This window comes from uncultured Nitrospira sp. (assembly GCA_902500695.1).
GTDB lineage: Bacteria > Nitrospirota > Nitrospiria > Nitrospirales > UBA8639 > Nitrospira_E.
Map to the genome: position 1 here is coordinate 7,434 of CABVRQ010000006.1, position 57,671 is coordinate 65,104.

General features: G+C 49.1%; 52 protein-coding genes (1 of these 52 only partly in view). 4 read left to right on the forward strand and 48 right to left on the reverse strand.

Annotation, left to right across the window (positions count from 1 at the left end; translation table 11 throughout):
• The 15 genes from AAH187_RS02430 to bamA all read right to left on the reverse strand — a co-directional run.
• Positions 1-437 (reverse strand): glycosyltransferase family 9 protein (locus tag AAH187_RS02430; protein ID WP_342346836.1); only part of this gene is annotated, 437 nt, incomplete at its 3' end.
• Between the two features lie 87 nt (positions 438-524).
• Positions 525-1,127: an HAD family hydrolase gene (locus AAH187_RS02435; protein ID WP_342346837.1), complete on the reverse strand. Its 603-nt coding sequence runs from the start codon at positions 1,125-1,127 to the stop codon at positions 525-527.
• Entirely contained in the window at positions 1,124-2,209 is a 1,086-nt protein-coding gene (waaF, locus tag AAH187_RS02440) for a lipopolysaccharide heptosyltransferase II (RefSeq protein ID WP_342346838.1), read from the reverse strand. The genes AAH187_RS02435 and waaF overlap by 4 nt, the downstream gene beginning before the upstream one ends.
• A 68-nt stretch (positions 2,210-2,277) precedes the next feature.
• Positions 2,278-3,378, reverse strand: a complete 1,101-nt coding sequence (gene lpxK, locus AAH187_RS02445) for a tetraacyldisaccharide 4'-kinase (RefSeq protein ID WP_342346839.1) — start codon at positions 3,376-3,378, stop codon at positions 2,278-2,280.
• Between the two features lie 59 nt (positions 3,379-3,437).
• The gene (locus AAH187_RS02450; protein ID WP_342346840.1) at positions 3,438-4,805 is read right to left on the reverse strand and encodes a 3-deoxy-D-manno-octulosonic acid transferase; all 1,368 of its coding nucleotides are present in this window, start codon (positions 4,803-4,805) and stop codon (positions 3,438-3,440) included.
• A 7-nt stretch (positions 4,806-4,812) separates the two neighbouring features.
• Positions 4,813-5,019 (reverse strand): hypothetical protein, encoded by a 207-nt coding sequence (locus AAH187_RS02455; RefSeq protein WP_342346841.1) that lies wholly within the window; start codon positions 5,017-5,019, stop codon positions 4,813-4,815.
• A gap of 2 nt (positions 5,020-5,021) precedes the next feature.
• Positions 5,022-5,525 (reverse strand): lysophospholipid acyltransferase family protein, encoded by a 504-nt coding sequence (locus tag AAH187_RS02460; RefSeq protein ID WP_342346842.1) that lies wholly within the window; start codon positions 5,523-5,525, stop codon positions 5,022-5,024.
• Positions 5,526-5,556: 31 nt separating this feature from the next.
• Positions 5,557-7,311, reverse strand: a complete 1,755-nt coding sequence (gene msbA, locus AAH187_RS02465; RefSeq protein ID WP_342346843.1) for a lipid A export permease/ATP-binding protein MsbA — start codon at positions 7,309-7,311, stop codon at positions 5,557-5,559.
• Positions 7,308-8,438 carry a lipid-A-disaccharide synthase gene (lpxB, locus tag AAH187_RS02470; protein WP_342346844.1) on the reverse strand — a complete coding sequence of 377 codons (1,131 nt, stop codon included), beginning with the start codon at positions 8,436-8,438 and terminating at the stop codon, positions 7,308-7,310. Before lpxB ends, msbA begins: the two co-directional genes overlap by 4 nt.
• Before the next feature lie 48 nt (positions 8,439-8,486).
• Positions 8,487-9,476 (reverse strand): Gfo/Idh/MocA family oxidoreductase, encoded by a 990-nt coding sequence (locus tag AAH187_RS02475; protein WP_342346845.1) that lies wholly within the window; start codon positions 9,474-9,476, stop codon positions 8,487-8,489.
• A gap of 54 nt (positions 9,477-9,530) precedes the next feature.
• Positions 9,531-10,403 (reverse strand): UDP-2,3-diacylglucosamine diphosphatase LpxI, encoded by an 873-nt coding sequence (lpxI, locus tag AAH187_RS02480; RefSeq protein ID WP_342346846.1) that lies wholly within the window; start codon positions 10,401-10,403, stop codon positions 9,531-9,533.
• Between the two features lie 27 nt (positions 10,404-10,430).
• Positions 10,431-11,240, reverse strand: coding sequence for an acyl-ACP--UDP-N-acetylglucosamine O-acyltransferase (gene lpxA / locus AAH187_RS02485; protein WP_342346847.1), 810 nt, complete (start codon positions 11,238-11,240; stop codon positions 10,431-10,433).
• A gap of 69 nt (positions 11,241-11,309) precedes the next feature.
• The gene (fabZ, locus tag AAH187_RS02490; protein WP_342346848.1) at positions 11,310-11,765 is read right to left on the reverse strand and encodes a 3-hydroxyacyl-ACP dehydratase FabZ; all 456 of its coding nucleotides are present in this window, start codon (positions 11,763-11,765) and stop codon (positions 11,310-11,312) included.
• 68 nt (positions 11,766-11,833) lie between these two features.
• Positions 11,834-12,406 carry an OmpH family outer membrane protein gene (locus AAH187_RS02495; protein ID WP_342346849.1) on the reverse strand — a complete coding sequence of 191 codons (573 nt, stop codon included), beginning with the start codon at positions 12,404-12,406 and terminating at the stop codon, positions 11,834-11,836.
• Positions 12,407-12,460: 54 nt separating this feature from the next.
• Complete coding sequence (gene bamA, locus AAH187_RS02500; RefSeq protein ID WP_342346850.1) at positions 12,461-14,659, reverse strand: outer membrane protein assembly factor BamA; 2,199 nt, start codon at positions 14,657-14,659, stop codon at positions 12,461-12,463.
• A gap of 700 nt (positions 14,660-15,359) precedes the next feature.
• On the opposite strand from bamA, the gene lon reads away from it, so the two are divergent.
• The 4 genes from lon (at position 15,360) to AAH187_RS02520 (ending at position 20,907) form a co-directional block, all read left to right on the forward strand.
• On the forward strand, positions 15,360-17,834 hold the full coding sequence (gene lon / locus AAH187_RS02505; RefSeq protein ID WP_342346851.1) for an endopeptidase La: 2,475 nt from the start codon (positions 15,360-15,362) through the stop codon (positions 17,832-17,834).
• Positions 17,835-17,843: 9 nt separating this feature from the next.
• Positions 17,844-18,887: a thiamine-phosphate kinase gene (gene thiL / locus AAH187_RS02510; RefSeq protein WP_342346852.1), complete on the forward strand. Its 1,044-nt coding sequence runs from the start codon at positions 17,844-17,846 to the stop codon at positions 18,885-18,887.
• Positions 18,888-18,908: 21 nt separating this feature from the next.
• Positions 18,909-19,367, forward strand: a complete 459-nt coding sequence (locus AAH187_RS02515) for a DUF2062 domain-containing protein (RefSeq protein WP_342346853.1) — start codon at positions 18,909-18,911, stop codon at positions 19,365-19,367.
• Positions 19,368-19,491: 124 nt separating this feature from the next.
• Positions 19,492-20,907 (forward strand): HD domain-containing protein, encoded by a 1,416-nt coding sequence (locus tag AAH187_RS02520; protein ID WP_342346854.1) that lies wholly within the window; start codon positions 19,492-19,494, stop codon positions 20,905-20,907.
• Between the two features lie 63 nt (positions 20,908-20,970).
• Here AAH187_RS02520 and AAH187_RS02525 read toward each other — a convergent pair whose 3' ends face one another.
• The 33 genes from AAH187_RS02525 to AAH187_RS02685 all read right to left on the reverse strand — a co-directional run.
• Positions 20,971-22,590 carry a CsgG/HfaB family protein gene (locus AAH187_RS02525; protein ID WP_342346855.1) on the reverse strand — a complete coding sequence of 540 codons (1,620 nt, stop codon included), beginning with the start codon at positions 22,588-22,590 and terminating at the stop codon, positions 20,971-20,973.
• A 58-nt stretch (positions 22,591-22,648) separates the two neighbouring features.
• Complete coding sequence (locus AAH187_RS02530) at positions 22,649-23,254, reverse strand: PilZ domain-containing protein (RefSeq protein ID WP_342346856.1); 606 nt, start codon at positions 23,252-23,254, stop codon at positions 22,649-22,651.
• 85 nt (positions 23,255-23,339) lie between these two features.
• Positions 23,340-23,594: a hypothetical protein gene (locus AAH187_RS02535; RefSeq protein WP_342346857.1), complete on the reverse strand. Its 255-nt coding sequence runs from the start codon at positions 23,592-23,594 to the stop codon at positions 23,340-23,342.
• Positions 23,595-23,911: 317 nt separating this feature from the next.
• Positions 23,912-24,226, reverse strand: a complete 315-nt coding sequence (locus tag AAH187_RS02540) for a hypothetical protein (RefSeq protein WP_342346858.1) — start codon at positions 24,224-24,226, stop codon at positions 23,912-23,914.
• 13 nt (positions 24,227-24,239) lie between these two features.
• Complete coding sequence (fliS, locus tag AAH187_RS02545) at positions 24,240-24,632, reverse strand: flagellar export chaperone FliS (protein WP_342346859.1); 393 nt, start codon at positions 24,630-24,632, stop codon at positions 24,240-24,242.
• Positions 24,633-24,647: 15 nt separating this feature from the next.
• The gene (gene fliD / locus AAH187_RS02550; RefSeq protein ID WP_342346860.1) at positions 24,648-26,063 is read right to left on the reverse strand and encodes a flagellar filament capping protein FliD; all 1,416 of its coding nucleotides are present in this window, start codon (positions 26,061-26,063) and stop codon (positions 24,648-24,650) included.
• A 121-nt stretch (positions 26,064-26,184) separates the two neighbouring features.
• Positions 26,185-26,583, reverse strand: a complete 399-nt coding sequence (locus AAH187_RS02555; protein WP_342346861.1) for a flagellar protein FlaG — start codon at positions 26,581-26,583, stop codon at positions 26,185-26,187.
• A 67-nt stretch (positions 26,584-26,650) separates the two neighbouring features.
• Positions 26,651-27,478: a flagellin gene (locus AAH187_RS02560; RefSeq protein WP_342346862.1), complete on the reverse strand. Its 828-nt coding sequence runs from the start codon at positions 27,476-27,478 to the stop codon at positions 26,651-26,653.
• Between the two features lie 238 nt (positions 27,479-27,716).
• Positions 27,717-28,265, reverse strand: coding sequence for a hypothetical protein (locus AAH187_RS02565; RefSeq protein WP_342346863.1), 549 nt, complete (start codon positions 28,263-28,265; stop codon positions 27,717-27,719).
• Complete coding sequence (locus AAH187_RS02570; RefSeq protein WP_342346864.1) at positions 28,246-29,901, reverse strand: glycosyltransferase family 9 protein; 1,656 nt, start codon at positions 29,899-29,901, stop codon at positions 28,246-28,248. Before AAH187_RS02570 ends, AAH187_RS02565 begins: the two co-directional genes overlap by 20 nt.
• A 39-nt stretch (positions 29,902-29,940) precedes the next feature.
• Complete coding sequence (locus tag AAH187_RS02575) at positions 29,941-31,758, reverse strand: glycosyltransferase (protein ID WP_342346865.1); 1,818 nt, start codon at positions 31,756-31,758, stop codon at positions 29,941-29,943.
• Positions 31,759-31,825: 67 nt separating this feature from the next.
• Positions 31,826-33,061 carry a glycosyltransferase family 9 protein gene (locus AAH187_RS02580; RefSeq protein ID WP_342346866.1) on the reverse strand — a complete coding sequence of 412 codons (1,236 nt, stop codon included), beginning with the start codon at positions 33,059-33,061 and terminating at the stop codon, positions 31,826-31,828.
• Between the two features lie 33 nt (positions 33,062-33,094).
• The gene (locus AAH187_RS02585) at positions 33,095-38,293 is read right to left on the reverse strand and encodes a glycosyltransferase (protein ID WP_342346867.1); all 5,199 of its coding nucleotides are present in this window, start codon (positions 38,291-38,293) and stop codon (positions 33,095-33,097) included.
• 151 nt (positions 38,294-38,444) lie between these two features.
• Complete coding sequence (locus tag AAH187_RS02590; protein ID WP_342346868.1) at positions 38,445-39,587, reverse strand: aldo/keto reductase; 1,143 nt, start codon at positions 39,585-39,587, stop codon at positions 38,445-38,447.
• An 80-nt stretch (positions 39,588-39,667) separates the two neighbouring features.
• Positions 39,668-40,660 carry an NAD-dependent epimerase/dehydratase family protein gene (locus tag AAH187_RS02595; protein ID WP_342346869.1) on the reverse strand — a complete coding sequence of 331 codons (993 nt, stop codon included), beginning with the start codon at positions 40,658-40,660 and terminating at the stop codon, positions 39,668-39,670.
• Positions 40,653-41,213, reverse strand: coding sequence for a dTDP-4-dehydrorhamnose 3,5-epimerase (gene rfbC / locus AAH187_RS02600; protein WP_342346870.1), 561 nt, complete (start codon positions 41,211-41,213; stop codon positions 40,653-40,655). Before rfbC ends, AAH187_RS02595 begins: the two co-directional genes overlap by 8 nt.
• The gene (locus AAH187_RS02605) at positions 41,170-42,198 is read right to left on the reverse strand and encodes an NAD(P)-dependent oxidoreductase (protein WP_342346871.1); all 1,029 of its coding nucleotides are present in this window, start codon (positions 42,196-42,198) and stop codon (positions 41,170-41,172) included. Before AAH187_RS02605 ends, rfbC begins: the two co-directional genes overlap by 44 nt.
• 29 nt (positions 42,199-42,227) lie before the next feature.
• Positions 42,228-42,989, reverse strand: coding sequence for a hypothetical protein (locus tag AAH187_RS02610; protein WP_342346872.1), 762 nt, complete (start codon positions 42,987-42,989; stop codon positions 42,228-42,230).
• Positions 42,989-43,960, reverse strand: a complete 972-nt coding sequence (locus AAH187_RS02615; RefSeq protein ID WP_342346873.1) for a class I SAM-dependent methyltransferase — start codon at positions 43,958-43,960, stop codon at positions 42,989-42,991. The genes AAH187_RS02610 and AAH187_RS02615 overlap by 1 nt, the downstream gene beginning before the upstream one ends.
• Before the next feature lie 17 nt (positions 43,961-43,977).
• A complete protein-coding gene (locus tag AAH187_RS02620; protein WP_342346874.1) occupies positions 43,978-45,093 on the reverse strand; it encodes an aldo/keto reductase in 1,116 nt (371 codons plus the stop codon).
• A 15-nt stretch (positions 45,094-45,108) separates the two neighbouring features.
• Positions 45,109-45,576: a hypothetical protein gene (locus AAH187_RS02625; protein WP_342346875.1), complete on the reverse strand. Its 468-nt coding sequence runs from the start codon at positions 45,574-45,576 to the stop codon at positions 45,109-45,111.
• A complete protein-coding gene (locus AAH187_RS02630; RefSeq protein ID WP_342346876.1) occupies positions 45,548-46,558 on the reverse strand; it encodes an NAD-dependent epimerase/dehydratase family protein in 1,011 nt (336 codons plus the stop codon). Before AAH187_RS02630 ends, AAH187_RS02625 begins: the two co-directional genes overlap by 29 nt.
• A 32-nt stretch (positions 46,559-46,590) precedes the next feature.
• Positions 46,591-47,535 carry a transketolase C-terminal domain-containing protein gene (locus AAH187_RS02635; protein ID WP_342346877.1) on the reverse strand — a complete coding sequence of 315 codons (945 nt, stop codon included), beginning with the start codon at positions 47,533-47,535 and terminating at the stop codon, positions 46,591-46,593.
• Positions 47,525-48,391, reverse strand: a complete 867-nt coding sequence (locus AAH187_RS02640; protein WP_342346878.1) for a transketolase — start codon at positions 48,389-48,391, stop codon at positions 47,525-47,527. Before AAH187_RS02640 ends, AAH187_RS02635 begins: the two co-directional genes overlap by 11 nt.
• Position 48,392: 1 nt before the next feature.
• Positions 48,393-48,953 carry an NUDIX hydrolase gene (locus tag AAH187_RS02645; RefSeq protein WP_342346879.1) on the reverse strand — a complete coding sequence of 187 codons (561 nt, stop codon included), beginning with the start codon at positions 48,951-48,953 and terminating at the stop codon, positions 48,393-48,395.
• Positions 48,954-48,965: 12 nt separating this feature from the next.
• Positions 48,966-50,108, reverse strand: a complete 1,143-nt coding sequence (locus AAH187_RS02650) for a kinase (protein ID WP_342346880.1) — start codon at positions 50,106-50,108, stop codon at positions 48,966-48,968.
• Positions 50,105-51,082, reverse strand: coding sequence for a GDP-mannose 4,6-dehydratase (locus tag AAH187_RS02655; protein WP_342346881.1), 978 nt, complete (start codon positions 51,080-51,082; stop codon positions 50,105-50,107). The genes AAH187_RS02650 and AAH187_RS02655 overlap by 4 nt, the downstream gene beginning before the upstream one ends.
• A gap of 37 nt (positions 51,083-51,119) precedes the next feature.
• Complete coding sequence (locus tag AAH187_RS02660; protein ID WP_342346882.1) at positions 51,120-52,256, reverse strand: transketolase C-terminal domain-containing protein; 1,137 nt, start codon at positions 52,254-52,256, stop codon at positions 51,120-51,122.
• Positions 52,246-53,175, reverse strand: coding sequence for a thiamine pyrophosphate-dependent dehydrogenase E1 component subunit alpha (locus tag AAH187_RS02665; RefSeq protein ID WP_342346883.1), 930 nt, complete (start codon positions 53,173-53,175; stop codon positions 52,246-52,248). Before AAH187_RS02665 ends, AAH187_RS02660 begins: the two co-directional genes overlap by 11 nt.
• Positions 53,176-53,672: 497 nt before the next feature.
• Positions 53,673-53,924, reverse strand: coding sequence for a carbon storage regulator CsrA (csrA, locus tag AAH187_RS02670; RefSeq protein WP_342346884.1), 252 nt, complete (start codon positions 53,922-53,924; stop codon positions 53,673-53,675).
• Positions 53,925-54,034: 110 nt separating this feature from the next.
• Positions 54,035-54,508 carry a flagellar assembly protein FliW gene (gene fliW, locus AAH187_RS02675; protein ID WP_342346885.1) on the reverse strand — a complete coding sequence of 158 codons (474 nt, stop codon included), beginning with the start codon at positions 54,506-54,508 and terminating at the stop codon, positions 54,035-54,037.
• An 87-nt stretch (positions 54,509-54,595) separates the two neighbouring features.
• On the reverse strand, positions 54,596-56,950 hold the full coding sequence (locus tag AAH187_RS02680; RefSeq protein WP_342346886.1) for a response regulator: 2,355 nt from the start codon (positions 56,948-56,950) through the stop codon (positions 54,596-54,598).
• A 2-nt stretch (positions 56,951-56,952) separates the two neighbouring features.
• On the reverse strand, positions 56,953-57,671 hold the 3' portion of the coding sequence (locus tag AAH187_RS02685; RefSeq protein WP_342346887.1) for a diguanylate cyclase. The gene runs 253 nt beyond the window's last position; the window shows 719 of its 972 coding nt (coding positions 254-972); the start codon falls outside the window, past its right edge; its stop codon occupies positions 56,953-56,955.

Below are 57,671 nucleotides of genomic sequence, written 5' to 3' on the forward strand. Positions count from 1 at the left end.
GCTACATTCCGATCCACGGCATGGATTTCCAGCAGACGCCAGGTGGAAGGTTTCGTCTCCGGCAAAGGCACCTGATGCGTATAAAACCAGGTTGCCCCTTCCCTGGCCCGGGCAAAACCCACACGGGTTGGAGCTCCGGTCATCACGCCGAAGATCCCGGAACGGAACAGCCCTTGAAAATCAACAACCAGATCAAACTCTCCCCTTCGGAGTATACGAAAGATAGTAGGCCAATTTTGCCAGGACACATTCACGGACAGGATGTCATCAATATCAGGGTTCCCTTCCAGAATCGGCGCCCAGATCTTTTTGACCATCCAGGTCAGCCTGGCATACGGGAACCGCTGACGCAAAGCAGCCACCGCTGGAAGAGCATGCACGATATCACCCAGCGAACTTAATTTGATGATCAGAATGCGCTGAGGATTGATGTCCATAGGTACCCGCGAGAAACCACTAGCCCATCAGTCACACAAGATATCCCATTAACGCGGATGAATGGATGAACGCTGATCCCGGTGCATTCATCGTTGTTGCCCGGTTCGATTGCCCCGGCTCATTATTTGCTGTTCAATCCAGTCCACGGCATGAACAAAGCTATCCGCCACATAGTCAAGCGACACCTTTCCCTCCTCCCTCGCCTTCACAACATCCGCGCTATACGAACTCGTCATGACCAAAATACCTGGAACCGAGGCGCGTTGAGCGGCCTCTAAATCACTGCGCTTATCCCCGACCAAAAAACACTGCGAGACATCAAGCGCAAAGCGGGATACGGCTTGATCGATCAACCCCGCTTTGGGCTTTCGACATCCACACCCGTCTTGAGGATGATGAGGGCAGAAGAAGATACCATCAATCCTGGCTCCGTAGGGGCTAATCAATTCCGCCAATCTTTCATGGATCGACTCCAACCCTTCAATGGTCATCATCCCCCGGCCTATGGCCGATTGATTGGTCACCAGAAGCACCATGGCCTCTAACTGGTTTAATCGGGCGATGGCTTCAGGGACTCCCGGGAACAACACCAATTGTTCGGGAGAAGTGACATACCCCGTATCGTGGTTCAAGGTGCCATCCCGATCCAAAAACACGGCCGTACCCTGTGCGGCGGAAACATCTCTCATCCAACATGCCCTCTGATCCGACCTTCGTTCCCGTAGCCTGGTGACATCCTGATTTGAGATAGCGCGGCCTCCACAACCTGCTCCACGGACACTTGGGTCATGCAACGATGATCAATCGGGCAGGCGCGCAATAAACAGGGTGCACAACGGACCGATGCCGTCACCACTCCCCTGGATTGTCCATGAGGGCTTGTCGTGGAGGAATCCGTTGAACCAAACACCGCAGCGACCGGTACCCCAAGAGCCTGAGCCACATGCATCGGTCCCGTGTCGTTGGTAACCAAGACGGAGCAGCGTGTCAGCACGCCCATTAACTCTGGTATCGTGGTCCTTCCTGATAAGACGATCGGCTCATACCGCATCCGTTTGGCAATGTCCTCTCCAAGCGCTTCTTCTCCCTTGCCTCCAATCAGGACACAGCGGACAGACGGAGTCCCGGGAAAGTCTTTTGTCAGACGCTCAACCAGCAAATCCCCCACCTCCGCAAAGCGTTCCGGCAGCCATCGTTTGGCCGATCCATACACGGAGCCAGGATTCATCCCAATGACCAGACTGTCTGATGGAAGAAATACCTCAGGAAACTCTTTGGCACAGGCATTCTTCACCTCAGGAGAAAGAAAAAGTTGAGGGGTACGGTCTTTCCCGGAAGAGTGGGTGACGGCCTTGACGATCTCCTGATAATACTCCGTATGGTGCAGATGAGCCCGATCTGGCCAGGGAACAGCTTCGGACAGCAGCCAACGCCGTCCATCCGTCGCATACCCGATCCGGAATGGAATGCCAGCCACCCAGGTAATGAGGGCCGCTTCAAAGGCATTTTGGAATAACACCGCGCGATCAAATTGCTTTCCCTTCACTAGTTGAATGAGATGCCAGAGCCCGAGGAGGCCCTTGTGCTCCCCTTGATGGAAATACATGATGACCTCATCCACTCCCGGATGTCCTCTCAACAGGTCTCCGATGATCGGCCTGGCCAACACCGTTACCCTGGCATGAGGATCATGATTCCGCAAATCCATGAGAGCCGGTAGGCACATCACGGCATCTCCGATCCAGTTGGGAACGCGGACGAGAATGTTCATCGAAAAACCATATGTCCCCTCACATGAACTGATCTGCTAGAACCTATCTGTCCAACCATGTCTGAGTCCTATGGACAAATGGCATGGAGCTGTTCACGTAACTCGTCTTCGCCTTGAGTCATCCGCACTTGCACATCCAACGACCACAGAGGATCATCGCGCTTCAAATGCTCTTTGATTTTCAGGGCATCTTTTTCTGTTGTGATCGCGAGAGCAAGCCCTGAACGCCCCATCTTCACGCGAATGGCTTCAACATCTTTTTCCGAATAGGCAAAATGATCTGGGTACCGAACCTCCTCACCCACTGTCAACCCACAGGAGACCACCGTCGATCGAAAGGAGGCGGGATTGCCAATTCCGCTAAAGATCAAACAAGATGAGTCTTTGAAGGCCCAGGCCTGTTGGGTCTCCCCTGTCGCAATATGCGTGAATATTTCAGGCTCGGTTTCCAGATGCAAGGGCACAATGGATTTCCCAACGCTCTGTTCAATTCGATTCTGAAGTGATGCTACCGATACATTGCGTTCCGTTCGACTGAAGACAATCGTCGTGGCCAATTTTGCTGCACAAAGCGGTTCACGCATTCGCCCAGCCGGCACGACTCCATTTAAGCCCTCAACATCAGTCGCATCGAATAAGAGCAAGTCCAGGTCTCGATATAAAGAAAGATGCTGGAAGCCATCATCAAGAAGAAAACAATCGCATGAGGCCTGGTCCAATACCCACTGTCCCAACCGATAACGATCGGTTCCCACTGCCACAATCGCCCATGGGCACTTGTGAGCCATCAACATGGCTTCATCCCCTACCGAGCGCCAATCACCCTTCAAGGATAGGCCATTGGAGACCAGCCTATTCACTCCTGAGCGTTGTCTTCCATATCCACGACTTAAAATCGCTACCCGCTTGCCCCGCTCATGAAGTCTGGCTGCCACCCACATCACCAATGGGGTTTTCCCCGTTCCTCCCACGGTCATATTCCCCACACTGATGACCGGTTTGGGTAAGCGAAGTTGAGGTAACCAGCCACGTTGATAGGCTGTCCTCCGCCATCCGGCAATTGCACCATAGGGAACCGCGCACCCCCTGAGAATCCATGGGCAACGCCGGTGCAACCAACGCCAAAGCCGTTCCGGACTCACAGCAAGGGAAGGAGGCGTCGTGTTCACGAAGGACACATGGCGTAGATCATATTCTCCCTCATTCCAATCTCACACGGAACGGAAGCTTATCGCACCACTTCTTGAGACTTGCGTAAAGAGGACTCTTTCGCCGACAACGGGAAAAAGGGCAAATTGTCATTTTCCAACAATTGATCAATCCATTGAAGATTCCTGGTGATGACCCCCCGATGGGTCCGGACCACCTCCAACGCCCTTTGGCCCATATCATCGGCTTCTGTAGGATGCGCGATCAGACGAATCAACTGAGATGCCAAATCGTCCTGATTCTGTATTTGAATCCCTCCCCCTGCTTCCAGAAGGAGTCCGGCACTATCCCGGCAATGATCAACATGGGGTCCAAACACCACGGGGCGACCCCATTGCGCAGGTTCCAACAAATTATGTCCCCCAACCTGAACCAATGTGCCTCCCACAAACGTGACAGAGGCCTCACGATAGACAAAGGCCAATTCTCCCCTGGTGTCCAACAGGATGACGCGAGGTCCCTGGTAAAGAGGCTGATCTCCGACATCCTGTCCGAACCGGCTGCGACGAACACAGGGAAATCCATATTGTTGAATAACCTGTTCAAGCTTGGCGGCACGCTCGATATGTCGTGGAGCCATCACCAGCACGGTCAGAGGATGCTGTGCAACCACCTTCCGATACGCGTCCAACAGACATTCCTCCTCCTGAGGATGCGTACTCCCGGCCACAATCAGCGCCTCAGCAGGATGACACCTGAAGAGTGACCTGAAAGACACATGAGTATGGGTATCGGCAGACTGACCTTGCTCCAGGCCTTGATCAAACTTCATATTCCCGGTGACATGAATGGCATTCGGCTTGACCCCCAAATGGCCGATTCGCTCAGCATCGTGTATCGATTGCATCAAAGCAAGATCGAGACAGTTCAATACTCGGTTCATCATGCCTCTAACCCAGCCATACCTGGCAAAAGATCGTGAAGAGATTCTCCCGTTGACGAGGCAAACTGGCACACGATGCCGCTGAAGATTTTTGAGCAGATTGGGCCAGAATTCTGATTCGACCAGAATAAAGAGCTGAGGCTGAAGTATGCGGATATACCGGCCAACCGCCCACCAGAAATCGACGGGAGCATAACAATGGACAGCCACACCTTCCAAACGCTTGATCACGACTTCCCGACCGGTCTCCGTCACGGTCGACACCACCAACGGCCATTGAGGATATCGCTGCTTCATCGCCTGGAGCAGTGGAACAATGGTCTCCACTTCCCCCAAGGAGACCGCATGAATCCAAATAACGGGTTTCTGAAGATCCCGCAATTCCACAGGAACCGCCCCCAGCCGACACCAAAGACCGCGTTGACTGCGTTTTTTTGTCAGCAGGAGTCCGATGATAATGGGAAAGGCCAGGACAAGCAGCACATTATACATCACATAATACATGGGTGGGTCACGCGTCGAATGTCTGTTTCTTTTCGATCAGATCGGGGGAGGACATCCGGCGAAAAAATGATTCAACCGGATCGGAATCCTGAACAGCCAATTCGGCCTGAGCCGTGAGCCGGTTCAACGAACCTTCCAGCTCCAACCCTGGACCGGACAGCTGCTCGTTGGAAAGATCTTCGCTTACCCAGATGGGTGGTCCCCACACAAACAACCCTACCCCACCGGGATAGGGAATCTGGAAGCGATCCCAACTCGTAAAGACTTTTTTTTTGAGCAGGCAAAGGTTAAAGGGATAATGGGCAATCCCGTCGCCTTCGCCAGATAAATCACTCCCGATTGGACCGTGCAGGCTGGTCCCTTCGGGCCATCGGGCGTCACAACCAGATCCCCGCCATTCCGCGCGGCCTTTAACAATTGCCTGGTGGCTCGAAGTCCCCCGCGTGTGCTCGATCCGCGAATGGACTGAAATCCAAAATAACCCATGATTCGCGCGATGATTTCTCCATCCCGATGTTGGCTAATCAAGATAGAGGCCTGCTGCCCGCGGTAGGCCAACGGCATCATCAACTGACGACCATGCCAAAAGGCAATGATGATCTGTCGACCCTGGCGATACAACTCGTCCACGGTTTCCCCACCTACGGTGGATATTCGCATCGTCTGTCCCAAGAGGCGAATGATTCGCGCTGCTAATGGGGGCGCAACAGACAGTTTCATCCAATTCAACATAGGAACGGCGCTATTCGATTTAGGAGGTCGTCGGTGACGGTTCGGGTTGTGTAAGTAAAAATTGCGTTTGATACAATCGAGTATAGAGGCCTCCTTGCTGAAGCAAGGTACTATGAGTGCCGATCTCTTCAATTCTTCCATGATTCATGACCACAATACGATCGGCATGCTGAACCGTGGACAATCGGTGGGCAATGATCAAGGTCGTTCTGGCTTTCACCAGATTGACCAGAGCTTTCTGAACCAGCTTTTCCGATTCCGAATCCAGAGCGGACGTCGCCTCGTCCAGAATCAGAATCGGGGGATCCCGCAAAATCGCCCTGGCAATAGCAAGTCGTTGACGTTGCCCACCCGATAATCGTAGCCCATTTTCACCAATCAGCGTGTCTAGTCCCTGCGGGAGGCGCTCAATAAACTCCCAGGCAAAGGCGGCGCGAGCCGCCTCAATGACCGCCTCCTCACTCGCATCCAAACAGCCATAGGCGATATTATTTCTGATCGTATCATCGAACAACACGGTTTCTTGAGACACTATGCCAATCTGCCGTCTGAGAGAGGATCGATCAACCAGGCGAATATCTTCCCCATCAATTTTCACGGCTCCGTCCGTCGGACGATAAAACCGTGGTACCAAACTCACGAGCGTGGTTTTTCCACTACCACTGGCCCCGACGAAGGCCACCACCTCCCCCACGTTGATCGTGAAATTGATCTCGTGCAAGGCTGGTTCTTCAGAGCCCTCATACCTGAAGTTGACACCGGAAAATTCCAAATTTTTCGCCATGGGTGGAAGAGTTTTCTTGCCTTCGTCTTTCGCGACCTCGCTTTCCAAGTCGAGAACGTGAAACACTCGCTGGGCCCCCGCAAGAGCACGCTGAACCGATTCATTGGCTCCGGACATTTTCCTGAGGGGGGCATACGCCATGAACATGGCAGCCAGGAATGAAAAGAACTCTCCCGGCTTCATCTCACCGGCAATGACCAATCCTCCTCCATACCAGATAATAAAGGCCACACCACAGACTCCAATGACCTCAAGAAGAGGAGAGGCCATTGCCGAGGTTTGAGACGACTTCACTTTCGCTGTCCGAAATGCTTGATTCGTCAGAGAAAATCGTTGAGCCTCCTTCTCTTCCTGACCATAGGCCTTCACGATCTTGATACCTGAAAACGCTTCTTTTAAGACGGAAGCCATTTTCCCAATCGATTCTTGACCACGCTTTGAAAGTTTACGAATCCGCCGGCCGACCCGGACCAACACCAATGAGGAGAAGGGTAATACGACCAACACAATTGTGGCGAGTTTCCAATTTTGATAAAAGACCACGGACAGCATCGCGACAAAGGTCAACCCCTGCTGAAAGATATCCTTCAACACACTGGGAATGGCATTCGCCATTTCGTTGACATCGCTAATCACCCTGGCCATCAACCGTCCTGAGGCATTCGCATCGTGAAAACGAATCGGCAAGCGGACGATATGAATAAACAATTGTTGACGAATATCGGACACCAGCCAGTGCCCCACATAACTCATGAGATAACCCTGCCCATAGGCAAAGGACGCTTTCAAAATCGCGACACCCAGGACTGCCAACGGAAGAATGAGCAACATCTCTTGATTGCGCTCAATAAAAATTCCATCCAGAACCGGTTGGACCAGCCAGGCATAGACCGCCGATAATCCAGCCACCCCGGCAGAACAGACAAATGCGCCAAGCAACCGGAGGCGGTACTCCTTCAGATACGACACGATTCGCCAGAGGGTCTTCATGTCATCGCCTCAGCAAGGATATAGGCTGCAGCCCGTTTCGACGCTCCCGCCTCCCCGAGGGAAGTCCGAATAGCCTGGAAAGCGCGGATCATGTCGTTTTGACGGCGAACGTCTTGTAAAATGCCTAAGGCTTCGTGAGCAATACTGTTTGGGGTCATACGATTCTGAATCAACTCTGGAACAATTTTTTGACCGGCTAAAATATTCACTAAACTAATATAGGGAATTTTAACCAGACATTTGGCAATATGATAGGTCAAAGGCGATGCTCGGTAGACCACAACCATTGGTGTTCCAATCAGTGCCGATTGCAACGTCGCCGTCCCGGAGGTCACCAACAGAAGGTTTGAGGCTGCCATCACCTCATTGGACCGACCTTTGACCACCTTCACCTGTTGCCCGAATTGTCCAAGGAGATCATTCACCACAGAATCGGGCAGTGAATGCGCTTGAGCAAGAATGACCTGAATGCGAGGGTATTGAATCCGAATCTGTTCGACCGAACGCAGGAAGGCCGGCAAAACCTCCCGGACTTCCCGGACACGACTCCCGGGCAGCAGACCGATCACCAGATCTTCTCTCTCTAACCCTAATTGTTGACGCTCATAAACAATATCGTAAGTAGGCTTGAGCTCATCTAATAACGGATGCCCCACATACGTGCAGGGGATGCCGGCTTTTTGGAAATAGGCCTCTTCGAATGGAAGAATGGCTAACACATGGCTGATCACTCTTCGAATAACGTTCAATCGACGGCTTCCCCATGCCCACACCTGAGGGGCAATATAATAGATGATTTTGTGTGACCCCTTTGCAATGGCCTTGGCCAAACGAAGATTCAACCCTGGACTGTCGATGAGGATAATGACATCAAACCGTTCATGTTTGAGGTAACGGGCAAGGGTTCGTAACGTCTTCCACCCCTGTATGAGCTGCCGGATCCCCGGCACACCCATGGCATCCACCCGTTTTACATCAGGAAGAAGCGAGACCCCTGCCGCCAACATCCGGCTGCCACCCACACCGATTAATTCAACAGCAGGATTCAGTTCCCGAAGGGCCAGGGCTAAGTGCGCTCCGTGAATATCGCCGGAGGCTTCACCGGTCACTAAGAAAATTTTTGGCATCAAGACTCTAACAGATCACTCATGCCGGAAAGTTCGCACAGATACCGATTACTGCGGCGAGTGCCCGTCATGTTGTTGAATGAGCGAGACAACTTGGGTCGCGACTCTCAAAGCTTCCACCCCTTCTTCTCCTGAGACACCTCGGGCGGAAGGATTCCCCAGAATCGATTGAATGAAGCAGTCCAATTCACGAGTCAGGGCATCGCCTTCATCACCCTTGATATGTTGCGATTCAACTTCAAAGGTTCCACCCTCCAAACTTCTCCTGGTGTTCATCACAGCCTCTTTTCCACCAAAATCAACAGAGAGATAGCGATCGCGTTGATACACTCTGATCTTTCGAAGTCGTCCAGTCGAAATTCGGCTTGCAGTCAAATTAGCCAAGCACCCGCTTTCAAAGAGAATTCGCACATTGGCAATATCCGGCAGATCGGTAAACACCGGCATGCCTCTCGCTTCCACCTGCAGGATGGGTCCCAAGCCTAACGATAACAACAGATCCAAATCATGAATCATGAGATCCCGTACCACATCGACATCTGTCCCTCGAGGCTGAAAAGGACTTAGGCGGTGGCATTCAATAAAGCCGGGCTGACTCACCAGAGGACGCATGACTTCGACTATCGGGTTAAACCGCTCAATATGCCCAACCTGCAGTATAGACCCCCGGACTTTGGCGAGTTCGACTAACTGCTCACCTTCCCACACATGGCTGGCAATTGGCTTTTCGACCAGAACATGACACCCGCGTTGCAAACAGGTCGTGACCACAACACCATGCGCCGAGGTCGGAACCGCCACACTTACCGCATCGACCAAAGACAGCAGATCGTCTAAATCCTGGAAATACGATACTCCACATTCATCCGCAACCACATGCCCGCGTGAAGGATCCGTATCGGAGACCCCAACTAATGTCACAGAAGGCAGGGTTCCATAAATGCGGGCATGATGTCGGCCCAAATGACCAACACCAATCACCCCTACTCGTATGGATTGTGTCATGTAGGGATAGATGGTCGCTGAATAGGAGAACAAAACCAGCGTTTCCGGTTACACCACCCGAAACACGACCATTGGGAATGCATCCCCTTAATGCGGTGCAGCATCGGAAGATCCGGTAAGAGAGTGTAAAACACCGGTAGGAGCGATTCCAACGATCGCGATACCAGCTGCTTTGGCGTTCACAAACATCTCATCTCGATCAAGGACGACGGTGCGCCCGGCCTCAATGGCAAGAACTGAAGCCTTCACAGCGACCATAGACTGAATGGTTTGAGGACCAACCGCCGGCAAATCAAACCGGAGATCTTGCTGCGGTTTCGTTCGTTTGACCACCACGGTTCCCTTGCCCCCGAGTGTCCCTCCACGAGTAATTGTCCCATCCGTTCCCTCAACGGCTTCCACGGCGACAATGACCCGATTTTTCACCACGACACATTGCCCAATATCTAACTTCCCCAAGGTTTCCAGGGTATCCCAACCAAATTGGATATCCTCCCACTCTTTGCTCGTTGGTTTCCTGTAGGCAAGATTGCCCTCTTTCGCCAGAATACCTTCAAGGCCAAACGTGGACTCCCGAATCTGAATCCCTTCCAGCTCTAATTCTCCAGCAACCGCTCTGAGGATCGCATCATCCTTCCAGTGTTTCAATCGGCTAAAAATCGCCAAGGTTCTGAGGTCCGGCCGAAGTGAGGTAAAGACGTGCGTTTTGTGGATGCCACCTAACATGACGGCCTGACGGATGCCATCACCCTTTAATGCCGCCAATGCCTTGCTAAATTGCCCGACCTTGAGCCAATGAATCCGATCAACATGGGATTCAAGTTCCGGTAGGGTCTCGCCCACATGCGCGATCGCGGAAACTGAAAATCCTAATCGTCGAACATTGTCGGCAAAAATAATCGGAAAGCGTCCATTTCCCGCAATCAGGCCAATCCGCTCATCTTGTTCAGGAGAAATCATACCCTGCGCCCCAAGACGATCACCAACTTACTCCTCTTCATCATCCAACTCCCGGGAAGACACTTGACAGATCCCGCGACTGGTACTTTCTAAAAAAGTGAGAAACGTCATGACATCTGTACTTTCACCGTACTCGTTACGAGCAAGTTTAATGGCTTCTTGAAGACGATGTCCTTGACGGAATAAGAGTTCAAATGCGGCTTTTAAGGTATTCATGCGTGCTCCGGAAAATCCATGGCGCCTCAAGGCAATAGTATTCAGCCCAAACATTTGAGCACGATAGCCTCCGGCCGCACGAACAAACGGCGGGACATCCCGTCCTAAGGCCGAACACCCTCCCACCATCGCATATTCACCAATCCGTACATATTGGTGCACCCCGACCAAGCCTCCAATCACGACAGAACTTCCCACAGAGACGTGGCCAGCCAAGTTTGCGGCATTGGCCATCACAATATGATTACCCAGCTCACAATCATGAGCCACATGGGTATAGGCCATGAAAAAATTATGGTGTCCGATTCTGGTCACTCCGCTTCCAAAGGCCGTACCCCGATTAATCGTCACATTCTCACGAACGATATTATGATCTCCGATACAGACTCTGGTGGGCTCATCTTTATATTGCAAATGCTGCGGTGGAGTTCCAATGGACACAAATGGATAAAACCGGCAACACCGGCCAATTTCCGTATGCCCCTCCACACACACATGGGCCACTAATTCTGTTTGATCTCCTATCGTGACATGTTCACCCACAACGCAATAGGGCCCGATGACGACATCTTCCCCTACTGTGGCTTTGGGATGGACAATTGCTGTGGGATGAATATTCATCAAATTCTCACTTTTTGGGTTGAACATGATTTCAAAGCCAACCTCGCGCTACGACCCCATTGATCGCGGCTAGGCCTCACTTTCTTCGACTCTGACCATGGCGGTCATTTCAGCTTCACAGACTAAGGACGAATCGACCAGGATCTTCCCGGCCATCTTCCAAAATGGATCTTTTCGTCGAACGATCTCAACCTCAACCCGCAGTTGATCACCAGGAACGACCGGTCGACGAAACTTGGCTTTTTCAATTCCTGTGAGAAAAACGGTAGGGCGCCCAATCCCCTTGGCCGTTTTTCTGGCCAACACCCCGCCAACTTGTGCCATCACTTCTAAAAGTAATACGCCAGGCATAATAGGGCGCCCGGGGAAGTGCCCTTGAAAAAACGGTTCATTGGCCGTGACGTTTTTAATACCCACAATCCTGGTCGCATCTTGGATCTCGAGGATCCGATCCACCAGCAAGAAGGGATATCTGTGCGGAAGTAAGTCCTGAATCTGGAGAATATCCAACTCGCCCTCAACCATAATTTCCCCCTTTCTCTCTGTGCTTCTCTGCCACCATTGGTCGTCATGACCATGAATTATCCCATGGCCTATGGCACACTCATCGCACCAATCTCCCGATCCATGGCCTGAATAACATCAGTAGAAATATCCAGTCCAGCTTGATAAAACAAGGTGCCTGAATTGACTCCATATTCTAAAACCAGACCCAAGCCACGTTGACCGGCAACTTCCGTCACAACTTTTTGCACCTGGAGGCGAAATTCGTTTTGCAATTCCCGCTGTTTCTCTTGAACTTCTCTGTTTAAATCGGCAACTTTTTGTTGATACCCGGCCATTTTTTCCCTGAACTGTTCTTCCTTCCGATCTCTGGCCTCCTGACTCAATACGGTACTTTGGGCCATTAAGTCACTTTCCAGCTTTCGTAATTCCTTTTGCTCTAATTCCACAAGGGTTTGCCGATCCTTCATGAAGGCATTCAGCGCATCCGACAGCCGTTTGCCTTTGGCTGTTTCTGCCAAAATTCGCTGAGGATCAACGACGCCGACCGGGAGATCCGATGGAGTATTTGGCCCCTGAGCCGCACATCCCCAGACAAGACTCAGAACCAGACTTCCCAAAGTGATCCAACCGCTGACAGCCCCAACACCTGACTTCCTCATTGTGTGTTCTCTCCTACGCTTCGCCATCACGAATGTTCTTATTGCGGACCCCATCTAAAAAACCGATCCAACAGAAAATTCAAATACCCACTTTCTGTCATCCTTTGGCCCATCTATAGGACGGCCATACGCCGCCCGAAGAGGTCCAAATGGTGAAATCCATCGTACTTCTAGGCCCGCAGCCATTCGAAGATCAAGATCAAATTTATCTCCCTGAGAAAATCCCCTTCCATAGTCGAAAAAGAGAACCCCGTTCAACTTGGCATCGGGCAACACCGGAAAAATTAAATCATTATTAATAATGATTTGTTTATTGCCTCCTTCAGGATCGTTCCCATCGGTTACCGGCCCGGCCCGACCATATTTAAAGCCCCGCACAGTGTTAATGCCTCCCACGTAAAAAAACTCAGGAATAGGGTAGTCCGAGCCATTAAATCCATCGCCATACCCAACACGACCTCGAATGGAATGACGAAAATCCCAAAACGGGAGAGGCGTAAATTTCATCGCATCAAACGCCACACTATAAAAGTTATTTGATCCTCCAAGTGCATCTGTTCCAAAACTCGCGCGGACACCCATTCGAGTGCCTCGCCGGGGATCTAAATAATAATCACGCGAATCCCTGAATAAAGAGGCACGGAACCCAGTCGTGGATTGCTTGCCTTCCTGATCTTTGATCAGATCGTTTGCATCAGAGTCCACATCATCAATTTTGATCTGTTCTGCTACGAGGGTAAAGGTCCCTGTCAAGTATTCGGAAAATCCCCGACCAAAGGTCAGATTCGCACCTTGCTTTTTTTCAAGGTAAGTCAGGTAATTCGTTCGTGAGCTGAACAAATCTGCTTGGCCCGAGGTTAAGGTATCAAAAATGGCCGGATTTCGAAAGGTAATCGTCCCAATGGTTCGTCGCCCTCCAACCTGCCCTCGAATCCTGGCTAAATACCCCCGCCCGAATAAATTTCCCTCGGTGATATCCGCAATCAACGTAAATTGGTCTAAGGTACTAAACCCCCCGCCAATGCTGAAAGAGCCGGTGGGTTTTTCCTTGACCTTGACGTCTAAATCCACTTCCCCCGGAGCTATTTGTTTCGGAAGAATTTCGACCGTTTCAAAAAAATTCAAATTATTGAGGCGTTCGAAACTTCGTTTTATGGCCGGGGAATCGATCATATCCCTTTCATCCACACGCAATTCACGCCGGATCACATTATCCCGAGTCTTATTATTCCCGGTAATCCGGATATCACGAATCCGGACCATTTCGCCTTCCTCAATAGAAAAACCAATACGAGTGCTCCGAGTGGGCGGATCAGGCTCAACCGAAGGATTGGCCTCGGCAAACGCATAACCACGACTACCATATAAATCCGTCAGCCGGGTTACCTCATCACGGATTTTGGCACGCTGAAACACTTCACCAACCTCAATGATCAGACCTTCCCGCAATTCTGCTTCCGAGAAGAGCGTATTTCCCGTATACTCGATTTGACTCACAACATAGGGCTCTCCTTCGACAATCGGAAATACCAGAGTAAACCATTCCTTCGTCTCATCCAAATCCATTCGAGGTATCCCGACCTGAACATCCAAATAGCCTTTATTGAGATATACTTCTTTAATCCGTTCGACATCATTGGGAAGCTCATCCCGATGGAGAATACCGGCATCCGAAAATATTGACCAGGGCCAGGAATATTCTCGATTGGCCATAAAGGACGTCAATTCCTTCTTCTGAATGACATTTCGGCCCTCATACTCGATCGTACGAATATGGGCTTGGCTCCCTTCTTCGATGTAATAGGTCAATCGCACTTGATTGTTCTCGACGATATCAGTGATAGGAATAATTTGAGCGTGGTAAAAACCCTTTTCGTGATACAACTGCCGAAAATTTTCTACAGAAATCTTTACCTGTTCCTTGTCTAAAAATACCTGATTTTTTATGATATTTTTTTCGTTAAGCTTGTCGTCTGACAACTCTTCATTTCCATCAAACACCACTTCGATGGTAAACGGCTTCTCCTTTACACGAAAAACCACGAGGACTCCATTGGCCCCGCCTTCGGTTGAGACTTCGACTTCTTCAAAAAAACCCATCCCATAAATGAGCTGGATTTGTTCCCGAACAGACTCTTGGGTAAAGGAATCCCCTGGTTTAAAGGATAATTTTCCTAAGATGGCTTGCTCTTCAATATGCTGGTTGCCTTCAACCTTAATGGCCTTAATTTGGGATTGGGAAGATTGAGCCAATACTGGCCTCTCAAACGAAAGTGCTCCCAAAACGAAAAGGACGATAAGGAGAAAAAGGCCGACAGAGGGAAAGGGAGAAATCCGAAAACGCCTCCTCTTTTGCCCAAGACCAAGTGACCGAGGCAGCACTAGATCCATGAAGCATCTCTGAAGCAATGGTAAAAACAAGAAGGGTGTATCACAGAAAAATTGTATAGTCAGCGGGACAGCAGAATTGCCCCTTCAATTTGTTCCCCAACAGTTAAACCTTAGAGATGTTGATGAAATGGGGGGGAAGCCTGGGAAATGGGAAGAAAATCATCATGTTGGGATCAAGGTGCCAGATTATATTCGTGACAGGATTCCTTGTAAAGGCAACACCTTACGCAGGCCCTATTCCCAGAGACATTCGGGGATGAGAACGGGCATAAACCTTGACAACATTTTTCACCTTCTCCTAGTATCAAAATCAATTTAGATCATCTAGATATTCTCAAACAACGAATTAGTGGATTTCACTCTGAGGCTCATTCCTAACCTCCGACAATCTTGGGCGCTGGCTGTGGAAGCCGTGACCATTTTGCGTTCACATTATCTCCGAAGAGATCCCTTCTATGTTTGAAAGGGGACCCTTACACATGAAGAAAGTCAGAGAAACACGATTCACCATTCTTGCCATATCTTGGCTAAACCTATTCGTTCGTCGTTAGAACTGAAACTGATGGCTGAAGACTACCCGGAGACTCCCACACCTTCCATTGAACAGATCCCAGAGGAATTACCACTCCTGCCTGTACGGGATATTGTCGTCTTTCCCTATATGGTGCTTCCCCTTTTTGTTGGGCGGGACATATCCATTAAGGCCATTGAAGCCGCTCTCTCTTCCAACCGCTTAATTTTCTTAACCACCCAAAAAAATCAAGACGTGGAAGTTCCAGAGACACAAGACCTTTATCAAATGGGAACAGTCGGGGTCATCATGCGCATGCTGAAACTTCCGGATGCCCGTATTAAAATACTCATACAGGGGCTCACCAAAGCCCGCATTCAAGAATTCACCCAAACCCATCCGTTTTTCTCTGCCCGGATCGCAACCTGCACCGAATTGTCCACAACACTTCCTTCCTTAGAAAAAGAAGCAACCGTTCGTTCCACCCGAGAGGCATTAGGTCAAATCATCGGTTTAGGAAAAGTATTGATGCCGGATGTGCTCACGGTCATTGAAAACCTTGCCGATCCTGGGCGGCTGGCAGACATTATCTCCTCCAATCTTGGGCTTAACGTTGAGACCACTCAGGGAGTCCTCGAAATTGAAGACCCCCTTCTCCGCCTGAGGCGAGTCAATGAAATCCTGGGAAACGAGCAAGACGTGTTGTCCATGCAACAGAAAATCCAAGCTGAAGCCAAGGGCGAAATGGATAAGACGCAACGAGAATACTTCCTTCGCGAACAACTCAAAGCGATTCAAAAAGAGTTGGGAGAACTCGATGACCGAACCGAAGAAGTGGCTGAATTTCGTCGAAAAATTCAAGAAGCCACCATGCCGGACAAGGTCCTGAAAGAGGCAGAGAAGCAACTGAAACGTCTGGAAAAAATGCACCAGGATACGGCGGAGGCCGGGACGATCAGGACATACCTGGAATGGATGGTTGAATTACCTTGGAATCATCATTCTGAGGATACCCTCGACATCCCACAGGCAAGCCAGGTCCTGCACGAGGATCACTACGACCTGGAACGGGTCAAGGAACGAATCCTGGAATATCTCGCCGTTCGCAAACTTAAAGCCAAAATGAAAGGGCCCATCTTGTGTTTTGTGGGCCCTCCTGGAGTCGGCAAAACTTCCTTAGGTAAATCGATTGCTCGTGCCATGGGTCGGGAATTCGTTCGCATGAGTTTAGGTGGAACACGAGACGAAGCCGAAATTCGAGGGCATCGCCGAACCTATGTCGGAGCATTACCAGGGAGGATTGTCCAGGGGCTCAAACAGGCCGGAACCAACAACCCGGTGTTCATGTTAGATGAAGTCGATAAGATCGGGACAGATTTCCGCGGGGATCCGTCGGCGGCCCTGCTCGAGGTCCTAGATCCGGAACAGAACCATGCGTTTATGGACCACTATCTTGGGTTACCCGTTGACCTGAGTAAGGTGATGTTTATTACGACCGCGAATTTGACAGACCCCATTCTCTCCGCACTACGCGACCGAATGGAGATCATTGAAATTCCAGGGTATTCAGAGGAAGAAAAACTTGGCATTGCGCAACGCTATTTGATCCCCCGACAGTTAGAAGAACACGGGATTACGGAGGAGCATTTACTCCTCAGCGATCCGTGCCTGGCACGCATCATCTCGCAATATACCAAGGAGGCCGGAGTTCGCAATCTAGAGCGCGAACTCGCGAATGTGATGCGAAAAGTGGCCAAACGCATTGCCGAAGGAAAGATAAAACAGCATCAGGTTACACCTCGAAACCTCCACCACTATCTAGGCGTGCCCAAATATGTGCCGGATCAGGAGCAGGAGAAAGATGAAGTCGGCGTCTCAACAGGACTCGCATGGACAGAAACCGGTGGAGATGTGTTGTACATTGAGGCCTCGGCCATCAAGGGGAAAGGACTGCTAACCTTAACAGGGCATCTCGGGGAAGTCATGAAAGAATCAGCCCATGCCGCACTCACCTATATCCGCTCACAAGCCAAGTTATTGGGAATCGATCCTGATATCTTTGCCAAACAAGACATCCACGTTCACGTACCGGCCGGCGCGATCCCCAAAGACGGGCCTTCCGCAGGCATAACCATCGCCACGGCACTTGCGTCCTGCCTCAGCAATCAACCTGTCAAACGAGACTTGGCAATGACAGGAGAAGTCACGCTTCGCGGCAGAATACTGGCCATTGGTGGGTTAAAAGAAAAAGTGTTGGCTGCCAAACGGGCCCATATCAAAACCATTGTTATGCCTAAAAAAAATCAAAAAGACCTGAATGATATTCCCAAGCATTTATTGCGAGGACTTCAGTTTATTTATGTAGAGAATATGTCGGAAGTTCTCAAAGTCGCCCTTCGCATGAAAAATCGACACACCTCGAACTCGGCAATAACTCATGGGAATAGTTCTTCCGGCCGTCGAAAAAAAGTCCCGTCGCCGGCCATTCGTCGCCCTTTACGACAAACCGTCACCAAGACTCGCTGATTTTTGATCATGTCCCCTTCCCGCCGCCAGGCGCCCGTGTCAGAAATAGGGGAATTCCAACTCATCCGCGCCCTGACTCGTGGATTTTCCCAACCGGGTCCCAGGACGCTCATTGGCATGGGAGACGATGCCGCACTTCTGGCTCACCCCTCATCTGCCCATCTTGTCATATCCACGGACCTCCTCGTTGAAGACATTCATTTCTCAAAAAAGACCGCTTCATTTTATGACATAGGCTATAAAGCTGCCGTGGCCAATCTCAGCGACATTGCCGCAATGGGAGCCACTCCCACCTATATTCTGGTGGCCGTGGCCCTTCCCTCTTCTGTGAGGTATGGAGACTGGAAAGACCTGTATCGTGGGCTTTCCGCTCCTTGCAAGTCCCATGGGGTTCAACTCGTGGGTGGGGATACTTCAGCATCACATTCTTCTCTGTTTCTGGCAATCACCATACTGGGACAGGTTGAACCCGGTCATGCCTTAACGCGAGGTGGGGCTCGTGAAGGAGACATCATCTATGTTAGTGGATCCTTAGGTAACTCGGCTGCAGGATTGGCATGTCTGCCCCATCAAACTTCACGCGAAAAGATTTCCACCTTGCGGCAACCCATGAAGTTTTTAGTTCGGCGCCATCTCCACCCTACCCCTCGTATTGCACTGGGAAGGGTGTTGTCTTCTCGCCGTTTGGCTTCGGCCGCGTTGGATCTATCTGATGGCCTCTCGGGGGATCTCGAACATTTATGCCAACAGAGCCGGGTAGGTGCTCTCATTCTGGAGGCCAGCCTACCCATATCCCCTCATCTTCTCGCGTATGCTTCACAAGTGAGAGCAGATCCCCTACCCTGGGTTCTACATGGAGGGGAAGAATACGAATTATTGTTCACCGTATCTCCAAAAAAACAACACAGCCTTGAATTGGCGATCAAACAACTACGGATTCCTGCAACCGCCATTGGCGTCATTACCTCTCGTCGTTCGGGAATTCAAATCACTCATCAAAACGGCAGGACTCAAAAACTTGTACCGAAAAGTTATGTGCACTTTTCGGACTAGGAGATTGTCAGGGAGTTGTCCATGGTAACGCTTGAATCAGTCCGACAACAACTGACTCAGGTCCTACACCTTCGGGAAACTCCTCACCGCACGGCATTGGCATTTTCTCTTGGTGTGTTTATCGCATTCGCGCCACATTATTTCTTCCACACGGCCAGCGTGGTGTTCTGCGCCTGGGCCTTCCGGCTGAACTTCTTGGCTCTCTTTCTGGGGTCATTCATCAACAATCCCTGGACACTTGTTCCAATCTTAGCCTCCAGTCTCTATACCGGAATGCTGTTGGTAGGCACATCCTCATCTACCACATCTACCACGATTGAGTGGGATCAAATGAACGTGGACAATATGTTTGACATGCTTTCCCCCTACCTCATACCTTTTCTCGTTGGGGCCTGTGCCCTGTCAATTGTCGGATCGTTGATGGCCTATCCCATCATGCGATGGATCATTACCCGCTACCGGAGACTCAAGAATTCCTAGCAGAATAAAAAACGTGACGCACCAGCAAATCGAAAACAGAAACAGTTCTCTCCCGATGCTGTTTGTGATAATCCGTCACTCTCCAACATTGAGGGGATTGAGAACAGGGAAAGACTCTTAGCCCATGCCCACATCAGAACCACTCTCATCCCCGTTTGATGGCGTCTCGCTTCTTGCCGACCCCATACACGGGTATATTTCCATCACCGTTCCCTATTCATTACCACAGTTTACGGAACAAACCGAAAAAGACCTGATTGATTCTCCCTGGGTTCAACGTCTTCGGTATATTCTCCAACTTCAGAGTGCACATTGGGTCTACCCAGGCGCCGAGCACACCCGCTTCCAGCATTCCCTAGGGACCATGCACCTGGCAGGTCGATTTATGGCTCGGCTCTATCCGTCGCTATGCCAAACCGTCTCCGAGATACCATCGTGTCATTTCTTAGAAGAATTTATTCGCATCACGGCCTTGCTCCATGATATCGGACATGGACCGTTTTGCCATTTTTTTGACCATCATTTCCTTCATCAATTTAATCTGACGCATGAAGTGCTCGGCCAACACATTATTCGTGACCATTTGGCTCCAATCATCAAAAAGATCCGCCGGAGTCCTTCAGGACCGTTTGCTCCAGGAGAGCACCTGGACCCGGATCATATCGCCTTCCTCATTCTTAAGGATCCTCACAAATCGACAAAAGGTCTGCCTCCATGGGTTATCGCCTTACAACCACTTCTTGGCGGAATTTATACACCGGATAATTGTGATTACGTCCTCAGGGATTCCTATATGTGCGGTGTAGCTATTGGCCCGGTGGACATAGAACGACTCGTTCATTACACCTTTTTTACATCACAGGGTCTCACGATCCACCAATCAGGACTTCCTGCGTTGCAAATGTTTTTACACGCCAGACTCTATCTCTATTCCAATGTCTACTACCATCGCACCACACGAGCAATCGACATTCATCTTCAGGAAATTTTTCAACCCACCATGGAGATCCTGTGCAAAAAAAACCCTCTCCAATCCCTACCCCAATACCTGCACTTAACCGATTGGCATGTCATCGAAACGGTTCGTTCCTGGAAGCACGCGCGCTCCATGCACAAACGCCAACTGGGATTGGAGTGGAGTCAAATTATCGGAAGACATGTGAAGTGGAAAACCGCATTCAGCACGCTACTCCCCATTATTCAGCCCGCATCATCATCCTTTCAACCTCAGGTATTTCTGAACCGGATGCGTCGACTGTTACCTACTAAATATCGTCGCCACGATATTCGAGTAGACTTTGCTCATAAAGACCCTCGCCCCATTAATTTGCTCAACATGGGGAACTTTCAAATATTTGTCTGGAACCCCGCAAAAGGCACGGTGGAAAAAGATAGCCTTCAGAAATATCTCCAATATCTTCCAGCTCGGATGATCACCCTGCGAGTATTCAGCCAGAATCATTCCATCGATGAGTTACTTGCCAACGCCGCCGAGAAAACCCTCCGACGGCACTGGCCAAACTTAATCCAACCATCCTAAGTGATTAAACAGGAACAGTCCCTCCCCCCATGGATCTCGGGAATGAGAAAATCGAGTGCCAGGTTAGTGAGGTCGACTGCCCAGATGGAGGGAGTGAATGTCTTTCACCAGCGTGAGTTGCAAACGAAAGGTTTTGACCGAACCTGGAAGATGAGGGACAATCTGACCGGAGACCTGACATTCCAGACAGGACCACAATAATTTCTTTTGAAGATCTTGTAAGCTTTGCAGAAAAAACGGATCCTCAGGCCATTGCTGAAATTGGATGTCACGGATTTTCCCTTCGTGTGTATGGACGATACCCACCGCCGTCCGTTTATTGCCTGGCAGATACCCACGCACTGGAAGTCTTTCAGTTATCGATGGGGTCCAATTCGATTTGATCAGATTCCCCAAATCCTGAAGAAAAACATTTCCCTGATCAACTTTTCGAGAAATCTCACTTCCCTCTTCTTTGGACTCTCCGATGGGCTCCAGCATAACAAGGACTTGCTCATCTGGCACAGGAACCACCACGCTATCAAATGTCACATGTTGCGCTTCCCGCTTGACCCACTCAACTGGAAATTGCACGAAACCCGTGATAAACGGATTCGGCCACATCGGTACGGATACCCCTTGAGTACCTTGCATTGAAAATTTACGTTCCGTCCGCCATCCCCAATCGGAAAAAATGGCCACCACATCTCCCTGTTCATTAAGAGCACGAATAAATACACGCCGCGGCTTCTGAAATTGTTCAACAAATAATAACTGAGCTCCAGAACCCTCATCTATGGTCGTCCGGAATCCATCAGAATCCACATATCCCGCAGAATCAGTTTCTGTCTTCTGCGCCTGTTCAAAAATATGGGCAAGCCGTTGAGGAGAGAAAAACAGTGAGATAGGAATAGCCATGACTGGCACAGAGCTCATGGAATTATTCGGGAATTGCCAAACCTGGTGGAGGGGGTGCCCAATTTCAGATACCCACCCCTCATGCCAAATCGTTTCCGCTAACCAATACGCCTCCCTTCTCTGATGAGTAAGCTTTTCCAATGACAGGAGGGCATCGATTTGATCCACCGAATGAGAATGCACTGATCCCGAGAAAGGCACGTATTGCCTTTCCTGAGAACCCTCAAGAGGCCGACTGGAGGACGGCTGCGAGTTTTCTGCCGACTGATCTGACATTGATCGAGTATCTACATTAAGAGAAGGGTCAAACACACCAATGACGCGAGTCACAATGTCTTGTTCCAAACCCGGGATATCCGACCCTAACCCTTTGGCGTTGACTGCCCCCACGACCACCCCCGTCTCCACGTTGACAATCTGCAGATCTACGGCAAGGGTCTCCTCTTGTGCATAAATTCTCCCTTGAATGAGATACCGCACTCCTTTTAACCGCCCAAGACCGACAGCATTCTCTCCTGCTGAAAACCCACGCTGTTGGAGCCATTGTTCCCATAAGACCGAACCCAACGCCTCTCGTGATACCACCTCAAGTTGCGGCCATTGGGCCAAATCACTCACCAGCATTTCCTGTAGTCCACGACGTAACCAATTAAATTGGGGGTGCGGGTTCATATTCTCAAAAGGCAGGATAGCAATACTATACGGTCCTTCAAGAACACGAGGGTGCGGAGAGGAAATAGACGATGAAGATACCGGATGGGGAGAAAGAACAACGTCAGGTGGCATCTGACATCCTGCCACGATCACAAGACAGGACAACAGACACCAGAAGATTCCCGAAGCCCTAATCAAGAACGGAATCGTCAGGTTGCTTAAGGCGAAGCCGTTGCATGGTGGCTTGAGACCGAAGTGTGTGTCTAATAATCGCTTCGCGATCATCGGAAGAAATTTTAGTGAACTCCACCGCAATCTCAAACCCCTGTCGCTTGCCTTTTCGTATAGCATCAACTCTAACAATTTTCCCAACAGCCTGAATCGGAATAAATGGCCGCAAAATGAGGCGTAAAACAAGAAAAGATTCAAGGGAATATGAGTCTTCAGAAAAAAATTTCATTCCGGAACCGCATAGGCTCACTTTCGTAAATTCTGGAATAGCCCCCTTGAGATTTTTGTCTTTCCCCAAAGTTCGAAGAATGGATGTCAACATCCAGTCAATACGCGTGACCATCTGTAGAAGCAAAGGATCACGGATGGTAAGATCCTTTTCATCCACCATGGCCTTGACTAAATCCGGGGAAACCGCCAACTCATCCCATTGCCACTGGCTGAATTCTGCCGCATCAAGATCAATCGATTCATAAGAGAAGGCAAGAGGAATCTCAACCCACAGACAGACCGGCACATCTACACGGCAATCTTGACGTCGATCCTCAGAAGCCACGATATCCATAAGACACCTTTATAAGAATAGCCCTGCCATCACACATAATCCAGGGATTAGCAACACTGAAGAATCCGAGAACCATGATTTCATACTAGGAATTCCTCGGGGCATGAAGGCTGCGAATTTCCACAAGAATATCCCTGGCTTGTTCGGCAGCCCCATGAATTTTCTCCAATTGTCGCTTCAGCTGATCATCTTCGCACCGACGTAACGCTAACTCGGAGAATACCACAATAGGTAGCAATTTATTGGAGAGCGAATGTAATAATTTCCCATTTTGTACAGAATTATCGGGCAATACAGCCAAAGAAGCGTTTGCAGAGGATGCCGATTTTTGAGTCATCATGTCGTTCCTTCAAATGGAAGAATAAACAACCAGCCGTGTCATACTCTAAAAAGAGAAATCACATCTTTGAGGGATGCAATCTCGCAATTGTCATACATGGACAGCTTATCTTTCTTTTCGGTTGTTTTCCGAGACAAATGTAGGATAGAAGTTAACATGGGAAAAGTTTCCTCAAAGTATGAGGAGTACCTTGACTCTGTTCGTCAAAATGGTAACGGGAAAAATTTGTCATGTCAGGCAGAGATATTGGAATTGGGTCCTAGGCGAAAATCCTATGGTACAATCCACGGAAAACCTTCTAACATCTCCCTCTATGTTCATATGGTCAGAAGGTGTCGGACCCGGGTCGTCGAACTTTCTCCCCACTGCCGTTTTAGAATCTCTAACTTGCGGCGATGATCCTGAATATCATTCAGATGTTGTTTAATCGCCGCTTGGACCTCTTTAACCCTGGTAACGAGCCATTGGTCAGATTCCATTAGGACTTGAATGGTATCTAAAGAAATGGATGATTGTAGTCCTTGGGACAGGCGCTGTTCATAGAGAACGATGACTTGATCCCATTGACCATGTCGTGCTGCCTCAATAGCATCTTGGGTGAGCTGTTCAACAAGGCAGTTAACTTCAGACATATTACACCGGTGCTTAGATCCCGACCGCCTGAGACTTCGTACCTTGAACGGCCAAATCCACCCAGGCCTCTCGGATAAGAGACAGACATCGGATAGGGCTCTCTAAGCGACGGGGTTCATTTTTCAGATTGGCTTGAGTCAACTCAAATTGAATGTATTCATACATACGGCGTAAGTCTCGTGCGATCCCCCCACCTTCCTCCATATTGAGGGAGGCCGATAATTCCCCGATCACTCGAAGCGCACGATCGAGAAATCGAGCCTTATCCTGATAATTCAACGTGGACATCCCCTCCTGCGCTAATTTCATAGAAGAAATAGCCCCATCATATAACAACACAATCACTTGAACCGAAGAAGCAGTTTGGATTTGCGTGTTTGCATAGGACTGAGCACCAACCATCATACGATCATCCTCTCTTTAGCCATTAATCGATGGAAAAGCATTTTGCAACTGATTCAATTGCCCTTGCAATCTAGCCAATAATCCATCTAAATTGGCAAATTTCAAACGTTGTTGTTCTTCAAAACGAGCCAAAGCTTCTTCTTTAAAAGATATTTGATTGGTAAAATCATTTACTTGTTTGGTCAACGCCTTTTGCCGAATGGTCAGAGAGCCTGTAGCGATGTCATCTAACCCGTCAATGGCATTGACCACGCCTTCCGCGATTCCATTTGTCCCTGTGGTGACGTTCTTAACAAACAAGTCCCGCACCGCCGAAAAATTGGTGCTTAACGCCGTATCGAGCGTTGCTTCATTCAATTTAATCGTCCCGTCTGTTGCTTGGGTCTCGAATCCAATTCGGGAAACTCCCGTATAGGTCGTCAGACCACTGATTTGGGAAAAGACCGACTCCCTGACTCTATCAAGAACATTCCGAGCCAAACTCTCTCCAACGAAAATTCCTCGTTCTTTTGTTTCTGTATTATAAAAAGTTCGTTCATTCACAAAGGAAACAATCTCATTATACCCCGCAACGAATTCCGAAATAGCTTCCTTAACCGCTGCGTTATCCTGGGTCACTGAGATAGTGACGGGATTAGTGGCATCAATGGCTTGGAGATTAAGAGTCAGGCCGTCAATCACATCCGACAGGGTATTGGTTGATCGGTTGATGGTAATCGCCGTGGTACCAGCTCCGACATCCGTCGTTCCCAAGACCACCTCAGAATCTTGAGCAGCCTGAAACGTATCCACTCCTGTCGTGACGGTATTCAATGTTGTGTCATCACCAACAATCGTGATGGTATGATCCACCCCTGTCTCATTCGCAGATAAGACAAGGCGAAATTGGGGAGATCCCTCGGTGCCCGTATTTAAAATTGAACCACTCACTCCTACCCCCAGATCATTAATCGCTGCACGCAAGTCTTCCAATGTACTGTCCGCATTTAAATTTACCGTTTGAGTCGAACCACTTCCCACCTGAAATTGAAAGATCCCCGATGCTCCATTGACAATATCAGTATCAATTGACGAAACCGCCGTGGAGGCCTTAGATATAATTTGATGGGCGGAGGCAAGTTGATTCACGGTCACCTGATAGGTGCCTGGGGCCGCCGCCGAAGACACACTCGCAGACAAGGGAGTCTGCGCACTGGCAGAAGCGACATTGACTTGGTTTTTATTAAAACTCACCCGAGTACGAAGGCTGCTGGCCAAACCTTGCAAACTCAACAGTTTCCCTCCCAGCAAGCCCAATTCGGTTTGTTTTTTTTGTGCATCGAGTTTACGTGTGGTCAGCCCATCAATCGGTAGCCGTTTCGCTTGGACTAGAGCATCAACTATTGGCCCAAAATCGACGCCATTACCGAGTCCACCAAAACTAATAGCCATGTGCTATGCCTTTATTTTTTACAATTCCGTAAAGAAGCACTAAATCGACATCCGCACAACCCAAGTTCTCGTGTGGCTGGACTTATGACCGGTGAATAGAACCAATCGATTGAACTGTGGTTCAGATGTCCTCTTCCACAAACAGTCCGATCTGCCCTGTAATAAATCGTTCAAGTTCTATCATATTCTCTGAAGGTATTTGTCGGATAAGATCCCCCGACTCTTGATCCACAACCCGAAAAACTACCTGATTAATATCCTTTTCCAGAGATATTTCAATCCGGGGATCGACATGTTTCAATGTTTCTTGGAGGCGAGTCACGGTCGCTTGTACCTGCTCAGCCGTCAATGGTGTGATGACCGTGTGACCCTCAGTAGAGTCGGTGGGAAAAACTGGTGCCATTTTTTCGGATGGGCGCTGAGCATCCCCCGCTAAGGGCTTTTGTCCATCCCGCACGCGAATCTCATTTCCAACTGAAACAGTTATGAAAGAGGCGCTATCAGAAAGTGTTGAAATCATAGTGGGTTTCCCCCTCTTTCCTCAAAGGAGAAACCGGGACTTAGGCCCGGTTTCTCCTTGTGACTGATTACTGCAGTAAGGCCAGGGCCTGCTGCGGTATCGTATTGGCTTGAGCCAAAATTGAGGTGCCCGCCTGAACCAAAATTTGATTCCGGACGAACTTTGCTGTTTCGAAGGCGATGTCAGCATCACGAATCCGTGATTCAGCAGCGGTGATATTCTCACCGGCCACCTGCAGATTTCCCACTGCAGCATCGATCCGGTTTTGCAAGGACCCGATATTCGCTCGAGCAGTCGCGACTGCACTAATAGCACTATCAATATTGGAAAGAGCGCTTAAGGCATTACCAGAAGTCGAAACATTGACCGAGGTCAGACCTATAGCTTCAGTTGTCAAATCATTGAGAGCGATAGACAGCGTATCATTTGCTGAACTTCGGAAACCGATTTGGATGCTCAGGGAGTTATTGTCGGCTCCACTCAACAATTTTACTCCGTTAAACTCGGTCACTGAAGAAATTCGATCGATTTCCGAACGGAGGGCGACAAATTCCTGATCCAGGAAGGACCGCTCATTTGAGCCAAGAATTCCACTGGCTGACTGCTCGGCAAGTTCCCGAAGCCGGCCCAACAAATTACCGACACCTTCGGCACCACCGTCTGCAATCGCCAGCAAACTAATGCCGTCATTGGAATTTCTCACCGCTTGATTAATACTACGAATTTGCGCCCGTAAAGTTTCCGAAATTCCTAATCCTGCCGCATCGTCCGCCGCTCGGGTAATCCGCAAACCCGAAGATAGACGGGCGACCGATCCTTCCAATTGAGCACTGTTCACGCCCAAATTTCGTTGGGCGTTGATTGACGCGATGTTGTTGTTAACAATAAGTGCCATACATTCCTCCTTGATGGCTGGGCCTCAAAGGATCCGTCCTTTGGGGGTGAAAGTAAATCAGGTGAGCCGATAGGCCTCCTTAGGGTTTCTGAAATGAACCAATTTTCAACTTCAATCGTATATATCGACCATCATGAAAAAAACTTAAGAGACGGTTTTTCGTCACCCATAAATTATTTTCAATGAACCCCTGTCTACCTACCTGACCAGCCGTTTTGAGTCGGAAAGACATCTGCGTTTACCGAGTGGGCGCAATGGTTGGAGCCAGACGAGGGAGCACTTCATATTCCAACATGTCTGCGATTCGAACGACATCTTCAATTTCTCGAGCCTTCATGAGTTCATTGACCCAACAGGCCAAATCTTTAAGAACTTCGGGCTTCTTGAGGCCCACAGACTCATGAACCTGCAGCCACTCAAGGTAATCCGCTATTTGTCCAAACCATTGGTCTAACTGCCGAAAATTTCCATGCCCTTGACGAAATTTATTGACAAAACTCTGGCCTTGAAGGCGGACCTGTTGTCCGAATTTGTCTCCAGTTTTTTGAGAATATTCCACAATGTTTTCCAATCGTTTACTCACTGCTGCGATGGAACCAAAAGAGCTGGCCATTTTGGCCAGGGTGGGGGACACCAACTCCCGATCAGTCATTTTTCGATCGCCAACCAACAATTCTGTCACCAAACACCCTTTAGCCTGTGCCCGATCACTCAAATCAGCTAGAACCTGGCCTAACTGAACACTATCACTCACCTCCCAAATGTCTTCATCCAATTTCACACGCATATCGAATCCTCCTTGGATCATGAGTAAATCTCTCGGCCAACCGTGTCACATGTTCACCCGCGCGGGTTCGGAACGTATGATACGCCCGAGCATTCTCCTCGGCCATGCCAGCGAGGGTCGCAGCCTCCAAACTAAATGTCTCTCGAAAAAACGCCATCGCTAAAGGCCCAAAGGCTAATGAGGATCTGGCAATCTGCTGCATGGCGAGTGTGTCGACTGACAATTGACGTTGTCCCTCCTTTAACAGTTCAACGGGAATAGGCCTTTGCCGACACAGGGCCAAGACCGTATCAGCCTGCCTACATAACTGATTAAGCTGGGGAGCCATTCGATGCCATAGATCCTCACAATCATGCCAATCAGGTGGAGATGCTTTGGGAAAAGGAACTTGGCTCGAGTCACCCGTAAAAGATTCATACCAATATTGGCGCCAATACTCGGCATACCAGGCGACTCTCGAGTCTTCAGTCCCCGCTCGTAATATAAATGTTCCTAACTGATCATCATTGACACCGCCTTCATACACTCGAATTTTGGAGGAAAATGTTGGAAAGGAACGAACACCCAAGAGATGTAAGCAGAGCTCAGCCACCTCCTGAGGAAAAATATGGTCTTTACAGGCATGATGCGGACAGATCTTATCGAATCCACAGGGCCCACAAAGAATATCCGGCTGAATCACCCAGTTTCCTGGCCCAAACGGTCCTGTTTCCCAAAAATCTACATGGCCCACCGACACATTGAGGACTGGAGTATTCACGCCCACCGCCATATGCATGGGTCCCGTGTCATTGGTGACCATCAACTGACAATGTTCAAGCAACCCGATCAGTTGTGGAACGGTGGTTTGGCCAACCGCTTCGCAGAGGATTCCCTGGCCTCCCGCCTGACGGTAACAGCGGATCGCCTCCTGAACATCTGGTTCTTCTTTCTTCGTGCCAATCAGGACAAACCCCACTTGCCGTTGTTGACTGAGGTGTGCCATCGCTTGACCAAAATATTCCGGACGCCAAGCCTTCATTGGATCACTCGCACCGACTTGGATGCCAATCCAGGCATGGGGGTTGCCTGCTTGCCGTAAATAGTTCCGCGCCCATTCCTGTATCTGAGGCGGGACTTGCAAGCGAATGGGGTGAAAGGTTCCAGCCCCACTTCCACCGAGCGAAAACAGATCAACAATATTGAATCGATTCAATTGCCGATACACGTGAAAATCCACGAAATATTTCATCCAGGGGTCTTTCACGATAAAACTTCCATCCTGGGCCGTGGTCATCCCACGCTCATCAGAACATCCGAAATATTTCACGAGAAATGCGCTACGGCGATTAAACGTGAGGTTCACTACACGATCGTACCCAACCTGGAGCAATGGTTGAATCCAACGAGCAAGATCCTGATACAGAGCCACCATATCCCGCGCTCGGACCCGGCTCTCATCCATCAACAGCTGAAAATCAAACACGAACACCTGTCGTATCCCGGGAATAAGACTCGCGACATGGGAAAATTCTTTATCGACAATCAGATCAATGGCCACACCAGGCCATTCTTCCTCCAACCGCGACAGCAGGGGAACCATCTGAATCAAATCTCCCATCCGGGTAATATTGATGATGAGGACTTGTTTATTCATAAAGAATTGCCGTTAGTGAAATTTCATGCCATCAAGGGCTCAAAGAAAATCCCGTTTTTCCTGGCGGTATTCATCCATCATCAGAATCAGTAATTCTTCACGATTCAACTGGGCTTCGGGCCCTTTCTTCCGAATGTGTTTCGCCACATCCACTAACTCCACACGATCGGTTTGAGGAAATTGTTTCAGTATGGGAATCAATTCCGGGGATTTCTCACTTCGAGCTATCAATGACTCAGCATGACGATCCCCTTGAAGAATAGCTCCTAAGCGGTCAGGATTGGCCATGCCCACGGCACCTAGAAGAGTCTTCATCCGATGCACGTACGTATGCGTCTCTAACACCCGCTTCCGGGACGATTCAGCCATGGCCATCCGCCTGGCTGGTTCGTGCAAATAGGTTTGTGTGGTTGTGAGGAGCTGATCCGGACTGTTGATCACCGCCATCATCGATTCATCAAAGAGGGCCGGAAGCAAGGTGCGATCATCGACTACTTGAAAAGCTCCACAACTCGCCAACTCAAATGTCCTGGGATTCACCCCATCTCCTTCCGGATCGAATCCCTCTCCCGTGTACGAATGCAAATTAATATTGACCGAGGTGGCATTGAAAATTTTCACACTGGTCGGAGTATCAATACGCGCCCCGCCTCTCTGAAGGACCGCCTCCAAGACCCCCGGGTTGTCCCATTCATTCCCCCATAATTTAAACATCCAATTATGCCCAACCAAAGACGGGAACAGTTCACGCCGATTCCTATAGCCTGCTCCCAAAAAAGACACGTCGGCACCAAATTCCTGGCGTTCTTGAGTAGTTAAGGTCATGGGTTGATGTATGGCCGGGTCAGCGGCTAACGGAAGATACGATACCTGTGATGCTCCGGCTTTCCTAAAAGCCTCCAAACATGGGGCTTGTTGCATCACGAACCAAAAGTCATAACCCGTCACCATCTGCTGCCAATAGGTTAAATGACGAAAATTTTCCACAAACCACATGGCCGTTAACACCTTCTTTCGACGCATTTGCTCCAAAACCGCCATGGTCAACGGCGCTTGAGACAAGGCCAGAACCAGATCCGGTGGATCTTCCGCCACATGAGCCAGACTAATCACCGCCAGCGTTTCACTCATCCGTTGTTGAACCGTGAGCCGCAACCGATGATCACGTATCTTTTCTAAATTCTGATATCCCGCATAATGCGGACTATGATCCACCCAACTCACACGATGCCCAAGGGCTTCCAATGCATTTACCACATAGCGGGCAACGGGCAGCGACCCGCCATAAATGGGACCGACCACCATAATATGAAGTGCCCCGCTTAATTGTTGAGCGAGGCGATCCCGAAGCTGAAGACGAAAATCCTCATAGTGGTCGCGATGAATGGTGGCGGCGGGTTCGTAACTCAGAATTCGCACCCTCTTGGAGCTCTGTGTCACGCGGGCAACCCTATCAGCCATGGAACCCACCACCCACACAACCCGTTCACCCCACCCCTCAAGCGACCGCACGGAGACACAATCCGCAAATTCTGAAAGATTCGGCACCACCACCATAATGACATGATCTTGGGACAACACCCGACGTAAGGCTTCCACGTGGTAGAGCAGTCCCACGCCAAGGACAACAATGGTTTCTCCTGTTTGACAGTCTTTCAGCCGTTCTTCAGCCCAGCGTTCTGCTTCTCGAACGGGATCATATGCACTATGGAGATACCGTGAGTTGACGAGCGCCGTTGGCATTCCAGATTTCGCTGGCTGAATCGACAGCGTTCCTCCTGATACCTGTAAGATCTGAGCGGCAAGAACCGGATCCTGGTAGCGAAGGATACCGATATTCTGTTTCAACACATCCATCTTATCGATCCCTTGTTGATTACTCTGGAAACACAGCGCTCGGTTTTGCTAACGGGAGTATTCCCGACTACTTCGATACTTCCATCCGAAGGTCTTGATTCGCCAACCGAGACAACCCTTCCCAGATATCTTTTCGATAGCGCACATCTTTATCAGGCTGGCCATTCTTGGTATAAAACGCGCCCCATTCATCTCGATGGCTGGCCCAGAGATTCCACTCGGTAGTTGTTGAATTTACCTGTTCTTCTCGCATCAAATGGACCGTTTCCATGACAGGCCAATGGGCAAAAGATGATCCTGTCGTTCTGGTTCCATGATCATCCGGACTCTTAGGAAGTTGCCCACCTTCGTGTTGCCACACATAATGACCAATGCCATAAGGACCCGTTTCATGAACACGGGCCCTGGAGAAATACCAGCCGATCGCCCGTGCACCACACATCGCACCAAGGTGCAATGGTCCCGTATCGGATCCAACCACCCACTGACATCGATTAAGGATCGAAACCAGTTGAGGCAACGAGGTCTTGCCACACCCATTCACCACCCGATTCAGATAGTGGGCAGGAAGGCGATGTTCTAAGGCCAATGCCGCTTCTTGTTCTCCCGCACCCCCGATCAAAAGCAGGTAACTCTGAGGAATGAGCTCAGCACATGCAGCAATCAGGTCCTGCCACACAGAAAGGGGAATTCGCCGATCAGCATCTCCCGCACCAAGAACAATCCCTATGATCGTAGAAGGTTGGCCATTCATCACCCGTTCCAGCTCAAGAGGCAACTGCACCACCGGGGCCTTCACGAATGGAATGTCTAATGGCGGGAGCACCTGACACAACCCACAAAAAGCATCCGCTAAATGCACCCGGTTGCTCCCTCGATCGTGAGCGATCTGACGTAAATAACCTGCCCATGCAGGCAGTGTCGGATTCAATGGTCCCTGTTCTCCAGGGCCGACAACTCGATCACCCAAAACATGGGCAGCAAGAATCCCTCGAGGATGGTTATTCAAATTATAGGCCAGCGAATACGTCGAGAAGGCACACTCGGATAAATGGTGGTTAGCTTGGACAAGAAGTTGCTCACAATCTGTCTGCTTCATCCCAGCTAACTCATGCCATTGTTCCCCCTTCCAGGGGAAAACCCTGTTCACACAAGGGAAAAGTTCCCCGAGCGAAACCAATGGAGAAGGGCAGAGGAGGTCTAGCGCTTGTTCGGGGTAGGCAGACTGCAGAGCAGTCAGAACAGGAAGGGATTGGACCAAATCACCTAGACGAGCCAGTTGAATTAAGAGCGCTCGGGACATAGGCTAACTTGACTAGGCAAGAAGTTCCTCTGTTTAAGTGGCCATCGCATGACGATCAACAGGCCCCTTCCGCAGAAGAACTTCTAAATCGTGTAATCCTTCAAAGTCGGGCTTCAAGAGACTCAACATTTCAAACTGGCGTCTGGCCGAATCCAGTCGACCCGCACGAAAGTCAATTCCAGCCAGCGCAAACCGCCGATCGCAGTCTGCAGGATTTCGATCAATATATCGTGACAGCCGTTGACGTAAATCTCCCCACAGCTCGAGTGCCGTGCCGGACTGGATCAACCCGTTCATCGCGTCGGAATCGTCAGGATGATCATTCACAACCTGATCGAACACTCTCCAAGCTTCGTTAAAGTCTCCCATTCCCATACACGCCATTCCCAATCCAAGGCCGGTTTTTCGAGAGTCTGAGCCACATTGAAGAGCTCGACGAAATGATCTGGCGGCTTCGGCGCATTGCTGAGATTGCATCAACAACACTCCCTGCAACCAATGACCTGAAGAATCGTTGGGATCAGTTCGAAGGAGAGCCTGAACATGTTGAGTCGCCTCCGGGAGATCCTTCATCATGAGAGCGAGTGTTGCCAGCCGTTCCCGTGACTCTCGATCTTCACCAACACTCAGTGTTCGTTTCCAAAACGCCTGTTCCTCATCCAAGATCTGCAACGATTGGCAAAGTTTGGCAGCCCATTTGAGCACTTCGCCATCTTCTGGCCATTCCCGATTCTCGGAAAGTAGGCCACGCAATTCCAAGTCGTTTTGGTTATTCTGAATCTTGGCCGGATCATATCGCTGACTTAGTAAGATCTCTTGTACCCTCTGGACTCGCTTCCAACGTGTGCGCTCCCCATCACTTTGAAAGGGTTCAAGGGACTGTCGAAGCCACCCATCACGAAAATAATACCGGTTAGCATAACCTGCAGGAACCGTATGGAGATCCTCATCGACCACAATGGTAGAAGCCCATCGGTCCATGAGCACTCTGCCATTGTGCCGCTCGGCCTCAGGGTCTTTCCTGCCGGGCGTTTGATGCTCCAAATGATAGAGCACACTTTCCGGTTGGTAGATGACTTTCTTTCCCCGTTTTCCCACTTTGAGACACAGGTCTACATCCTCAAAACCGTTCCGATAGATCTCGTCAAAACCGCCGACCGCATCAAATTCCTCACGGCAGATCAACATACATGCTGCCGTCACGACCTGAAACTCACGGCGAACATTGGCGGCGTGTAAGTCACCTGACGCTCCCCGAAATAGATGATAGGGTGTTGAACAATTTTTGGAAAACACCACTCCGGCATGTTGAATGGTGTCATCGGGATACAGCAGCTTGCTTCCCACAATGGCAACATCGGAATGTTCCTGAACCTCATTCACCAATGCTCGCAACCATCCCGTTTTCGGTATCGTATCGTTATTTAAAAAAACAAGGAACCGCCCTTTTGCGGCGGCTGCCCCCTGATTACAGGCCTTGGCAAAACCATAGTTGTCAGGATTCGTAATAACCTGAATATCACCACTCAACGAAGAGAGGAATGCCTGAGTGCCATCGGTGGACGCATTGTCTACCACAATGACTTCATAGGAACAGCTATCCGTGATCTCTGCCAAATGGGTCAAACACTGCTGTGTCAATTCCACTTTATTCCACACAGGAATAATGATTGAACAATCAAAATGAGGCTTGACCTGGTTACGTGGGGTATAGGTGGGACCCGGTGTAAACTGCACTCTCGATGAAGGCTCCTGGGTTTGGGGTCTAACTTCACGGCCCAGCCAGGCTTGCTCATACTGAGGAAGTACATGTTCAATGAGGCGATGAGTCAAGACCCACTGACGGAGATGATCACCGTCTCTTTCCAAGGCGTCTAAATCGTAAATCCGTTCACGAATTGCATTAATCCAAACTTGGGGTTCATGCGGCAATCGAAGAATCGGTGCCTGTTGATGGGGATAAATGTCCGTTCCGATAACGGGATACCCCAATATGCCATACTGCAAAATCCGAATATCACTCTTGGCTTCATTAAATTCATTGGGAACCAATGGAGATAGCGCCAAATCCAGATTAAGACTGGCTAATTTTTCAGGATACTGCGCCAAGTCCACCATGGAGAACGTTTCACTGATCACTCCCAGGCTACTGGCCGTCCGCGGTGCATCTCCGAGGAACACCCATTCGACCTCACCTTTTAATGCCTCAATAATCGTTTCCAGAATCGCCGTATCCCCTTTATGTACGTTCGCCTGTCCGGCCCATCCAATTCGGGGGCGGGAACCGACTCGACGCTTGGGCATAAACCCTTCCCATTCCTGTGGCACTAAGCAATTGGGAAGAACCGTCGAATGAATTCCGCGTTTCCTCAAATCCGCCTGAATGGGTTCAGTTGAAACGGTCACACAATCCGCCATAGCCATGAGCCGAAACATTTGCTCAATTTTGGGCGGAGGCAAAAACCGAAGATTCGGATTGTCGGCGGGAATTTTCCACAATAAGTCATCACAATCATGAATAAGACGGGTGCCCTGGGACTGGACCTTACTCAGGTCAGCGGCACCCATCAAACATGTGCGCTGAAATACCCATACATGGCCAACCCCCGAAGGGGGGATTATGTCCCCGACAATGATATTGGCATCGCTGACGATCGCCCCTTTTCTCCAGATCCCCTCACCAGCGAGAAGTGGTTGGAGGAGCCGAATATGACCACAGATAGAATCACACCCAATAACGGAAACCATTCGGCCACGTTCTCGAGAAAGAGACTGAGTGTTTTTCAGAGAAACGTTCCTTGGCTTTTCATCAGCCTGAACCTTTTGAGGAGTCGATACGTCAGGCCGGTCCAAGCGTGCCGGGTCTTTACAAAATTCCTTAACAAAGGAAGACGAACAATAAAGCGATTCCCCCCCTGCTTGATAATCTTCAAATTTTTTTTCACAGATATCCCGTACATTCTTTCGCCGGCATTCATCTTTGAACGTCCGATATTCAGCATGCGTATCTTCTTCAACCCCATCGGTGGCCGTTAACGTATCCTCATCAATTCGAGCTGCGCGTCCTGCAGGTAGGTGCAACCCCACTTCTTCGTCTTTCATATAGGCATTCTGCCATCCCTGCAATTGAATTCTCAGCCCATAATCCGCATCCTCCTCACCGTATAACCCATAATCCTCGCACCAAAATCCCAATGTTTGGTGTGTTCTTTTGGGGATGAGAATGCACGCACCTCCCAAGTTTCCCCTCTTTGGACGAAGGGGCATCCCCCCTATTTCCCTGACCGGATAGCTCATCGGTTCAAAATTGTACGCAACAGCTCCCAATTCAGGGATACGATCGATAACCTCCACCATATTGGATAACCACCCAGGCTTTTGGATCACAATATCGTTATCAAGCTTCAGGTAATATTCAGCGTCAGGTTCCTGGCTCCAGGCCAGATTTGAAGCTTTGGCAATCCCAACATTTTCTCGCAACAAAACAAGGTTAGTAATAAATCCCTGTTGATGAAGCTTTTGTAAATATTCTGGCGTGCCATCCATGCTTCCATTGTCGACAACAGTAATGACATGCGGAAAACAAGTATGTTGAATGAGCGCAGTAATGGCCTGCCTCGTAAATTCCAGTCGATTAAAGGTCACCATGCCAATATTGACAATTTTTCCAGGAAATACGGGCTTTTCGTATTGAAGGATTGGCAGAGGCTTCTGAATAGGCACAGGAAAATACGGTCGATTTGCATGAATAATAGCTCGGAATTCTGCCTGGCTAATTTCGGGATTGGAATTAACGACCCCTTTCGGATTTTGCAAATACAAGCCAAGAAATTCCGGGATATGGCGCATTGGATACTGTCGCGCGACACGGCAATGGAAGTCATAATCGGCTGCACAAAGGAATTTTTCGTCAAATAACCCAACGTCTTCGTGAACCTTTTTCCTCCACATGAACAAAGGTCCCATAGGATAGCCGGCCAACATCATATCGGGACTAAAATCGAAACGAATGGAATAGCCCCCTCGAATAAAACGCTTAAAAGTCTGATTCTCGAACTGGGTCATAAATACATCGGCATATACCGTTCCGGCTTCCGGATGCGCTTCAAGTTCACGGGCCATCACTTCCAATGCATCGCTACGCAACCGATCATCTGTGGGTAGTAGAGTAATGTAACTCCCCTTAGCCATACGAACGCCTTGATTTGTTGCCGCGACAGCACTAATTCGCTCAGATGTCCTGACATAAATGATATTCGAAAAACGCTGTTGAAACTCTCGAATAATGTCAATTTCTTGGGTTTCGGAGCCGGTTTCTACGATAATAATTTCCATCCTGTCCGCTATAGTCTGTGCTTCTAAATCTTCCAATACCCCCCGCATAAAACGTTCCGAGTTATAAGCGGCTACAACAACAGAAACGAGCATATCTTTGCATTTCCCCTTTTGTTCATGAGAGCAAACTTTTTCCATAACCAAAGCTTCTCCCTTTTGCCTATCAGGAAGAGTTGGGCGTACTGGTTTATTGAGAAGGATCATCTCCTCTTTCTTTTCTTTTTGATAAAAATCGGCCGGCCTGGAGACATTCATGGAATACTCTCCTCCCTGAAATTCCCAAGGAAATGCCTCTTGAATGGCTTTGGTCTTTCGATATACTAATGAAAATCCGTTCCCCACTTTATCATCTGGATCTTGTTCTTCCACTAGCGTCAGACGACTTCCAAAAATTCGAGAAACAAAGTCTTTCATGGAAGAGGGGGAAAAGACATGATAGTGACAGTACAGAAAGCTTTTACCCTCCGGCTCCGAATCCGGTGTAGCGTGTCTCATATAATCTTGAACCACATGGTCCCATTCGGTAAGCGGTTTTCCCCGATCAGAGGGAGCCGCATCCCGATGAGGGACAACCAAAAAAAGGTATTTCTCAGGTTTCACAATGCGATACCACTCCAGTAAAGTCTTAATGACATCCGGACAATGCTCTATGACGTGAGACGCTAAGATAAAATCTTCTGATTCACTGGGAAGGGGTATCGCACTGGCCTCAGCACATATATCAATCGGAGCAACCTCCCCGGTCAAAGATAATTGTTCTTGAGTATACCCCTCTCCACCCAATCCAACATTTCGCGTTTTCAATCCATAAGGATTGTGGGTAGAAGGCCCGATTTCTAAACCCGAAAGGCCATCAAGCCATTTATGTGCTAAGGGACTTTCAGGAAACGTATACATTATGTGTTCTCGTGAACCAATATTTCACAGTGACAAGGACATGCCAATTCCGAGAGAATTACTTCAATATGAGGATTTTGGAGTTGGTCGGAATACATTACCTCAATTTCTTTACCATCAAGATTTCCACTTTAATTTTCATTTTAATAACTTAAGGACATGGCCCGGAAATACAAACTGGAATTAATTTCCCGGGAAAAGCAATTTTCCATGCCCAATATTTTTTAACTTGATCAAAGGGATCGTAGGGATCGACTTCATATTCATACAAGTCGTTATTTTCACAAAACGGAACAACTTGAATGGGCATTTTCAGGTCATACTTGACGATTGATTCAGCTAAGGCTACCGGACTTGGCACCAAATCGAGAGGATTTTCAATCGCTTCTTCTAAAGTCAAATAAGGTTTTCTTTTGGGAGTACCTCGAAGTTTAATGCTTTCAGGTTTGGCCTCATAAATAAACTCTTTCCAAGAATCACTCACCTGTTGAATATCTTCATTGGACAAGGCAAGAGCCATTGCCTCAGCATTCTCTTCAACATGCTTACAGGTGGCTGCCTTTACAATTGGAAAAACTCTCTTAAATGAGAGAATCCATGCCAAAACGATCTGAGAAGGAGTAGCTCGATATCTTTCTGCCAAGGCTCTAATGAGGTTCGCTTGAAGTTCGGTCCCAACCATTCTTCCCTTGTTTAAGGGACTATACCCCAGGATGGCTCCCTTAAATGAACTGAAGTTCAAAAATTCACTCCCCAGTCTTTTGGCTTGCAAATTAAATTCTATTTCATTTGAGGAAAATGGTATATGAGGAATGGATTGCTCAAGCGCACAGAATTCCTGTGGAGAAAAATTACAAATTCCAAAAAATCGGATTACTCCACGTGCCCGATATTTCTCCAAAACCTCAAAAACTTTTTCTAAATTCACGCGTGGATTGGGCCAGTGAATTTGGTAAAGGTCTACCCACTGGGTTTGAAGGTTTTCCAGGCTTGTTTCTAAGGCTAAACTAATGTCTTGCGAATCCATTTTTTCATGTGGGTAAAATTTAGTAGCAAGAAAACATTTCTCCCGAATCCCTTTTAAGGCAATTCCAACAACTTCTTCTGAAAACCCATTTCCGTATAAACTGGCTGTATCAACAAAAGTCATCCCTAGGTCAATCCCCAATCTTAGAGCTTTAATTCTTTCCTGAATATATTCATTGAGGAACTGGTGCTTCGTCCCCATCCCTGTCGTACCCTGGCCTATAGATCCAACGCTGACTCCTGTCTCCCCGAATGGTTTACATTGCATCTAAAATTTCATCCCATCAAGAATTTTCTGACAGTAATAATCTGGCCAAATTACATCTGGCTTACCAAGGAACGCTTGCTCTAAACAGCGTGGGCTGTTCTTAACCGTTCTTTTGCCCCGTGGCTTTCCCGATACCATACGAGGGTTTTATTTAGGCCCATGGCCAGACTGGTTTGAGCAGTAAAATTAAGCATGACTTTGGCTTTACTCACATCAATCAAACGAATAGGAATCATAGAAGGTTTGGTTGGGTTGATGACCACATTTGCATGCTGGAATTGGTCAATTTCTAGAAGGGTCGTTAGGACATCCCGCACACGACGCCCATTCCCATATCCAATATTGACCGGATCGAACTGATCTAACGTGGCCATGGCCAACATTACGGCATCAACAAAATCATCTACATAAATTAGATCTCTCACATCTTCACCTGTTCCCCAAACTTCCAGAGGATCCTGGCGCTCAATAACTTTCCGGGTGAGTGCCGCTGTAACATGGGACCGTTCGAAATCGAATTTGTCGTACGGCCCATAGACATTGGAGGGCCTCACAACCACCGTGTTCATCGGATCCTTAATTTTTTCAGAATAGATTCGGCACAGGACCTCCCCATACCGTTTCATCCACCCCACGCTGAAGTAGGCCTCATACGGATCCCCGACAAACATTTCCTCCTCTGAGACAGGCCGATCTCCACTGGGTGGATAGGCTGCACTACTACTGATAAAAAGAAATTTCTTTATCTTTGCCTGATAGGACGCTTCCAACATCTGGGCGTTCATCACCACATTCGGTGTCACATGAGCTAAGGGCTGTGTCGCCATGACCGCCGCGCCTGAGGTATTCGCTGCACACATAAAGACATAGTCCATGCCCTCTACGACCCGTCGACAATCTTCCATGTTGGTCAGATCCGCTTGGACATATTCCAGGCGCTGATGCTCAAATTGCGGGCTACGTGTATGCAACGTCCCACGCACGTGACTCCCCTCTTCGACTAACCGCTTAGCAATATTGGTCCCCAAAAATCCTCCCGCACCCGTGACCAACACCTTGCTACCCTTAAACATGAGCCACTCCTTCATCCCTTTGAGAAACAATCGGCTGTTTCACCGGCCACCAGATTCCCAAAGTCGGATCATTCCAAGGCACGGTAAATTGCCCATCACGGTTATAATTGGTTGTTTGCTTGTAGTGGAAGATGGCCTGGTTGGACAACACCAGATGTGCATTTCCAAACTTGGGTGGGATCAAGACTTGTCGTCGATTATGATCTGATAGCGTAAATGATTCCCACTGTTGATACTGTGGAGACATGGGATCCCAATTGACTACTACCAAATAAAACTTTCCCCACAAACATGACACCAGCTTCCAGGTCTCTTGGTCTCCATGAATGCCTCGCAACACATGTCTGCTGGACACGGAGATGTCGTCCTGCACAAAATTCATGTCAATTCCCGCTTGCCGATACACATCTTCGTTAAAGGTTTCAACATAGGTCCCCCGAAAATCTTCAAAAATCGTCGGTGGAATCACAAGTCTCACACCTTCCAAGCGGCAGGAAGAGACTTGTAATTTAGGAGGCGGAGAAATAGTTTTGCCGTTTAAGGTATTCATCATGATGCTTCACGTACCAATCCCATGTGTGCTGTAAACCTTCCTGAAGATTCACTTGTGGTTCGTACCCGAGAAAATTCCTAGCCAATGAAATATCCATCACTCGACGTGGAAACCCGCTGGGTTTTGTGCTGTCAAATTGAGCCCGGAACGGCACAACTGATTGAAGGGCTTCCACCAATTCTTTGATTGTATAGCCTATGCCACTGCCTAAATTGACATACCGCCCGCCCGTTCCATGGTACAAAGCCAGAATTACTCCATCAGCCACATCCCCACTATAGGCAAAATCCCGAATGGCAGTGCCATCTCCCCAAATGACCACGGGATCCTCCTTTGAAAATATTCGTCGCATAAGGGTGGGAATCACCATGGCATTGGCAGGATCGAAATTATCCCCAGGCCCGTACACATTGCAGGGGCGCACGACAGCGTAATGCTTCAAACCGTACTGTATTTGGTAGGCGCGAACTTGCAATTCAGCCATTCGTTTGGCCCAGCCAGGGAACATATCCATTGGTGGCCCATCATCCTCCCCTTCCTGCTCCTTGAAAATTTCCGCACTCGGGTAAGCTCCGATTGATGAAGTATAGACAACTCGATCAACATTGTTCAGTCGACAGGCCTCCAACATATTGGTATTCATCATCAACAAAGGGACAAGAAAACTTGCCGGTTTGGATTTCGTGACTTCAATAGAACCTTTGATTCCGGCCACATGAAAGACACAATCCATATCTTTCACGATACGTTGGCAAAATCCAAAGTCGCACAAATCGCCTTTCACATATTCCACCTTGTCCTCAACCTGGAGCTCATCAAGAGACACACTTCGAACGGCGGCCCCAGCCTCTACCAGCCGGCTCACAATTTTCCGTCCGATCAACCCGCTTCCTCCAGTCACCACAATATTTTTTCCCGTAAAGAACTGCATAATGGAAGCGGCAATCATGTCTCTACGTATTTGTTCAGTTATTGTTTGAGTCACGAGCACACTCCTTAGAGGGTACTGGCCCCTTATTCGAACACCACATATGAAACCCGTGAGGCAAAAGGAAATCGTTGAATTTTCAAATGATTCAATCCAAAAACTTCCATAAGAGCAAGGGTTTCCCCTGGAGAATCCGGATCATTCAATTCATCAAACCCCAGAATGGTACCTTTGGTCATTCGAGGACGAAGAAGCTCGAGACATTTGACCGTTGGTTCGTACAAATCCAAATCAAAATACGCCATAGCCACGATGGTTTCCGGGCATCTAGCCAGATATTGAGGCAACTCCTCCACCACATCTCCTACGCACAATTCATGTTTTTTAATGTGGTTTAATGGATTGAGTGTTTCATGTAAACTGAGTAACTTTCGAAGGGTTTCTTCGTAGTGAGGCGAGACGGCTAATTGTCCGTTCACCATCATATTGGATTGGCCATCTTTTTCATGGATCGAAGGAAAACCGGAAAACGTATCGAATCCCACAATTTTTCGATGCCGGTTAAATGGTTCATAGATCCCTCGCAATGCGGAAAACAAGGCAAGATTTTGACCCCACCGTACTCCAAATTCCATGACGACGCCCTGGACAGCGATGATCTGACGATACAAGAAGTCCATGAATAAGAGACGAGCTAAATGCTTTGATTCAAGAAATAGTCCAAGATTGGATAACAATTGGTCAGACGGAAGAGAATTTTGGAATAGCAAGTCACCCATCTGTTGCCGAGCCGCCTGCTCATTCGCATTCGCATACGATTTAATCTGTAATTGTTCTGCGTTCACCATCACATCTGCTCCTCTACTGGCTTCCAGATCACCATAGAATACCCATCATGATATAGAGAGCCAAAAGTTCTGATCGTTCCAAGAATTTCCAGCCGGCCTTCCTGTTCAAATGCCTTCAAGGTTCCAAGCAATCCTTGCAAATATTTTCTTTTCTCCAGATACTTTGCCGCGACGTAATCAAACAAGACGCTCTGATCGTAAAGCTCGTAGAGGGTTTCCACGTGTATGCAAATAGAAAGGGGTTGACTGAGGAGATAATTCACAAACGCATGGTATTGACAGCCCAGTTGCTCCATGGCGCCAACGGTAAACACCCCGCTCTGTGGGTACAAGCTAAACGTTTCATCAGGCTCCAACATGTTAAATTCACGACCAACGACATTAAATCCATGCGCTTCTCTCAACAGGCGAAGAATCGCCTGAGAGGATTGTGACCAATCCAACCCATACAAGGGACGGCCCGGAAACAAGCGAGCCGCATCCACTAAATTATGTCCGGTCCCACAACCAAACTCGTAAATGTGGTCAACGGCATGGAACCATCTTTTGAACATCCAGTGACGCAGAATTTCGACAATGCTGGTTTCAAATTGACAGGAAACAGGTCTGACGTACTCTCCTTTTAATCTGATGACTTCCTGAGGTCGAACAAATTTGGGGACCAACGCGCCCAAATTATATCCTGTGCGCTGAAAGTCACTTAAATTTTCTGCCCATCCATCTTCCCAACGCTGCTTTCGATGTGTCCCTGCAACTTCCAGATCCTGGTCAAGAGTTTTCAACACTCGAAGCAAGACTTGGTCACGAGAAGCTCCCTGTAGGATGTCGTAACGCAAATCATATCGTCCTAACAATTCGCGACATTCGGGGAAGAGCGTTCCAGGCGCTTCCCCAAATATCGTCTCAAAATCTTCTTGCCGAAGTTTCTCCTGATGCGCGTGAATCGGCTGGAGTGGAAAAGTGGCAATCATAATTCCCTTAAAATCTGTCAGGAGAAATCTTCAATCAACGCTGGTAGGGGCTTTTCGAACCCGTGTGCAATGACCCATGCCCAATACCGGATTCGGCCTTCCAGAAGCTCAAAGCGGTCATGAGAAGATGTAGCTGGGCGAAGACGTACCGGTTTCAAAAAATCCCCTGTGGTAATTTGTTGTGCTAATTCCTGCGGGCTAGGAACGAAATTCATGGCATTTTTGAGAGCGTCCTCAAGGGTTCGGTAGACCGAACGTCCAGAGTCATCAGCAACGTGTATAGACCTAGGAGAAATCTCCAGAAAATGTCCGGTACATTGCGCTTCAAGATACCGGACGTCCTCGTTTATTAGATCAAAATCTATACTTTCCGCGTTTTCCTTCATTCTTTGACAATTCGTCGTATTCGGAATCACCACCACGGGCAGATGGCCAGTCAACCACCGCAAAACAATTTGAGCTGGAGTTTTATAATATTTATTCGCTATTTCCTGAAGAACAGCATACTGCTTTCGATTCGCGACAAAACGTCCACAATGAAGAGGACTATAGGCGATAATGCTGATTCCCTCTTCTTCCCCATATTGGAGGAATTCCCGCTCGATACTTCGATCGAACAAGTTATATTCCATTTGCACAGAGGCCAAAAGCTTTGGGGTTAACTGTTGATGTATTTGTTGAGTATCTTTGAATGAAAAATTGCAAATTCCCACATATCGGACCAAACCCTCCTGTACCATTTCCTCTAGACCCACCAGGGTGTCCGAGATGGGGATTTTGGGATTAGGCCAGTGGATTTGGAGAAGATCAATCCGATCTGTTTGCAGACGCCTGAGACTTCTCTCAACCGAACCTTTTATTCCTTTTATAGATAAGTTCTCAGGAGAAACCTTGGTCGCCAACACCACACGATGGCGAATCCCCTTCACGGCCTTACCAATGACCACTTCAGACTCTCCAGCACCATACACAGGTGCCGTATCAATAAAGTTCATGCCCATATCAATTCCGGCCCGAATCGTGGATTCTAGCTCCCGATGTACCTCCCGGTTTGCCAGGGAATGATGAATCCCGGTCCCTTGACCGATGGCTGATATTTCTATGTCAGATTGGCCTAATTTTTTAAGGAGCATAGCGCTAGCCCATGATTACAGCTGTATTTTCCAGTCTTGCAAATCATCCACCGAGACATTACTTGCCCGGCACACCCGGGTTCCCGTTTTAACTTCAGCCAACAGTAAATTTTTCATCTGATTTCTGATGCCATTTAACTGATGAGCCCTTTTCAACCATTGATCGTATCGCTTGGGTTCGGCCTTCATACCCTCTTTACACATCCAGATTTCGTAATTGATTTGCGCAAGCACAATAATTAACCGGACGTTCCGCCCTGACAATTTGATCTGATATCGATCAGCCCATCCATCAATATCATCTTCCAGATCAGCGATTTCGGTTCTGACAGATGTCCGGATTGATTCATGGAACGCCTCCTTTAGTTGATCAACGGTCAATCGATCGACCAGATCTCCCAACCCTGGCACAAATCGTGGATTTGAAAGTCCATCAGTTTTCCGCTTCCGGTTTTTAGGCGCTAAGGAGGTTTTTCCGCTCATGAGCGAGTTCCCGATTCTGGATATACCAGTGAATAGTTTGGCGAATCCCCTCTTGGAGAGGGGTTTTTGGAAAAAATCCAATCGTGGCTTCTGCCCGTTCCATCGACAGCAACCGGACAGGATCACCGGCTGGCTTTGAAGGATCCCACTCAATGGCGCTGGAAGCCCCGCATTCAGTCACAATGATTTCAGCTAACTGTCTGATCGTCGTCGGAACGCCACTTCCCAAATTAATGGGAAAACAGGGCGGAGCCTGTTCCATGGCCAGCAACAACCCGTCAACAACATCCTGAACAAAAATAAAATCGCGAATGACCGATCCATCTCCCCAAATACGAACTGGGCATTCCCCATCCAACACCCTTCGAATGAGGGCCGGGATCACCTGTCCAGTAGCCGGGTTAAAATCATCAAAGGGACCGTACACATTGGAAGGTCTGACCACCCGCACGGCATCCCAATTGTATTCGTGCAGGTACGTTTCGGCTTCAAGCTCTCCGATCCTTTTCGCAATCCCGGCGTACCGGTCATTTTGCTTCGGAAGACCATTCCAGACATTGTCCTCCAAATGAAGAGCCGCCGGAGGATACGCACAAATACTACTCACAAAAAGGTATCGGGACACTCCTTCTCGATAGGCTGCTTCTAACAAATTGGATTGGTATCGAAGCATCGGCACAAAATAACTGGCTGCTCTTTTCACCCCGATACCGACCGATCCTTTAATTCCGACCAAATTAAAAACATACTCTTGCCCTTCAACAGCTTTTTTACATGTATTATTGCAAGTCAGATCGCCTCTAAAAAACGCAATTGAAGAACCCAACAATGCTCTCGCATAACTTTCCTGTTCCAAAGAAACCACGGTCACCTGCGCCCCCAATGCCAACAAGGCTCGAACAAGGGGAATACCAATCATCCCCGTTCCACCGGAGACCAGAATCCGTTTTCCAAAATAGATGGAGGAATTCGTCTTCGTCATAAACACCCTTACTTAAATTGAGAGAAGAAAAATCAGACGGTCGCGGGGAACAGAGCCATCTGCCTAAACGTGTTCTTCAAGCTTTCCTTTTCAAGACCGTACTGCCCATACGCCCAGGTCCGACTCGCCGAGCCAAACAGCATTTCATCACCCAATGAAAGGCCGCGGAAAGGAATAACATGTCCCCGCTCACTCAACAGTCGCCCGACCAAGCTTCCAATTCCCCCGGTCCGACCATGTTCTTCCACCGTCACAATGGCATGGGCGTTTCGACACGCTTCCCAAAGTCTGGACTCGTTGCACGGATTCATTCGATATAAATCCACAATGGCAACTTCGATCCCTTCCTCCAGCAATTGATTCGCCGCTTCTCGTACCCTGGCAAGCATGATCCCGTTGGTCACCACACAGAGGGATTCACCCTGTTGAATCGTCTCGAGCCCTAAACTGAAATCATGTTCATCGGGAGCGTATATCGGCTCATATGGGTCCTTATCGATCCGGATATAGGCAGGGGCGCCACTCTGATATGCCCGCTCCACCATAGCCTTGATGGCGACACCATCTGCAGGCAGATAAATCGTCATCCCTGATAGGGTTTGGAGGAGAGCACAATCATGTGTCGCATGATGAGTGGGTCCATCTACCCCATACGACAAGCCGGGCCCCATTCCGAGAAGGATGACCGGGGCCTTTAATGCACACACGTCTAATTTCAACTGTTCATAACACCGCGTGGTGATATGTGAGGCTATCCCATAAACAAAGACCACATGACCGGAAAGTGCCAATCCGGCCGCCACGCTCATCATATTTTGCTCACTAATGCCCACATTGAGAACTTGCCGAGGATACGATTCTTGAATCTGACTTAATCCCATGGCTCCCATATCATTGGTTAGGACAATCGTCCGGGGATTGTTGGCCACAATCTGAAACACACTGTCAAAGACCGCATCACGAAAATCATGAGCCATGAGCCATCTCCATCGTGACCGCAGAACCTGAGGAGGACCTTGCATCCATCAGCTGCCGAATGGCCTCTTCCACTTCTGCACCCTTTGGAATCCGGTGATGCCAATCGACTGAGGCCTCCATAAATGAGACTCCCTTTCCCTTCATCGTTTGAGCCACAACCATCAGAGGTTTCAGGGAAGTTCTTTGACGAAAATTTCGAAATACCATGTCTAATTCCTCAAATGAATGCCCATTGATGGACACGACCTCCCATCCAAAAGCCTCCCATTTGCTGGCAAAGGGCTCCAGGGCCATATTGTTTTCGGTATAGTTGGTCGCACCTAAACCATTCCGATCAATGATCGCGACCAGGTTGTGAAGTTGGTGATGGCTCGCAAACATTGCCGCTTCCCATACCGATCCCTCCTGACATTCCCCATCCCCCATGACCGTCACAACTTTCCATGGGCCTGACTGAAGCTTGGCTCCCAAGGCCAATCCAGCACTCAGGCCTAACCCATGGCCAAGTGATCCCGAAATCGCCTCCACACCTGGAATATTCGTATCGGGGTGACCAGCTAAGAGACTCCCTGGGCCGCAAAAATTGTCTAACTCTGTTTTGGGTAAAAACCCCAAATCCGCTAACATCGCGTACAAGGTCAAACATCCATGTCCCTTACTCAGAATGAATCGATCCCGGTCTTCCCATGTTGGATTATGAGGCCGAACGTTGAGATGCCCTCCATAAAACAATGCCACCCCAATTTCCACCCAGGAAAATGCTGGAGGAACATGGCCTTTCCCGGCTTTCAACGCGGTCCTGAGAATATGGAGTCTCAGTTCTGCGGCTTTGTCTTGTAGAGCCTGAACATTCATGTCACACCACCAACCGCGAACCAAGTTGCCATTCAGCAAGACTGAAAAGGGATAATGCTGGAATATGCTCAAAACCTCCCGAGGTCACGAGGGCTTTAAATTCCGGTGGTGACAACAGAAGGACGTCTTGGTCCGGAACGTTGGGAGTATGGGGAGGCACCTGGCAATCTTGAGCCATAAATAAATAATCTCTGGCACTGTACCGATTCATCATGATATGTCCGCTCCCTAACAACCGAAGAGTTCCGGCCCGATACCCCGTTTCTTCATGTAATTCCCGAACTGCGGCCTCTTCTGGAGTTTCACCCTCCTCAATACTCCCGGCAGGAAATTCAAGGGTGCTCCTTCGTAAGGCAGGTCGAAATTGACGAATGAGAATAATTTCTTCGTTTCTTGTGATGGCTAGCACTAAAACGCCGTCTGAGCTCTCAATGCGGTAAAAGGGTTGTCGGTCCAAGTCAGAAAGCTCATTCCAGGTTTCTTCATGTACACGAAACCACGGACACTCGAAGGTCTCCTTGGTCCTCCCCATTCGGGGATAACCGGATGTCAGAAATGACATGTCGTCACCCTCTCAGGATCGATGTCCAACAAGAACTTTCTCCTTGACCTTTTTAGGAGTCTTAAGGGAGGGTAGCCGTCTTCGTTCCAATCCCTTATGGGCCACATCTTCGTCCTTATCCGTCCTTTCCACCTCGGATGGACATCCACCGGATACCCGTCTATCAGCACCGTCATAATAAATAATGCTGCTTCCTGATTGTGAGAAAGAAAACGGCACGCAAACATAGGGATTCATCGCTGAAAGAAAATGTGCCTGTCTGGAAATCGGAACATAAAACAACATAAACCCGCTGCCTCCAGCCCCAGAAAGCTTCCCACCAATAGCCCCATTGTCCAGTGCTTTTTTGTAAATTTCATCAATCGTGGAATTGGAGATACCCTCAGAAAGGGAGCGTTTCAGCATCCAGCTTTTATGGAGCAACTTCCCGAACTCCTCCAGGGAACTGGTGCCACTCAAAATATCAAGACCTTTGTCCACCATCGCATGCATGTCTTTCAGTTCCGCAGAACGGAGAGAAATATTATTGGCGACATTTTTAGCAATGTCAGAACCTAATCGACTCGTGCCGGTATAGAGCAGGACCAAATTTTGTTCAAGTTCGGCCAAACGCCCCAATGACAAAGTAAGAGGCTCGACTTGAATCTGTCCGTCTCGTAGAAAACGAATAACATTAAATCCCCCAAACGCGGCGGCCACTTGATCCTGGGAACCAACTGTTTCCTTTAAGATATCTCGCTCCAGCGTGAATGCCTGGCGGGCCAGATCCATTTTTCCCAACATCTCCCCCTTCAACCCGGTGAGCGCTTTCACCAGGCCGACCGAAAAGGAAGAGCTGGATCCAATGCCCGATCGAGCTGGCAGATCCCCCTGGTGCTGAATTTCCACTCCCTGAGAATCATCAAAACCTAAAAACCGGAGACCTTCTCGAACCGCAGGATGCAGAATTTCTCCAATTGTCGATACCGTTTCAATATGAGACCATACAATCCGGTGTTTAATATTGAAAAATGGAGGAAGATATCGACAACTCACGTAGCAATACTTATCAATGGTGGTGGAAAGAACCGCACCCTCTTCCCGAAGATACCATTGCGGATAGTCCGTGCCTCCTCCGAAAAACGACAACCGATAGGGGGTTCGAGAGATAATCACGCAGCTTTGCTCCTCTTGTGGTAACGCCTTCGATAAAAATCCAGAATGCCTTTTAACGTTTCTTCAAAGGGAATGCGTGGCTCCCAACCGGTGGCGGCTTTGAATTTTGACGTATCCGGAATCTGCAACGTGACATCCGAAGGCCGCAACAGAGCGGGATCCACCACATGCTCGATGCGACAGGCGGCCATGCCTTTGAGGATTTCGAGCATGTCCCGCAGTGTCATCGTACGGTTACCTCCGATATTGTAGACTTCCCCTGCCGGGCACTTTTCCATCAGCACCCAGTACGCGCGCACGGCATCGCGAACATCGGCGAATGTCCGAATACTGTCCAAATTTCCGACCCGGATCGGATTTTTCCGAAGCCCATACTCCACCTCGACGATTTGCTTGGCATAGGCGCTTTCCGCAAAGACATCGCCCCGCCGAGGACCGGTATGGGTAAACATCCTGGTACGCACGGTTCGAATGCCGTAAGACAAAAAGTATTGAAAGGCAATCATGTCTTCCCCGACTTTGGACACCGCATACGGGCTGGCCGGACGAAAGGGATTTGCCTCTGTGATGGGAACTTCATCTGCCAATACCTGTCCGTACACTTCTGAAGAACTGCAGACATGCACCTTGGCATCAACTCCAGTAATGCGGAGCGCATCGAGCAAATTGGTTGTCCCGATCACATTGGTGGACAGCGTGTCAATCGGCGCATCAAAACTTGTCGTAACAAATGATTGTGCAGCCAAATGAAAGATCCAGTCCGGTTGGACTTTTTTGATCACGACAATGAGTGAATTCAGGTCTCGAAGGTCGCCATAATGCAAGGTCATGCGATCCTTGATGGCGACAAGATGATCTAGAGGGGTTCGCCATCGAATTAACCCGTGTAGGTCCACGTCCGGATGATCCGCAAGGATATACTCTGCTAAGTGACTGCCCACCATTCCTGAAATTCCGGTAATCAACACTTTCATGTCGCATTCCTTTGATGAGGTGGTCCGATCATCTCTATTAAAAAGGGCCTTTGAACCGTTTATACACATCAGGCATCGATTGCGTATCGGGCAAGGGCACCCCATGTCCCTTCCTCCCGGTCACGGAAGTGGCCAACACATCGACAAGCTGTCGCAAATCAGGATAAAAGAGGTCCTCTAAACACTTGGCGGTAGGACAGGGCGCCGGCTGCATTCCCAACGTCACCACCGGTGCCTTCAAACATCCGGGATTTCGTTCAGCGACTACACGGCACACCTCCGCGCATACACCGTATTCCCGCCAACTCGTATCCGCCACGACCAACCGTCCCGTTTTTTCAATACTCTGCATGACCAAATCCCAGTCCGGACTGGACACACAATGCAAATCAATCACTTCGCATTGAATATCCGCCACCCGGGCCAAGTGTTCGGCTGCTCTCATGGCTTCCAACACCATGATGGAGGTGGCCACAATGGTGACCTCCTCACCTGGCCGCACTAAGCGGGACCCAAAGGGATCGGTCTCCTGCCCGGTAGATAGAGGAGCCACATAAAATTGCAGGTCGTACATCAACCGGTGCTCGAATGAGATGACGGGGCCCCGGTAGCGATCAATCACCGCCGGATAGGTGTCGAGAATCGATTGCGAACTCGAGGGCATCACAACCCGCAACCCAGGGATATGCGCGAAAAGAGATTGGAGGCTTTGTGAATGTTGCGCGCCTTGCCCCCAACTTCGCCCCACGATCATGCGAATCAACATAGGCACGTCAAACCGGCCACCGAACATATATTTGTATTTGGCGGCTAAATTAATAATCTGATTCATAGCTAGCAAGGAAAAGTCCGCACGAATATGAGTCTGAATCGGATACAACCCATTTAACGCGGCTCCAATGGCTATCCCGGTCATACCTTCTTCTGCAAGAGGCGTATCCATCACCCGATCCGTCCCGAACGCTTGAGCCAATCCTGTGGTGGACCCAAAGATCCCTTTATGATCATCCACGCCCTGTCCCATGATGACAACCGAATCATGACGTTCTAGGGCGTCACGCATGGTCCAATGCAGGGCATCCCGGTAACTCATGACCTCCGTGCCTGCCTCGACGCAAAGACCCGACGACGCCGCATTATTCCCAAGAGGGGCGAGGGCCGTATTACACGACATCACGGAGTAATTCCTCCTCTGCGGGAAATGGACTGCTCATGGCAAAATGTACTGCTTCGTCAATTTCTTTCATAATGGCGGGTCGCATCGTTTCCGCTAGGTCACCATACTGTTCGAGAGGATCCTGTCGTTTCCAAGCCAACCACTCCTCAGATTGGCGGTAGCCACACATGAAGTCCTCGCCTGGCCCGACATGCTCTTTGTACCGATAGGTCCGAATCTCCACAAATACCGGTTCTCGTGTGGAACGAACCTGTCGAACGATATCTGACATCGTGTTCGCCACTTTCACCAAATCATATCCCTCGGCCAAATGATGCACCGGAAGGCCGTATGATCGTGCATGATCAAGAAGGTCATACCCCTGTCTGGCTTTTTGTGAGGAATGCACCGCTAATCCGTTGTTCTCACACAGAAACACCACCGGCAAGCGATGAAGAACTGCAAAATTCAACGATTCGTGATAAACGCCTTCTTCCGTGGCTCCGTCTCCAAACACCCCAACCACTACTTGATCGTGACCCAGACGTTTTGCCGCCAAAGCCGCTCCCACAGCATGAGGTATCGTACTGGCCACCACAGCCGAGGCACCCATCAACCCTACATGGGGAGCCGCCAAATGCATGGAACCAGCTTTTCCTCGAGCACACCCGGTAACTTTGCCATACAGCTCGGCAAACATTTCCGCCAAATTTCCCCCTTTAGCCAGATAAAAGGCATGGCTACGGTAAGTACAAAAGACCAGATCTGTTTTTCTCAGATCCCGACATGCCCCTACGGCGACAGCCTCCTGTCCAATCGATAAATGAACCGGACTTTGAATACCGTCGCTAGGATAGAGTTCTATGATCCGTTCTTCCACCAGGCGAATTCGAAGCGCCTGAAAGAACAGTTCACAAAATTCTTGAGAATATTCCATATTTATAGCGATTATCCCTCTGCCTCGATCAACGGTTTCAGAACGTGCACCACAGACTGTGAAAATCTTTACGTTCTTTTTAACACTGTGAAGAAGTTCAAGTTTTATGCCATGCAGTTCAAGACCAAACGGCAAGGTTTCAGGCCACAATGAAGCCGATTTCCCCATCACTCGAAAAAAAATTACCGACTAGGAATTCCTTGCTGATAAACCAGGAAATTTCTGCCTGGAAAGGGACAGGATGGTTGAAGGCAAGACCTGAGAAGGCAATGAAAGCTTATTGATCCTCCGCTTTTGGTACAACTTCCCAGCGGGGCTCCCAATGGTTAGAACCTCAACCCTACCTTTTGGCCAGAGGGAAACAGCCCTCTTGACCCAGGCTATGGATTTTATTCCCTCGCCCATACAAGTTTGCAATTTCAGTCAAGGCGCACAAGGCCCTGAAGGGACCATGTGATGGCTTACCAGGAATGACCCTGAACAGGAGTGTCTTCGCGTTAGGTTTGTTCGGTGGGTTTAGATTGAGAACTTTTCTGTCTGGGAAGGCTGGCCAGATACTTCGGATCTGAGGATACGGCATTTAGATTTTCCTGCCGGACGGCCTCATATAATTCTTCACGAAGAACACGGACATGCGGAGGGCATTCAATCCCGAGGCGAACCTGTCCTCCTTTAATTTGGACAAGGACAATGCGAATATCATCTCCCAATCGAATGGCTTCATCAATTTTTCTAGTGAGTATGAGCATGGTGCCTTCCTTGGCTTTGAGGTAAAGTTCGCATGTGGAACAATTGTAATGACATCAAAAACGAATTACACCTGGCCCGCCTTGCTTCTTCGGAGGTGTGGCTGCATTGTTTACACCGATGCCGCCTCTGTCACCCCTTCAGGGTGGGGTTGACCCGCAGGCTGATGGAATAAGGGATACCGCAAGGGGATTGATTCATGGAGAATCAATTGTTTTCCACTTCTGGTTCGTCCATTTACGACCAGAGGTGCACGAAGATTTGCTGTCGCCTGATCTGGATGATCTGAGGGAATCGTGATGACGGCCATGATTGAAATTGAGTCGGTAGGTGTCATATCCAATTCCACCAGTCCTTCGCCGGATAGGTTTGTTCGGAAATCGGGTTGCAACGAATCCACGTCCATAATCACAAAAGCTAAGCTCGGTTCATCCACGGACTGAAACCACTGATAGTCGGCATCCTCTGGCGGATCGAGCACCACATACCGTCGGAAAGCTGGAAAACCTACGAGGCCGGATGGGAAGGTTAAAAGCGTGTCATCCGACACATCTAACATACCGAACCGACTAGTCTGAATTTTCATGATGGTATGTTCTCCAAATAGTTTAATAGTTTCATCTTCATGCCGAGGCGAGCCAGCCTTCGAGCTCTATCTCAAATTTTTCCGTGCTTAGGACACTCTCTCCGTACCACAGATTTCGACCGGCTTGTCATTTTTCAAGACAATCTGACAGGCATGAGCCAATTCGTCGACATCATACGGTTTTTGAATAAACCCTACGACACCTTGATTGAATAAATCTTGAACAGCATGGTTCCGGTCATACCCGGTACATAGAATAACCTTGAGATCTGGTCGAATCGCTCGCAATTCTTCAAAACATGTCGACCCCGACATTTCAGGCATCACCATATCCAACAGCACAAGGTCCACAGGAACCGCCAAGTTCTGAAAATTTTTCACGGCCTCCTTCCCGTTCAACACAACTGTCACCTGATAGCCGAGAAACTCCAGTATGGCCTGAGCGGCTTCTGCCACATCCTTCTCATCATCGACTACTAAAATATGTCCGGTCCCGTGGGAAGGCTCCGTCGTCTGGACTGATCTGGTCTTGGGAATCACACACGGGGCATCCGGAAGATAGACACGCATGGTCGTCCCACATCCAAGAGAACTCGTCACCCCGATATACCCGTGATGGTTTTTGACGATACCATACACCATGGCCAATCCCATTCCTGTTCCCTGCCCTTGCTCTTTCGTCGTAAAAAATGGTTCAAAAATGTGTCGTTGAGTCTCTGATGACATCCCCATACCGGTATCGGTCACCCGAATCAACACATAATCCCCTGCGCTCAGTCCCGGGACCCGTGAGGCGTATTCCTGGGTGACCGTTTCATTCGAAGTTTGCACAAGCAATTCCCCACGCTCACCCATTGCATCACAAGCATTGACACCTAAATTCATGAGAATCTGATAGAGCTGATTAGGGTCCCCCACCACATGAGGCCTCGTTGCGGAGAGATCCGCTCGAAATGTGATCATTTTATGGATCGTCCTTCCGAGCAGTTTTATCACTTCCTGAATCACCTCATGGGTATCGACCGTCACATCATGATGCTTGCCCTGCCTGGCATATCCCAAGAGCTGGGAAGTCAATTCCTTTCCACGACGAACGGCTTTCTCGATGATATCGCCCGCTGCCCATAAGGGCGTGTCAGTCTTCTCCTGTATCTTGAACAAACTTGCATGGGCCATGATTGCCGTTAACGTATTATTCATATCGTGGGCAACCCCTGAAGCCAGTCGCCCAATGGCTTCCATTTTTTGAACCTGCCGCAACTGATGTTCAAGGGCAATATTCTCTTCCTCCATCCGCTTTCTTGCCGTCAAATCGCGTGCGATAAAAAGAGTTTGACGTTGGCCCAGAAACTGAACCACTCGCTCCATCCTCTCTACGGGAAGATTGCTGCCGTTCTTTTGACGAAGGAACGTTTCCTCCCATCTCGCCCCCCCACGGGCCGGGCTCGGCCACGTGAGACTGGATTCCGCATCTGATGGCTCAGGTTGGATGAGAGAAAACGCTTTCCCCTTCAAGACAGGCGGGAGATACCCCAATTGCTGGGCTCCAAGCGAATTGACGTGGGTGATTATCCCCTGTTGATCATAAATCACCAGGACATCAGGAAGCGTTTCGAACAACTCCTTAAATTGGGCTTCAGATTCGCGTAAATCATCAGTACGGATATCCAGTAAATGTTCCACTCGTGAGAGTGCGCGTTCCCAGCGACCTTTTTCACATAATGAAATGATATGCAATGGATCGCACGATTTTGGTAGATAGGCATCAGCATGAATCGCATGAGGAGGGTATCCTTGAGCCGTAGATTCCTGCCCAAGGACAATGCACATGGCGTGAGGATATTGGCCTTTGCACCAAATCCCGAACTCTTCGCTTGTCATGTCCGACAGAGGATCGTCAATGAGGACAATATCCGGGTGCACAAGATTCACCGCCACCTGAACCTGCTTTCCCGCTTGCCATTCCACCACCTGCCATCCCCGTTCAACAAATATGTCATGAATCCGTTGAATTTCCGACTTGTGGGTCGAAACCATCCAGACATGTGGACGCTGGGGACTAGGAGGACTTTCCACCAACTGACGAACCTGCTGACGAAAACGTTGAGTATCCGTCGGGAGGGCAAGAAATGCCGAAGCCCCTAAATCTTTCAATATATCTTGCGCATCAATTCCGGTATACGTGGCGGAAACCGCAAGAACAGGGGGCACCGACTGCGTGGACCCAAAGAAAGAATGCAATAATTCGCAAAATCGCCATCCACTAATTCCCGGCATATGAAGATCAAGGACAATGGCATCCGGCACATTTCCCTCTTGGAGCCACCGCCAGGCATCCTCAGAACAGACGAAGCGATTGACCGCAAAATAATCCTTCTCAAGCCAACTCGCCAGGAGATGAAGTTGGACCGGATCATCATTAATCACAAGAATGGAGGCCATATTTATTGTTTCAATGAGGTTGGCGAAATCGTGAAACGTGAAAAGGTATGGTCCGCATACCTTTGAAATTGCGCAAATTCCACGCCATTTCGACCGCTATTTTTGACTAAATAGAGGAGACCGTCTGCAGATTGGATCAATTGTTCAATGGGAATGGGACAGGGTTCGGTCCACGTCGTGACCCCCTGACTGACCGTCACCGTTAAATCAGCATTGTGAATCCGAAAGGGTTTCTGGGAAACCGCTACTCGAATGCGTTCAGCGAGCCGCACGGCCTGGGCGGCATCACTATTGGGCAACACCATGAGAAATTCCTCTCCCCCATATCGGCCAATGGCATCATATGAACGCAAGCAAAACCGCATCCGTCTAGCAACCTCAACCAGCACGTGATCGCCAGCAACATGCCCATAGGAATCATTCACATTTTTAAACCCATCCAAATCGGCCAGAATGAGACTCAGGGGTTGTTCTTCCCGATGGGCCCGATCAATTTCCCGTAATAAGGTATCGACGATGGCGCCGTGATTCAGGATTTGCGTCAAGGGATCTTGCATCGCCTGAATCCGAAGTGTTTCTCGAGCCGAAATTAATTCATTTTGCAAATCGACAATTCGCTTCCCTGCTCGTAATCGTGCATCCAATTCTTCTAAAAGGAATGGCTTGGTCAGATAATCATCAGCTCCGGCGTCCAACCCGGCAATAAGATCCTCAGGGTTTT

Excerpts from the sequence above, each read along its gene's own strand:
- AAH187_RS02435 (WP_342346837.1), bottom strand. The coding sequence starts at position 1,127 with ATGAGAGATGTTTCCGCCGCACAGGGTACGGCCGTGTTTTTGGATCGG.
- waaF (WP_342346838.1), bottom strand. The coding sequence starts at position 2,209 with ATGAACATTCTCGTCCGCGTTCCCAACTGGATCGGAGATGCCGTGATG.
- AAH187_RS02450 (WP_342346840.1), bottom strand. The coding sequence starts at position 4,805 with ATGTATTATGTGATGTATAATGTGCTGCTTGTCCTGGCCTTTCCCATT.
- AAH187_RS02460 (WP_342346842.1), bottom strand. The coding sequence starts at position 5,525 with ATGAAACTGTCTGTTGCGCCCCCATTAGCAGCGCGAATCATTCGCCTC.
- msbA (WP_342346843.1), bottom strand. The coding sequence starts at position 7,311 with ATGAAGACCCTCTGGCGAATCGTGTCGTATCTGAAGGAGTACCGCCTC.
- lpxB (WP_342346844.1), bottom strand. The coding sequence starts at position 8,438 with ATGCCAAAAATTTTCTTAGTGACCGGTGAAGCCTCCGGCGATATTCAC.
- lpxI (WP_342346846.1), bottom strand. The coding sequence starts at position 10,403 with ATGATTTCTCCTGAACAAGATGAGCGGATTGGCCTGATTGCGGGAAAT.
- lpxA (WP_342346847.1), bottom strand. The coding sequence starts at position 11,240 with ATGAATATTCATCCCACAGCAATTGTCCATCCCAAAGCCACAGTAGGG.
- fabZ (WP_342346848.1), bottom strand. The coding sequence starts at position 11,765 with ATGGTTGAGGGCGAGTTGGATATTCTCCAGATTCAGGACTTACTTCCG.
- AAH187_RS02495 (WP_342346849.1), bottom strand. The coding sequence starts at position 12,406 with ATGAGGAAGTCAGGTGTTGGGGCTGTCAGCGGTTGGATCACTTTGGGA.
- lon (WP_342346851.1), top strand. The coding sequence starts at position 15,360 with ATGGCTGAAGACTACCCGGAGACTCCCACACCTTCCATTGAACAGATC.
- thiL (WP_342346852.1), top strand. The coding sequence starts at position 17,844 with ATGTCCCCTTCCCGCCGCCAGGCGCCCGTGTCAGAAATAGGGGAATTC.
- AAH187_RS02515 (WP_342346853.1), top strand. The coding sequence starts at position 18,909 with ATGGTAACGCTTGAATCAGTCCGACAACAACTGACTCAGGTCCTACAC.
- AAH187_RS02520 (WP_342346854.1), top strand. The coding sequence starts at position 19,492 with ATGCCCACATCAGAACCACTCTCATCCCCGTTTGATGGCGTCTCGCTT.
- AAH187_RS02525 (WP_342346855.1), bottom strand. The coding sequence starts at position 22,590 with ATGCCACCTGACGTTGTTCTTTCTCCCCATCCGGTATCTTCATCGTCT.
- AAH187_RS02530 (WP_342346856.1), bottom strand. The coding sequence starts at position 23,254 with ATGGATATCGTGGCTTCTGAGGATCGACGTCAAGATTGCCGTGTAGAT.
- AAH187_RS02535 (WP_342346857.1), bottom strand. The coding sequence starts at position 23,594 with ATGATGACTCAAAAATCGGCATCCTCTGCAAACGCTTCTTTGGCTGTA.
- AAH187_RS02540 (WP_342346858.1), bottom strand. The coding sequence starts at position 24,226 with ATGTCTGAAGTTAACTGCCTTGTTGAACAGCTCACCCAAGATGCTATT.
- fliS (WP_342346859.1), bottom strand. The coding sequence starts at position 24,632 with ATGATGGTTGGTGCTCAGTCCTATGCAAACACGCAAATCCAAACTGCT.
- fliD (WP_342346860.1), bottom strand. The coding sequence starts at position 26,063 with ATGGCTATTAGTTTTGGTGGACTCGGTAATGGCGTCGATTTTGGGCCA.
- AAH187_RS02555 (WP_342346861.1), bottom strand. The coding sequence starts at position 26,583 with ATGATTTCAACACTTTCTGATAGCGCCTCTTTCATAACTGTTTCAGTT.
- AAH187_RS02560 (WP_342346862.1), bottom strand. The coding sequence starts at position 27,478 with ATGGCACTTATTGTTAACAACAACATCGCGTCAATCAACGCCCAACGA.
- AAH187_RS02565 (WP_342346863.1), bottom strand. The coding sequence starts at position 28,265 with ATGCGTGTGAAATTGGATGAAGACATTTGGGAGGTGAGTGATAGTGTT.
- AAH187_RS02570 (WP_342346864.1), bottom strand. The coding sequence starts at position 29,901 with ATGAATAAACAAGTCCTCATCATCAATATTACCCGGATGGGAGATTTG.
- AAH187_RS02575 (WP_342346865.1), bottom strand. The coding sequence starts at position 31,758 with ATGGATGTGTTGAAACAGAATATCGGTATCCTTCGCTACCAGGATCCG.
- AAH187_RS02580 (WP_342346866.1), bottom strand. The coding sequence starts at position 33,061 with ATGTCCCGAGCGCTCTTAATTCAACTGGCTCGTCTAGGTGATTTGGTC.
- AAH187_RS02585 (WP_342346867.1), bottom strand. The coding sequence starts at position 38,293 with ATGTATACGTTTCCTGAAAGTCCCTTAGCACATAAATGGCTTGATGGC.
- AAH187_RS02590 (WP_342346868.1), bottom strand. The coding sequence starts at position 39,587 with ATGCAATGTAAACCATTCGGGGAGACAGGAGTCAGCGTTGGATCTATA.
- AAH187_RS02595 (WP_342346869.1), bottom strand. The coding sequence starts at position 40,660 with ATGTTTAAGGGTAGCAAGGTGTTGGTCACGGGTGCGGGAGGATTTTTG.
- rfbC (WP_342346870.1), bottom strand. The coding sequence starts at position 41,213 with ATGATGAATACCTTAAACGGCAAAACTATTTCTCCGCCTCCTAAATTA.
- AAH187_RS02610 (WP_342346872.1), bottom strand. The coding sequence starts at position 42,989 with ATGGTGAACGCAGAACAATTACAGATTAAATCGTATGCGAATGCGAAT.
- AAH187_RS02615 (WP_342346873.1), bottom strand. The coding sequence starts at position 43,960 with ATGATTGCCACTTTTCCACTCCAGCCGATTCACGCGCATCAGGAGAAA.
- AAH187_RS02620 (WP_342346874.1), bottom strand. The coding sequence starts at position 45,093 with ATGCTCCTTAAAAAATTAGGCCAATCTGACATAGAAATATCAGCCATC.
- AAH187_RS02625 (WP_342346875.1), bottom strand. The coding sequence starts at position 45,576 with ATGAGCGGAAAAACCTCCTTAGCGCCTAAAAACCGGAAGCGGAAAACT.
- AAH187_RS02630 (WP_342346876.1), bottom strand. The coding sequence starts at position 46,558 with ATGACGAAGACGAATTCCTCCATCTATTTTGGAAAACGGATTCTGGTC.
- AAH187_RS02635 (WP_342346877.1), bottom strand. The coding sequence starts at position 47,535 with ATGGCTCATGATTTTCGTGATGCGGTCTTTGACAGTGTGTTTCAGATT.
- AAH187_RS02640 (WP_342346878.1), bottom strand. The coding sequence starts at position 48,391 with ATGAATGTTCAGGCTCTACAAGACAAAGCCGCAGAACTGAGACTCCAT.
- AAH187_RS02645 (WP_342346879.1), bottom strand. The coding sequence starts at position 48,953 with ATGTCATTTCTGACATCCGGTTATCCCCGAATGGGGAGGACCAAGGAG.
- AAH187_RS02655 (WP_342346881.1), bottom strand. The coding sequence starts at position 51,082 with ATGAAAGTGTTGATTACCGGAATTTCAGGAATGGTGGGCAGTCACTTA.
- AAH187_RS02660 (WP_342346882.1), bottom strand. The coding sequence starts at position 52,256 with ATGTCGTGTAATACGGCCCTCGCCCCTCTTGGGAATAATGCGGCGTCG.
- AAH187_RS02665 (WP_342346883.1), bottom strand. The coding sequence starts at position 53,175 with ATGGAATATTCTCAAGAATTTTGTGAACTGTTCTTTCAGGCGCTTCGA.
- csrA (WP_342346884.1), bottom strand. The coding sequence starts at position 53,924 with ATGCTCATACTCACTAGAAAAATTGATGAAGCCATTCGATTGGGAGAT.
- fliW (WP_342346885.1), bottom strand. The coding sequence starts at position 54,508 with ATGAAAATTCAGACTAGTCGGTTCGGTATGTTAGATGTGTCGGATGAC.
- AAH187_RS02680 (WP_342346886.1), bottom strand. The coding sequence starts at position 56,950 with ATGGCCTCCATTCTTGTGATTAATGATGATCCGGTCCAACTTCATCTC.